The following is a 56524-nucleotide window of genomic DNA, read 5'->3' on the forward strand; positions in this document are numbered from 1 at the left end:
CACCTCAACCGCAAACACCCCCTCCCCCCCCCCCCCCCCCCCCCCCCCCCCTCCCCATCCCCCCCCCCCCCCCCCCTTCCCCCTCCCCCCCTTCCCCCCCCCCCCCCCCTCCCCCAAGGCCGTCAAGGGGGCGTCAGCGCAGCTGATGGCACCTGCGGGCGCGGGAGAGCATCTTTTGCGGCGGCACAGCAGCTGCCGGCAGATCAGGTTTTTGGCGTAAGCATCCGCCGGTACAGGGTTTCCAGGTATTGCGGCGCCGCGTCGAACGGGTCCTCTTCGCCCATCAGCGTGCGCACCTGGGCGTCGAAATCCGCATAATGCTGGGTCAGCGACCAGATCGAGAACAGCAGGTGTTTGGGATGCGCCCGGTTGATCCGGCCCGCGTCCATCCAGCCTTGCAAAAGCTGCGCTTTTTCCTCCACCAGCCCATTCAGGTCGCTGGCGATGACATCATGCAAACGCGGCGCGCCCTGCACGATCTCATTGGCATAAAGCCGGCTTTCGCGGGGAAAATCCCGGCTCATCTGCAGTTTGCGCTGCACATAGGCGAGGATCTCTTCCAGCGGCTCGCCTTCCGGGTCCAGCGCCCGCAGCGGGTCTAGCCAGGTGTCCAGCAGCCCCGCCATCAATTCGTTGAAGATCGCTTCCTTGGAGGGGAAGTAGTAGAGCAGATTCGGTTTCGACAGCCCCGCCGCCTTGGCGATCTGATCCACGGTGGAGCCGCGGAAGCCGTGGCTGGAGAACACGTCCAGCGCGGCCTCCAGAATGGCGGCGCGATTCTTCTTCTGAATGCGGGTGGGCGCGCGGTCTGCGGGCATGTCTGTCCTGTCTGTTTCTGCCGCACCTGCCAGCTGAAGCGCGGAATTTCACCTATTTCCGGCAAAACTGCCGATTTTTTCAAGGCCTGTGCGTCAATTTCTTGACTGAATGTGAACCCGTGATAGCGTGAGTTTGACCAGTTGGTCAAATCAGTGTGCAGCCCCGGCGGGCTCGCCCATTGGCAGACCAGCACTCAAAGCCACCGGAAACGGCGAAAACGCCGGCCGTAACCCGCAAAGACGGGTGAACAGGGAAGGAAGCTGGAGATGACGTCGCTTGGACAGAATCTGAAAATTGATGGTGACAGGCTGTGGGACAGCCTGATGGAGATGGCCAAAATCGGCCCCGGTGTGGCGGGCGGCAACAACCGCCAGACGCTGACGGACGAAGACGGCGAGGGCCGCGCGCTGTTCCAGAAATGGTGCGAGGACGCGGGCTGCACCATGGGGCTCGATCAGATGGGCAATATGTTTGCGATGCGTGCGGGGACCGATCCGGACGCGCTGCCGGTCTATGTTGGTTCTCATCTGGACACCCAGCCCACCGGGGGCAAATACGACGGGGTGCTGGGGGTGCTGGCAGGGCTGGAGCTGATCCGCTCTCTCAACGATATGAACATCAAGACCAAACATCCGATCGTGGCCACCAACTTCACCAATGAGGAAGGCACCCGCTATGCGCCTGCGATGCTGTCCTCGGGGGTGTTTGCCGGCATCCATACCCAGGACTGGGCTTACGCGCGTGAAGACGCCGAAGGCAAGACATTCGGGGATGAGCTGAAACGTATCGGCTGGCGCGGCGAGGAAGAGACCGGCGCCCGCAAGATGCACGCCTTCTTTGAGCTGCACATCGAGCAGGGGCCGATCCTAGAGGCCGAGGGCAAGGACATCGGCGTGGTGACCCACGGCCAGGGCCTCAGCTGGACCCAGGTGACCATCACCGGCAAGGACGCCCATACCGGCTCCACCCCGATGCCGATGCGCCGCAATGCAGGCCTCGCGATGGCGCGTATTTTGGAGACCGTGGACGAGATCGCCTGGAGCCACGCGCCGCACGCGGTGGGTGCGGCAGGGCATATCGACGTCTATCCGAATTCGCGCAATGTGATCCCGGGAAAGGTGGTCTTCACCGTCGACTTCCGCAGTCCCGATCTGGACGTGATCACCGATATGGAAAACCGCCTGCGCGAAAAAGGCACTGAGATTGCCGAGGCGATGGGTGTTGGGATCGAATTCGAGAAGGTGGGCGGATTTGATCCCGTGGCCTTTGACGAAGGATGCGTCAGTGCGGTGCGCAATGCGGCAGAACGGCTGGGCTATTCGCACCTCGATATTATCTCGGGCGCAGGCCATGATGCCTGCTGGATCAACCGGGTGGCGCCCACCGCGATGGTGATGTGCCCCTGCGTCGATGGGCTCAGCCATAATGAGGCTGAGGAGATCAGCAAGGAATGGGCCGAGGCCGGCGCCAACGTTCTGTTCCATGCGGTGGTCGAGACAGCGGAGATTGTTGAGTGAGCGGGCGTCCCGGAAACGCTCCTGCGGAGCGTTTCGCCCGCGAACGGGCGGAGCCCTAGGGGCGCTGCCCCCGCGGCCCCAAAGGGCCGCTCCCCCGGAGTATTTCGGGAAAGTTGAAATGCGCTGCGCCAGACAGCGGAAGAGACAAGCGGAGGCGTGAAAATACGCCCCGATTCAGGGAGTTGTAACCATGAGTAAAGTCATCCGGAACGGCACTGTCGTGACCGCCGATCTGACCTATAAAGCCGATGTGCTGATTGAAAACGGGGTGATCACCCAGATCGGCCCGAACCTGAAAGGGGATGAAGAACTGGACGCCACCGGCTGCTATGTGATGCCGGGCGGGATCGACCCGCATACCCATCTGGAGATGCCCTTCATGGGCACCTACAGCTCGGACGATTTTGAAAGCGGCACCCGCGCCGGACTGGCGGGCGGCACCACCATGGTGGTGGATTTTGCGCTGCCGAACCCGGGCGAAAGCCTGCTGGACGCGCTGAAACGCTGGGACAACAAGTCGACCCGCGCCAACTGCGACTACTCCTTCCACATGGCGGTGACCTGGTGGGGCGAGCAGGTCTTTGACGACATCAAGACCGTGATCCAGGAGCGCGGCATCAACACCTTCAAGCACTTCATGGCCTACAAGGGCGCCTTGATGGTGAACGATGACGAGCTTTATGCCTCCTTCCAGCGGCTGGCGGAGCTGGGCGGTATTGCCATGGTGCATGCCGAAAACGGCGATGTGGTGGCGGAACTTTCCGCCAAGCTTTTGGCAGAAGGCAACACCGGCCCTGAAGCCCACGCCTATTCGCGGCCGCCGCAGGTGGAGGGCGAGGCCACCAACCGCGCCATCATGATCGCGGATATGGCCGGGGTGCCGCTTTACGTGGTGCATACGTCTTGCGAGGACAGCCACGAGGCCATCCGCCGCGCCCGGATGCAGGGCAAGCGGGTCTGGGGCGAGCCGCTGATCCAGCATCTGACCCTGGATGAGAGTGAGTATTTCAACAAGGACTGGGACCACGCCGCACGCCGGGTGATGTCGCCGCCGTTCCGCAACAAGCAGCATCAGGACAGCCTGTGGGCCGGTCTGCAGTCGGGTTCCTTGTCGGTGGTGGCCACCGACCACTGCGCCTTTACTACCGAGCAGAAACGCGCTGGAATTGGTGATTTTACCAAGATTCCGAACGGCACTGGCGGTCTGGAGGACCGGATGCCGATGCTGTGGACCCACGGCGTGGAAACCGGCCGGCTGACGCCGAATGAGTTTGTCGCCGTGACTTCAACCAACATCGCTAAGATCTTGAATTGCTACCCGAAAAAGGGCGCGGTTCTGGTTGGTGCCGATGCTGATCTGGTGGTCTGGGATCCGAAGAAGACCAAGACGATTTCGGCGGGCACCCAGCAGTCTTCGATCGACTACAATGTGTTTGAGGGGCATGAGGTGAAGGGCCTGCCGCGCTTTACTCTGACCCGCGGCCATGTGGCGGTGCATGACGGCGAGATCAAGTGCCAGGAGGGCCACGGCAAGTTCGTCTCGCGGGAGGCCAACACCACGGTGAACAAGGCGCTGTCGACTTGGAAAGAGCTGACGGCGCCGCGCCCGGTGGAACGCACCGGCATCCCGGCAACAGGCGTGTAAATCAGGAGCGGGCTGCCAGCAACGGCGGCCCGTTTTCCTGTGTGTAATCAAGGCGAAGATATGAATATGGAAACGACCACCCAGGCAATCCGTCCCGAGGCCGCCGCTTCCGATCCAGCCCCCGCTCAGACCGTCATCGAGGCGAAGAACCTGGATTTGACTTTTGAGACAAACGACGGCCCGGTGCATGCGCTGAAGGATGTCAGCCTGGAGATCAGCAAAGGGGATTTTGTCTCCTTCATCGGGCCTTCCGGCTGCGGCAAGACCACCTTTCTGCGCTGTATTGCGGCGCTGGAAACACCTACCGGCGGCAGCCTGTCCGTCAACGGCATGACCCCGGACGAGGCACGCCGCAACCGGGCCTATGGCTATGTGTTTCAGGCCGCGGGGCTGTATCCGTGGCGGACCATTGCGGGGAACATCAAACTGCCGCTGGAGATCATGGGATTCTCCAAGGCAGAACAGGAAAAACGTGTTAACCAGGTCCTGGAACTTGTTGAATTGTCAGGCTTTGGCGGCAAGTTTCCCTGGCAGCTGTCGGGCGGGATGCAGCAGCGGGCCAGCATTGCGCGGGCGCTGGCGTTCGACGCTGACATCCTGCTGATGGACGAGCCTTTCGGGGCGCTGGATGAGATCGTGCGCGACCACCTGAACGAGCAGCTGTTGAAGCTCTGGGCGCGGACCAACAAGACTATCGGCTTTGTCACCCACTCGATCCCGGAGGCGGTGTATCTGTCGACCAAGATCGTAGTGATGTCGCCGCGGCCGGGGCGGATCCATGACGTGATCGACAGCACCTTGCCCAAGGAGCGGCCGCTGGATATCCGCGACAGCCCGGAATTCATCGAGATTGCCCACCGGGTGCGCGAGGGGCTGCGGGCGGGGCATGGCGATGACTGATTTTGCCATCCCGTGCTGCCGGAATTGGGGGGTGGCATCCGTGCACCCCCTGTACACCCCCTGTGCACCGGGCGGCAGCCAAATGGGGAGGGCGGGGTCATGAAAAGCCTTGTTGCCGTCCTCACCGTGCTCGCCGCCATCATCGCCCTTTGGTATGCGGCCTGTGTGCCGATGAACATCAAGGGGGTGCTGGACGCGGCTGAGCGGGCAGGGGTGGAAGTCACTCCCGCGACCGCCAAGGAGCGCCGGGACAGGGGCGAGATCGGGCTGGTGGCAAAGAATACCTTTGCCATTGGCGAGACCTGGGTGCAGGAGCGCCCGCGGCTGCCCGCGCCGCATCAGGTGGCGGTGGAGCTGTGGAAGACCACGGTGGAGAAAAAGATCACCTCCAAGCGCAGCCTGATCTATCACGCGCAGGTGACGCTGTCGGCGACGCTGCTGGGGTTTGCCATCGGCACCGGGCTGGGTATCCTGCTGGCGGTGGGGATTGTGCATTCCCGCGTCATGGATATGTCGGTGATGCCCTGGGCGATTGTCAGCCAGACCATTCCGATCATCGCGCTGGCGCCGATGATCATTGTGGTGCTTTATTCCATCGGGGTGCAGGGGATCATTCCCAAGGCGGTGATCTCGGCCTACCTCAGCTTCTTCCCGGTGGTTGTCGGCATGGTGAAGGGCCTTCGCGCGCCGGATGCGATGCAGCTGGACTTGCTGAAGACCTACAATGCCAATACCTCGCAAGGGTTCTGGAAGCTGCGGCTGCCGTCCTCGATGCCGTATCTGTTTGCCTCGCTGAAGATCGGCATTGCGGCGTCCCTGGTGGGGGCCATCGTCGGAGAGCTGCCGACCGGTGCAGTTGCGGGCCTTGGCGCGCGGCTGCTGGCGGGCAGCTATTACGGCCAGACCGTGCAGATATGGTCGGCGCTGTTTGCGGCAGCAATCCTGGCGGCGGCGCTGGTGGCATTGCTGGGACTGATCGAGAAGCTGGTCCTGAACCGGATGGGGGTGCGGGCATGATGGATGTTTGGAAAGAGGGCTCTGCCCTCGCCGCTGCGCGGCTCACCCGGGATATTTTTGGCCAGAAGAACAAGGGGATCCTGTCATGATCATGGTGGTTCTTGCCGTTCTGGTCTGGTGTTTGGGGTGGTGGCTGAACAGCCGGCTGGCGAACAGCCCTGCGGCTGGGACGCGTGCGGTGCAGCTTTTGGTTCCGGCCATCTTTGGCGTCACGGTGCTGGTGGTCTGGGAACTGCTGGTGCGCGGGCTGGAGGTGTCGCTGGTGATCCTGCCTGCGCCTTCGGTGATTGCGGAGCGGTTTATGTCCAGCATTCCCATACTGTGGGAGGATTTTGCCCAGACCATCCTGAAGGGCGCGTTGGGCGGCTATGTGATCGGCTGCGGCGCAGCGTTTCTGACTGCGATCCTGGTCGACCGCAGCGATTTTCTGCGCCGCGGGCTGCTGCCGGTGGGGAACTTTGTCGCGGCGCTGCCGATTGTCGGAACCGCGCCGATCCTGGTGATGTGGTTCGGCTTTGACTGGCATTCCAAGGCCGCGGTGGTCGTGGTCATGGTGTTCTTTCCGATGCTGGTGAACACCGTGGCGGGGCTGCGTGAGACCGACCAGATGCAGCGTGATCTGATGCAGACCTATGCCGCCGGTTACTGGCAAAGCTTTTTCAAGCTGCGGCTGCCGGCGGCGCTGCCGTTTGTGTTCAACGGGCTCAAGATTTCCACCACCCTGGCGCTGATCGGGGCGATTGTGGCGGAGTTCTTTGGTTCGCCCACCGTTGGCATGGGTTTCCGTATTTCCACCAGCGTCGGCCAGCTGGCGCTGGATATGGTCTGGGCGGAAATCGTGGTGGCGGCATTGGCGGGGTCTGCCTTTTACGGGCTGGTGGCGCTGATCGAGAAGAGCTTTACCTTCTGGCACCCGTCGCAGCGGGGCTGAAAGTTGAACCGTCCTGCGGATGCGGGGCGGTTTTTGCGGAAATCTTGCGCGGGGTGCCGGCAAAGGCAGGCCTCATAAAGAAAAAACTTTGAACGAATGGTCAAACCCGGGCAAGCTTCACATCATAATCAATAGGGAGAACGAGACATGAAACATCTGATGACGGCGGCAGCGCTGGCACTGGGCGCCGCGGGGGCGGCGCAGGCGGCGGATGACGTGACGCTGCAGCTGAAATGGGTGACTCAGGCGCAGTTCGCGGGCTATTACGTGGCGCTGGACAAGGGGTTCTACGAGGAAGAGGACCTGAATGTCACCATCCTGCCGGGCGGGCCGGATATTGCGCCGACCCAGGTGATTGCCGGCGGCGGTGCCGATGTGACCGTGGAATGGATGCCCGCGGCGCTGGCCGCGCGGGAGAAGGGCCTGCCGCTGGTCAATATCGCCCAGCCGTTCAAATCCTCCGGCATGATGCTGACCTGCTGGAAAGACACTGGGATTGCCGAACCCGCCGATCTGGCAAACCGCACCCTGGGCGTCTGGTTCTTTGGCAATGAATTCCCCTTTATGAGCTGGATGAGCCAGTTGGGCATCTCCACCGAGGGCAAGGGTGAGAGCGGCGTCGAGGTCTTGAAGCAGGGCTTCAACGTTGACCCGCTGCTGCAGCGCCAGGCGGACTGCATCTCGACCATGACCTATAACGAATACTGGCAGGTGATTGATGCAGGCGTGTCACCGGATGAGCTGATCACCTTTAAATACGAGGACCAGGGCGTCGCGACGCTGGAGGACGGTCTGTATGTGCTGGAAGAGAACCTGAGCGATGCAGCCTTTGCCGGCAAGATGGAGCGCTTTGTGCGCGCCTCGATGAAGGGCTGGAAATACGCCGAGGACAACCCGGATGAGGCGGCGGAGATCGTGCTGGACAATGACGCTTCCGGTGCGCAGACCGAGACCCACCAGAAGCGGATGATGGGCGAGATCGCCAAGCTGACCGCGGGCAGCAATGGCGCGCTGGATCCGGCCGACTATGAGCGGACCGTGTCGACCCTGATGGGCGGCGGCTCCGATCCGGTGATTACCAAGACGCCTGAGGGCGCCTGGACCCATGCCATCACCGATGCAGCGCTGAAATAAACTGCGGCTTCGGCGCAGGTAAGGCTTTGGAAGCCCGGCAGCCCCGCCTGCCGGGCTTCCATCAATTTACGGTCAATTATATTAAAAATGCAAAAAATCATATGTAACGCTGCAATGCAACCTTGAGATGTATGATTTTGTGTTACCATTCCCGTATGGGAGAGATGCGAGCTCATATACCTGATGGGCAGGTGCAGAATGTTTTTCCGTCTCAAAAGCTGTGCCTTTGCCCTCAGACAATCGAAACCGCGTGCCGGTCCAGGTATGCGGCCCGCGGGCGGCCTTCCCTGCGGGATGTGGCAAGCAAAAGCACGGCGCTGCCGCTGATGGATCTTTGCCGCAGGGCTTTTGAACGCAAAATGTCCACGGGCAGGGCGCAGATCCTGCTGCTGTATCAGGTGGAGCCGATCGGGCTGGAGCTGGCCGCCGCGCAAGCAGGCGATGTGGTTCCCGTTTGCGTGTGCCGGCTGGAAAAGATCAGCCACCCTGATTTGCTGCACGCCCTGGCTTGCGGCTTTGATATCATTCACCTGCAATCCGATGGCAGCCCGCTGGGCAAGGCACAGCAGAAGCAGGAAGTGGATCTGGCACAGGCGCTTGGCGGGCTTGGCCGGGTTTTGCTGTTTGACGGGGCCCTTGACCTTTTGCGCCGGCTGAGGGCACCGGTTATTCCCTTTCCAGCAGTCTCTCCGGGGGTGCTGGCGGTCGGCAGCCGCCGCGATACAGCCAGGGCCGGCGCGGCTGCGCTGCTGCCTGCCCGAACAGAACACATCAGCCTGCCGGAACAGGCCCCTTACGGGGCGGTAAGCCTGGATGAAGACCTTTGCAACAGCTGCAGCAGCTGCGTCTGGGTCTGCCCTTCGGACGCGCTTGGCCTGAACGGCAGCGGCGGGGGGCTGAATTTTGTAGAATCCCTCTGCGTGCAATGCGGGCTTTGCGTCTCTGTCTGCCCGCAGCGCGCGCTCAGCATGGAGCCGGGAATGGATCTGTCAGCCGCTGCAGTCCTGCCGCGCCCGCTGGCCGGGCAGGATCCGTGCGCAGACAGCAGGGAAAGGGAGGCGCCTGCAAGCGCCCCGCCTCTGGCGCTGCCCTGACGAAAGCGCGCCGCCTGTCAGCCTTGCTCCAGGAAGCCGCCGTATTGCCCGCGCTTGAAGATCAGGCCTTTGCCCGGGCGGGTGGTGACGCTGGCCACCTGTCCGATGATGATTGTGTGATCGCCTGCCGGATGGGCCGCAAAATGGCGGCAGTCGAACCGGGCTATTACACCGTCAAGCGCCGGCGCGCCATGGGCGTTGGGGGTCCAGCCCGCAGCACTGAAGTCTTCGCCATTGGCGGCAAAATGCTTGGCAAGGCCAAGCTGGTCCTCGGCCATCACATGGATGGCAAAGCTTTCGGCTGTTGCAAAAGCGTCATGGCGCAGGGACGTCTTGGCCGGGCACCACAACAGCAGCGGCGGCTCCAGCGATACCGAGGTGAAGCTGTTGACGGTAATGGCCAGCGGGCCGCGGGCGGTCCGGGTGGTGACAACCGTCACCCCGGTGCCAAAGCAGCCAAGCGCATCACGGTAGGCCCGGGCGGTGTCCGGGCCGGGGATGAAGCTGGTATCGGCCATGTCGCGCGCCTCTTGTTCGTTCCGGGCAGTGACCTGCCACGCATGGCACCGATTGTCTACCTAGTTCATGTCCTCAATGAGGCGCCCGTGTTTGCGGGTTTCTTCCAGCACGGCGCCAAAGGTGGTAAGACCGCGGGCTTCCAGCATTGGCAGCATCTTGCAGAAGACCTCGGCGGTGGCGCGGGCGTCGCCCATGGCGGTGTGGCGCAAGGCAGGCGGGATGGTGACCTCCAGCCGGTCGCAAAGCGCATCCAGCGTATGGTTCTGCGAGGCGCCGAACAGCACCGCGCTCAGCAGCACCGTGTCCAGCACCGGCTGGTCCCAGCTGACACCGGTGCGTTTGGCGTGGCGGTGCAGAAAGGCCATGTCGAAGGGCGCGTTATGGGCCACGATCACCGCGTCCGACGCAAAGCGGTGAAAGTCCCGGGCCGCACTGGCAATATCCGGCTGCCCCTGGACCATCATATCGGTGATGCCATGCACCTTGGCGGAAGCCGCCGGAATGGGGCGGCCAGGATTCACCAGGGTTTCAAAACCCTCGCTTTCGATGATCCGGCCCCGCACCACCCGCAGGGCGCCGATCTGGACGATCTCGTCCTTATGCGGCAGAAGGCCGGTCGTTTCGGTGTCAAACACCACATAGCTGAGAGCGGAGAGCTTGCGGCTGCCCAGCTCTGCGTGGCCGGTTTCCAGCAGCGCAAAATCATAGACCAGGGGGCGCGCATCCTCAGGGGCGAGGCCTGCATGGGCGCCTTCGAACAGGATGATATAGCCCGGTGCGCCGCCCAGGGGTTTCAGGCGCAGATCGTACACTTGGGTTGCGCTGGCGCTTTTCACCTCTGCCTGCACCTCCTTGCCGCTGCGCACCAGCCGGCCATAGGCGGCCTCCAGCCCGGTCAGGTCCAGATAGTCCGACAGCGGCGCATTCAGCCGCGGCGGCGCCTCTTGCGCCAGTACTGCGGCGGCCTGGCCGTCGTAAAGCACGATCTGATGCGCCGGGCTGGCCATCACGGTGGCAATGGGAATATCGGTCAGCAGCGCCGCGAGCCGCGTTTTCTCTGCCTCCAGATGCTCGGTTTCGCGGGCAATGGCCTCTGCCGCGTTGAGCGCCGAGGCGCCCAGCTGCCCGGCCAGCCCCTGCGCCGCAGCGGCGAGGTCGCCCAGATAGCGGGCGCCGTGGGTGTCCAGGTCCTTGCTCACCCCGGCATGGGCCCGGGCGCGCATGCCTGCGGCCAGCCGCTCAATCGGCTTGGCGACGTTTTCGTCAAACAGCAGCCAAACGCCGGCGCAAAGCCCAAGCAGGGCAAAGGTGCTTAGCAAGCCTGAAAAGATAAAGGCATCCAGCAGCTCCGGCTGCCCGGCACGGCTGTAGCCAAGCCACAGCGCGCCGCCGGTCACACCGGTGCCGCCAAGAGCCAGCAGGCAGAAGAACAAAAAGATCCGCAGGCGCAGGGACAGGCGGGACAGCATGGTTATCCTCCGCAGGCTGTGACCAGGATCGGATCGCCGGCGCCGGGTTCAACCCAGTTCAGCCCATCGGGCAGCCCGCCCTCAAAGACCGCTTCGCCGGCTGCCAGCGCCCGCCGCCCGGTGCCGCAGTCCAGCCAGACCGGCAGTTTGCTGACCGGTGCCCAGCGGCCGAAGAAGTACAGCTCTCCCAGGAACACCTGGGGGTGGTCCGCATGGGTTTTCAGGGTGGCGGTGTCCAGCGCTGCAAAGCGGTCAACGTAAGGAACCGCATAGGTCCAGGGGCGGTAGAAGCTCTGGTTTTCGACGGTTTCCGCCACCACCAGCCCCTCGGGCAGGGCCGCCTTGGTGCGCGCGTACCAGCCGTATTCCGAGGTGATGGTGACCCCGATCATCGCCAGCCCCGCCGCCACCGGCGCCATCCAGCGCGGCAGCCGCCCCTTCAGCGTCCGGTTCAGGAGCATCACCACGCCCGCCGCCGCAATGCCCGCAAAAATCACCGCAATCAGTTCCAGAAACATCCTTTGCCCTCTTCAAAATCCGGCCGGCTCTTTCATCTTTCCAAAAATACTCCGGCCGGAGGCATCTGTGCGCTCCGCAAGCGCTGCTGTCAGCTTAACATGCCTTTACCGTGCCCAACCGCCGATTGCATCGTCTTTACAACAACAAAGGCGTCGCGCAGATGACTTCGCTCAAAGTCCGACAGATCCGAAGGCGCCAGGTAATTATCCGGCGCCTGGCCCGCCCGGATCTGTGCCGCCTGGTGCTCCAGCCGGGTTTGGGCAATCAGGTCATAGGCGTCCATGAGGTCGCGCGCGCCGGAGGGGCTGAGCACGCCCGCGGCTTCCGCCGTCTGCAAGCGGGCGCGGGTGTTCACCTCTGCCAGCTGGCCCTGCAGCGCGTAGATGCGGCCCAGGTCCACCACCGGCACCACGCCGTTGTGTTTCATGTCCAGCGTGTTGCGGTGCTCGCCCGAGCGGATGGTGGCCAGCCCGCGCAGCAGGCCCAAGGGCGGTGTGTGTTTCAGCGAATTGGCGGTCATATGGGCGGTGAAGATCGAATTGGCGCTGGCGGCCTTCAGGGTCTGCTGCTGCAGATCGGCAAACAGCGCGGCATCACCGCCAATGGGGCGCAGGTCGAACATCACCGAGGCCAGCATTTGCGCCTCGGGGCTGGGCTTGGCGATCCAGCCGCGGAAATAGTCGCGCCAGACGCGCAGCGGCTGCCGCCAGCGCGGGTTGGAGGCCATCATGTCGCCGGGGCAATAGACATAGCCGCAAGTGTTGAGCCCGTCGCAGACGATCTTTGCCAACTGCTCGAAGTAGGTCTCGGCTCCGGGCGCCAGTTCGTCGGACAGGATCAGGCAGTTGTCCTGATCGGAGACACCGGTCTGCTCGCGCCGGCCCTGCGAGCCGCAAGCCAGCCACAGGTAGGGGACCGGGGCGGGGCCGAGTTTCTCCTCGGCCAGAACCAGCAGGCGGCGGGTGGCGGTGTCGGCGATGTCGGTGATCAGCCGGGTCACCACTTCATGCCGGTTGCCGCCTGCCACCAGCTGCACCAGCAGGCGGGGGATTTCGGCGGTGACCTTTGCCATCTCCTCAGCGGACCCCGCGCGGGCGATGCTGGAGACCATTTCGCCCGAGCTGACCGCCTGAAAGCGGGTGAGGTCGGTCTGGGTGACGATGCCTGCGAGCCTGCCGGCCTCCACCACCGGGATATGGCCGATGCCGTGCTCCATCATCATGTGCAGCACGTCGGAGCCGATAGCGGAGGGCGCCAGGGTCAGCGGGTCCGGGGTCATCACCGTGCTGACCGGGGTGGAGATGGGTTTGCCCGCGGCGAGGATCTTGGCCGTGAGGTCGCGGGTGGTGAGGATGCCTTGCAGCCTGTCCCGGTCGGTCACGCAGACAGAGGAGATGCGGCGGTCGCGCATCAGCTGTGCCGCGCCCTGGCAGGTGAGGCCGCTGGAGCAGGTGACGGGGTTTCGCGCCATGATGGCCTCGACCCTTGTGGTGGCCAGGCTGTTGCCCTCGCGGCTGCCGGGGCGGCGGCGGTCGAAGAATTTCGCGACCTGCGGCTGGCTGCCCATCAGGGTGTGGAAGTCTGCCTTGGGCAGCAGCAGCAAGAGCGTTTCTGCCGTGGCCTTGGCCGAGGTCACCGCCCGGCCGCTGCGGGTCAGGCCGCGCTCGCCAAAGGAGTTGCGTGGGCCGAGGATGGAGACGGGGATGCCGTTTTCGTCGGTCACTTCCACCTCGCCGGTGTGGACCAGGTAGAGGCCCTTCAGATCCTCGTTCAGCGCATAGACGGGATCGCCGGCACTTGCCTCGATCTGGCGGAACTTGGGGGCGAGGTCCTGCAGCAGCGCGGGTTCGAGGCTGTCGTAGGGGTGAACCGAGGACAGGAAGCGGAGCAGGGCAGTTTCGGAAAGGGGCATTTGCTTGTGTCCTTTTGAACTGTCTTTTCCGGGCCGCAGGCCCGGATTGCCCCCGGCCCGCCCCCAGGGCGGGGACAATCCTTAGCGTTTTCTAATGACTGCTGTTTCGGGCGTCTTCGGGAAAAAATGGCCCCGCCAGTGAAACACCGGACGGGACCATGAGGGAAGAGGCGGGCCGCTGGGACGCAGCCCGCCCAGGGGAGGTCAGTGGTCCTGTGCGGCACCTGCGCCGCGCGGGATGCGGACGCTTTCGACCAGCTCTTCGATCTCGGCGGGGATCGCCTCGCTCGATTTCGACACCAGGAAGGCGACCGCGAAGTTCACCATCGCGCCAATCGCACCGAAGGAGGTGGATTTGATGGTGCCCAGCAGCGGGTCCGCATCGGTGAAGGAGTTGGTGCCCGGGATGAACAGCCAGCCCTTGTGCAGGAAGATGTAGACCAGGGTGACGATGAGGCCTGCCAGCATGCCGGCCACGGCGCCCTTGTTGTTCACCTTGGTGAAGATGCCCATCATCAGCGCCGGGAAGATCGAGGCGGCTGCCAGGCCGAAGGCCAGCGCCACGGTCTGGGCGGCAAAGCCCGGCGGGTTCAGACCCAGGTAGGTTGCCACCGCGATGGCCACGGCCATGGCGATACGGGCCGACAGCAGCTCGCCTTTTTCCGAGATATTCGGGTTGATCGAGCCCTTGATCAGGTCGTGGGATACGGCCGACGAAATCGCCAGCAGCAGGCCCGCCGCGGTGGACAGCGCCGCCGCCAGGCCGCCAGCCGCCACCAGACCGATCACCCAGCCCGGCAGGTTGGCAATCTCAGGATTGGCCAGAACCAGGATGTCGCGGTTGAAGTTGGTCAGCTCATTGCCGGCCCAGCCGTTGGCTTCGGCCACGGCCTGCAGATCGGCGTTCTTGTCGTTGTAGTACTGGATCGCACCATCGCCGTTCTTGTCTTCCCAGCCCAGCAGGCCGGTCTGCTGCCAGGTCGCCATCCAGTCGTACTGCGGATCGTTTTCGATCTGCTGCACGGTCACGGCGCCGCCTTCGATACCGCCGTTGGGCCACATCATTTCGGTGATGTTCAGGCGGGCCATGGCGCCAACTGCCGGAGCGGTCAGATAGAGCAGCGCAATGAACACCAGCGCCCAGCCGGCCGACCAGCGGGCATCAGCCACTTTCGGCACGGTGAAGAAGCGCATGATCACGTGGGGCAGGCCCGCGGTGCCGATCATCAGCGAGAGCGTGAACAGAACCATGTTGAAGGTGTCGGAGTGATGCGCTGTGTACTCGTTGAAGCCCAGCTCGGTCACGATGGCGTCCAGCTTGGTCAGCAGCGGCTCACCGGAGGCGGCGTGGTCGCCGAACAGGCCGAGCGCCGGGATCGGGTTGCCGGTCAGCTGCAGCGAGATGAAGATGGCCGGGATGGTGTAGGCCATGATCAGCACGCAGTACTGCGCCACCTGGGTGTAGGTCACGCCCTTCATGCCGCCGAACACGGCGTAGGCGAAGACCACGCAGGCGCCGATCAGCAGGCCTGCGGTGTTGGAAACCTCGAGGAAGCGGCCGAAGGCCACGCCGACACCGGTCATCTGGCCGATCACGTAAGTGGTCGAAGCGACGATCAGGCAGATCACGGCCACCACGCGCGCGGTCGGGGAGTAGAACCGGTCGCCGATGAACTCAGACACGGTGAACTTGCCGAACTTGCGCAGGTAGGGCGCCAGCAGCAGTGCCAGCAGCACATAGCCGCCGGTCCAGCCCATCAGGAAGGTGGAGTTGTCATAACCGGTAAAGGCGATGAGGCCCGCCATCGAGATGAAGGAGGCCGCCGACATCCAGTCGGCCGCGGTTGCCATGCCGTTGGTGACAGGGTGAACACCCCGGCCCGCGGCATAGAATTCAGATGTGGAGCCCGCACGGGCCCAGATCGCGATGCCGATGTAAAGCGCGAAAGACGCGCCCACAAACAGCAGGTTGATGGTAAACTGGTCCATCTTATTCTTCCTCCACGCCGTATTCGCGGTCCAGCTTGTTCATCCGGAACGCGTAGAAAAAGATCAGCCCCAGGAACACCAGGATCGAGCCTTGCTGGGCGAACCAGAAGCCCAGATCGCTGCCGCCGACCTGAATGCCCGCAAGCATCGGGCGCAGCAGGATGCCGAAGCCGAATGAAACAACAGCCCAGATCACCAGGCTGACGAGAATGATGCGCACATTGGCCGCCCAATAGCCCTTGTCGGCTTCGGCGGCCTTTGCGGCGTTTGTGGTTTGGTCCGCCATAGCGGCTCCTCCTTCTTCCTCCTGAACCTGCCTGCGAGTGTCATCAGGCAAGCTCTCTCCATGTGCCTGCTGCCGGGTTCACGGGCGTGCAGGCATGACTCCTCCGGTCCGCCAAGGCGGTGCCGATGGGTATTCCAATGTCCGGGGACGGGGTCCTGCGGGTCAGGCAGGCCCCGTTTCTTAGTTGTTAGCTGGTGGCCTCGGTCACGATGGCCGCCATGTCCTGGGCGATGTCGGTGATTTCGCCCATGGCATTAGTGGTCTTCAGCACGTCCTTGCCGCCGTAGTAGGCGATCAGCGGCGCGGTCTGCGCGTGATAGGCCTCCAGCCGGCTGGCAACGGTTTCGGCGTTGTCGTCAGCACGGCGCTTCATTTCGGTGCTGCCGCATTTGTCGCATTTGCCGGCCACTGCGGGCTGCTTGAAACTGTCGTGGTAGCCCTCGCCGCAGCCTGCGCAGGTGTAGCGGCCGGAGATGCGTTCGACCATCGCGGCGTCGTCCACCTCCAGGCTGATGGCGGCGTTGATCTTCTGCTGGGTTTCCGCCAGCAGATCGCCCAGCGCCTCTGCCTGCACGGTGGTGCGGGGGAAGCCGTCGAGGATCACGCCCTTGGTGCAATCGGGCTCTGCCAGACGGTCGCGCAGGATGTTGATCACGATCTCGTCGCTGACCAGCTGGCCAGCCTCCATCACCGCCTTGGCGGCGAGGCCTGCGGGGGTGCCCGCAGCTACCGCCTCGCGCAGCAGGTCGCCGGTGCTCAGCTGCACATAGCCGAATTTCTCTTCCAGCATCCGCGCCTGGGTGCCCTTGCCGGCGCCCGGAGGCCCCAGCAGGATCAGCACGGCGGGACGGGTGAGGACTGCCATATTCATGTCTGCTTACCCCTTGTTCGCGCGGTTTTCGATCAGGTCCTCGACCACCGACGGATCGGCGAGGGTCGAGGTGTCGCCCAGCGAGCCGAAGTCGTTCTCGGCGATCTTGCGCAGGATGCGGCGCATGATCTTGCCGGAACGGGTTTTCGGCAGGCCCGGTGCCCATTGGATCACGTCCGGGCTAGCAATCGGGCCGATCTCGGTGCGGACCCAGGTGCGCAGCTCCTTCAGCAGCTCGTCCGAGGGTTCGCGGTCGTTCATCAGGGTCACGTAGCAGTAGATGCCCTGGCCCTTGATCTCATGCGGGTAGCCGACCACGGCGGCCTCGGCCACGGCGGCATGCGCCACCAGTGCGCTTTCGACCTCAGCGGTGCCCATGCGGTGGCCGGAGACGTTGATCACGTCGTCGACGCGGCCGGTGATCCAGTAGTCGCCATCCTCGTCGCGGCGGCAGCCGTCGCCGGTGAAGTAATAGCCCTTGTAGTCGGAGAAATAGGTTTTCTCGAAGCGCTCATGGTCGCCCCAGACGGTGCGCATCTGGCCCGGCCAGCTGTCCTTGATGCACAGGACACCCTCGACGCCGTTGCCCTCGATCTCAACACCCGACTGGGGGTCCAGAACCACCGGCTGGATGCCGAAGAAGGGTTTCATCGCCGCGCCCGGCTTCATCGCGTGGGCGCCCGGCAGCGGCGTCATTAGGTGGCCGCCGGTCTCGGTCTGCCACCAGGTGTCGACGATCGGGCATTTGCCCTTGCCGACAACCTCGTTGTACCAGTTCCAGGCCTCGGGGTTGATCGGTTCACCTACGGTGCCCAGTACCTTGAGATCGCTCAGATCGCACTTTTCTACCCATTCATTGCCCTGGCCCATCAGCGCCCGCAGGGCTGTGGGAGCGGTGTAGAACTGGTTCACCTTGTGCTTTTCACAGACCTGCCAGAAGCGGCTGGCGTCGGGGTAGGTCGGCACGCCTTCGAACATCAGGGTGGTGGCGCCATTGGCCAGCGGGCCATAGACGATGTAGCTGTGGCCGGTGACCCAGCCCACGTCCGCGGTGCACCAGTAGACGTCGCCATCGTGGTAGTCGAATGTCACCTCATGGGTCATTGCGGCATAGGTGAGATAACCGCCGGAGGTATGCACCACGCCCTTAGGCTGGCCGGTGGAGCCGGAGGTGTAGAGGATGAACAGCGGGTCCTCGGCGTTCATCTCTGCCGGAGCGCAGTAATCTTCCGCTTCCAGCGCCATCTCGTTGTAGTCGTAGTCGCGCCCGTCCACCCAGGTGGTCTGGCCGCCGGTGCGCTTGACCACCAGGCATTTCACGCTGTCCTTGGTGTGCAGCAGGGCGGCGTCGGCGTTCGATTTCAGCGGGGTCTTGCGGCCGCCGCGCGGCGCCTCGTCGGCGGTGATGATCACCTTGGCGTCGCAGCCGTTGATGCGGGCCGCCAGCGCGTCGGGGGAGAAACCGGCAAACACGATGGAATGAATGGCGCCGATGCGGGCGCAGGCCAGCATGGCATAGGCCGCCTCGGGGATCATCGGCAGGTAGATCACCACCCGGTCGCCCTTGCGCACGCCCATGCTCTCCAGGATGTTGGCCATCCGGCAGGTGCGGCGGTGCAGTTCGCTGTAGGTGATGTGCTGGGCGGCTTCCTCTGGATCATCCGGCTCCCAGATGATCGCGGTCTGGTCGCCGCGGGTTTCCAGATGGCGGTCGATGCAGTTGGCGGAGACGTTCAGGGTGCCGTCGGCGTACCAGTTGATCGAGACATTGCCGAAGTTGTAGTTCACATCCTTCACCTGGGTGAAGGGCTTGATCCAGTCGATGCGCTTGCCTTGTTCACCCCAGAACCCCTCAGGGTCGGACAGCGAGGCCTGATACATCTCCTGGTATTTCGCGGCATTGACATGCGCGCGGGCAACGGTTTCGTCGGATGGCGGATAGACAGCGTCTGCGTGCAGCGCGTTCATGCGGTTTCCTCCCAGAAATTTTATTGGCAAGACAAACGACAACGCTGTGCCGCGGCTGTCAAACCGTTTCCTCCTGCGAACCGATAATAGAGCAGGCTGAAAATTTGTGAATAACTGACGGGTTTTTAAGCATTTGCTTGTGAACGAATTTCCCTGAGTGCGGCAATTCTGTAAAAATGTTGACTGGTTTTGTTTTTGGGGTGCGCAAAATCAATGGCTTGTCTGTAAATGCGTTTGCGGCTGGTTTACGGGGGCAGTTGCAGCCGGACCGGGCAGGGCGCGCGCCGTTGGCGGAAACATGCTGCTGCCGCGCTGCGGCATATTGTGCCACCTGCCGCTTTAACAGGAGCATCAGCCCCAGCCTTGCGCGCCTTGCGCGAGTCGCTGCGTAACCTTTCCGCCCTGGGGGTTGGCAGCGCGCGGGCAAGCCGTTAGCCTGACGCCCAAGCGCCCGCCCTTGGCCCCTGCCGAGGCGGAAAAGGGCGCAATTCGGGAGAGTTACATCATGAATAAATTTCTGACTGCCGCCGTTGCGGCAACTGCTGGCGTTGCATTGGCGGGCGAGGCTGCCGCGACGGAATGGAACGTGTCCCTGTGGGGCAAGCGCCGCGCCTTTACCGAGCATGTGGAGAAACTGGCCGAGCTGGTCAGTGAAAAGACCGGTGGCGAGTTTACCCTGAACATCAGCTATGGCGGCCTGTCGAAGAACAAGGAAAACCTCGACGGGATTTCCATCGGCGCCTTTGAGATGGCGCAGTTCTGCGCTGGCTACCACCGCGACAAGAACCCCTCGATCACCGTGCTGGAGCTGCCGTTCCTGGGCGTGAACACGCTGGAGGAAGAGGTGGCCGTGGCCAATGCGGTTTATGCGCATCCGGCGGTGCAGGCGGATCTGGCGCGCTGGAACGCCAAGCTGCTGATGACCTCGCCGATGCCGCAGTACAATATCGTCGGCACCGGCGAGCCGCGGGACGAACTGGCTGAGTTCAAGGACATGCGCGTGCGCGCCACCGGCGGCATCGGCAAGGCGTTCTCGGCCGTTGGCGCAGTGCCGACCTCGGTAACTGCAACCGAGGCCTATAACGCGATGGAATCCGGCGTTGTCGACACCGTCGCCTTTGCCCAGCACGCGCATCTGGCGTTCGGCACCATCAACCGCGCCGACTGGTGGACCGCTAACCTCAACCCCGGCACCGTGAACTGCCCGGTGGTGGTGAACACCGATGCCTATGATGCCCTGAGCGATGCGGAGCGCGAAGCATTGGACAGCTCAATTGCTGAGGCGATTGATCACTATCTGGCCAACTATGGCGAGCTGCTGGCGAAATGGGACAGCGTTCTGGCCGAGAAGGGCGTGGAGAAGGTCACCATCTCCGATGCCGAACTGGCCGAGTTCCGCAAAGTCGCCGCCGACCCGATCCGCGCCCAGTGGATTGAGGATATGACAGCCCAGGGCCTGCCGGCGCAGGAGCTGTATGATCTTGTGCAAAAGACGCTGAGCGACGTGCGCTCGGGCAGTTAACCGCATAAGGGCGGCGCCCGACCCTGGGTGGGTGCGAAAGCGCCCTCCCGTGGGGAGGGTCGGGCGCTGCCCGGCCTTCAGCCGGGCGATAGATTTCTATCTAGCGCTTTGGGGAAATACATAATGGCGGCAGGAGCAGCAGTCCTGGAGGACGGCAGTCTGATCAGCAGGCTGGACCGGAGACTACTGAAAGCAGAACGTTTGCTGGCTCTGCTCAGCGGCATTGCGGTGTTCTCGCTGATGATCCTGGCGGTGGTCTCGGTCGGCGGGCGCAACGCGGCCAATGCCCCCTTGCCCGGCTATGTCGACTGGATTGAGCAGATCATGCCGCTGATCGCCTTCATGGGGATCGCTTTTGTGCAGCGCGACGGCGCCCATATCCGCATGGACATTTTCATCGGCGCGCTGCGGGGCCGTGCCCTGTGGCTGTTCGAGCTGGTCTCGGTGCTGCTGATCTTCCTGCTGATCGCCGCCCTGGTCTGGGGCAGCTGGTCGCACTTCCTGCGCTCCTTTGACTTTGCTGCCCCCTGGTGGAGCCGCGACAGCTCCATCGACATCGGCCTGCCGATCTGGCCGGCCAAGCTGCTGGCGCCGGTGGCCTTTGCGGTGCTGGGCTTGCGGCTCATGCTGCAGATCTGGGGCTATGGCCGCGCCTTGGTGCTGGGGCTGGAGGCGCCGGTGGCGGTGCCGCTGATCCAAAGCGCAGCAGAACAGGCCGCGGCAGAGGCCGAGCAGCTGGCAGGCCATGACAGCAGGGGAAACAAGACTGACGGGCAGGGGTAAGGCGCATGGAACCCATTGAAATCGGCCTGTGGGTCACCGGCGGCTTGCTGTTGATGGTGGTGCTGGGGATGCGGGTGGCCTTTGCGGCCGGCCTGGCGGGCCTCATCGGCCTGGTGTGGATCTTCTGGGCCAAGTTCGGCTATGATCCGGCGCGGTTTGGCAAGGCGCTGACCGTCTCGGTCAAGATCGCGGGCCAGGTGCCGCATTCAAAGGTCTCCAGCCAGGCGCTCAGCCTCATTCCGACCTTCATCCTGATCGGATACCTGGCCTATTACGCGGGCCTGACGCGGGCGCTGTTCGAGGCTGCCAAGCGCTGGATCGCCTGGCTGCCCGGCGGGCTTGCGGTCTCTACCGTTTTTGCCACCGCGGGTTTTGCGGCTGTGTCGGGTGCGTCGGTTGCCACCTCCGCCGTCTTTGCCCGCATCGCCATCCCGGAGATGCTGCAGGTCGGCTATAACAAGCAATTCGCGGCAGGCGTCGTGGCGGCAGGCGGCACGCTGGCGTCCTTGATCCCGCCCTCGGCCATTCTGGTGATCTATGCCATCATCGTGGAGCAGGACGTGGGCAAGCTGCTGCTGGCGGGCTTTATCCCCGGCGCGTTTTCGGCGGTGATTTACGGGCTGCTGATTGTCGGCATCGCGGTGGTCTTCAAATCCGTCGGCCCGCCTGTGAAAGGCTTCACCTGGGGTCAGCGGTTTGCGTCGCTGCCGGGGGCGCTGCCGATCATCTTTGTCGTCGTGATCATCATCTGTTTTGTCTACAACCCCTTTGGCGGTGATGCCTGGGGCACCCCCACCGAAGGCGGCGCATTGGGCGCCTTTGTGGTCTTCTGCATGGCCGTTTTCAAAGGCATGAAATGGACTGAGCTGAAATCGGCGCTCTTGGAAACCGCCAAGCTCACCGTAATGATCTTCACCATCATCTGGGGCGTGCTGATCTATGTGCGGTTCCTTGGGTTTGCGGACCTGCCGGGGGCATTCTCGGACTGGATCACCTCGCTGGAGATGAGCCCGATGCTGATCCTGATCTGCATCTTGCTGGCCTATGCGGTGCTGGGGATGTTCATGGATGCGATCGGGATGCTGCTCTTGACGCTGCCGGTGGTCTACCCGGCGGTGATGGCGCTGAATGGCGGCGAGAGCGTGGCCGCGGCAGACAGCGCCTTTGGCATGAGCGGCACCATGTGCGCGATCTGGTTCGGCATCCTGGTGGTGAAAATGGCCGAGTTCTGCCTGATCACCCCGCCCATCGGCCTCAACTGCTTTGTGGTTGCCGGGGTGCGCGATGATCTGAGCGTGCAGGACGTGTTCCGCGGCGTGACGCCGTTCTTCATTGCGGACGGGGTAACCATTGCGCTGCTGGTCGCCTTCCCGGGGATCGTCCTCTACCTGCCGTCCTTGGCGGGCTAGGGGAAGAAAAGGGCGCTCAGGGCTCTCCAAAGCAGATACAGGCTTCAAACCCGCCTTCACATGATCCCTGCCTGCCAGCGCCAGCTGCCGGCCTCAAGCAAAACAGCCGTATCCCCGCCTTGGGGCGGGGGCCCGCGGCGGTTTTCCTTGATCCCGCCCCCTGTCCCCGGCTGCCCGTGCTCACGCGAAGGCGGCTCCGAAGCAGATCAGCTTGGCAGGCGGGCGCGCAGGGCCTATATGGCGCGGCATGAGAGATTTTGCCCCCTTGCACCAGGCCGCGCGCCTTTCCGTGGCCCCGATGATGGACTGGACCGACCGGCACTGCCGTTATCTGCACCGGCTTTTGAGCCGGGAGGCGCTGCTGTACACCGAAATGGTGACCGCGCCGGCGCTGGTGCGGGGCGGGGCGTTGCATTTGCTGGACTTCAATCCGCAAGAGCATCCGGTGGCGTTGCAGCTGGGCGGCTCAGATCCGCAGGAGCTGGCCGAGGCGGCGCGGCTGGGGGCTGAAGCGGGTTATGACGAGATCAACCTCAACAGCGGCTGCCCCAGCGACCGGGTGCAGTCCGGCGCCTTTGGTGCGGTGCTGATGCAGACACCGGAGCTGGTGGCCGATTGCGTTGCTGCCATGCACGAGGCGGTGGCGGTGGAAGTCACCGTCAAATGCCGCATCGGCGTTGATGAACAGGAGCCGGAGGAGGTGCTGCCGGACTTCCTGGAGAAGATCCGCGCGGCGGGCTGCAAACGTGTGACCATCCACGCGCGCAAGGCCTGGCTGCAGGGGCTTTCGCCGAAGGAGAACCGGGACATCCCGCCTTTGGACTATGATCTGGTGCACCGGATGAAGGCGGCGTTTGCGGATCTGCATATCTCCATCAACGGCGGCATTGCCACGCTGGACGAGGCCAGGGCGCATCTGGAGCGCGGGCTGGACGGGGTGATGGTGGGGCGTGCGGCCTATCACCAGCCTGCCGATGTGCTCTGTGCGGCGGATGCTGAGATTTATGGCGCTGGCGCGGTCAGCGAGCCGGGCGCGGCGGTGCGGCAGATGCTGCCCTATATCGAGGCGCGTCTCGGCGAAGGCGCCAAGCTCAACCAGATCACCCGGCACATGCTGGGGCTGTTTGCGGGCAAGCCGGGCGCGCGGCAGTGGCGGCGGATGCTGTCCGAAGGAGCCTGCCGGGCGGGTGCCGGGCCGGAGCTGGTGCTGGAGGCGCTGGCGCAGGTGGAGAGCCGCGCCGCAGCGTGACGGAACGCCTCACACGCTAGTGGCTTGTGCATCCTTTGGGCGGCAGCTAACCCTTTGCCGGTGACGCAAAAGCCTGAGGTGCCCCGCATGACTGATCCCGCCGTGACAGCCGCCCTGTGGCCGGAGCCTGCGCTGCTGATGCAGATGGGCGGGCTGCTGGTTGTGATCGGGGCCTTTGCCGGCGTCTTGGCAGGGCTTCTGGGTGTTGGCGGCGGGATCGTTCTGGTGCCTGCGTTTTTCTATGCCTTCCAGACCCTTGGCTATGGCGGCGATCAGCTGATGCAGATCTGCCTGGCGACATCTCTGACGACGATCATCGTGACCTCGGTGCGCTCGGTGATGAGCCACAACAAGAAGGGCGCGGTGGATTGGGAGATCCTGCGCAGCTGGGGGATTGGCATTGCTGCCGGCGCCATCGTGGGCGTGCTGGCGGCGTCTGCCTTGCGCTCTGGCGTGTTGCAAGGCGTGTTCGGCGGGCTGGCGCTGGTGATCGGCTGTTACCTGGGGCTGGGCCGCTCTGAGTGGCGGCTGGCGGAGGCGATGCCCAAGGGCGGCAAGCGCGCGGCGCTGTCGCCTGCGGTCGGCTTCCTGTCCGTGCTGATGGGGATTGGCGGCGGCAGCTTCGGTGTGCCGCTGATGACCCTGCACGGGGTGGCGGTGCACCGGGCGGTTGCGACCGCTGCCGGATTTGGCGTGATCATTGCGGTGCCCTCAGTTGCGGGGTTCCTGCTGCTGGAGGTGGACCCGGCCGCGCGGCCGCCTTTCACCATCGGCGCGGTCAATCTGGTGGCGTTTTTCATCGTGATTGCGATGACACTGATTACTGCGCCCTGGGGCGTCAAGCTGGCCCATGCGATGGACCCGAAGCCGTTGAAACGGGTGTTCGGGGCGTTTCTGGTTCTTGTGGCGCTCAACATGCTGCGTAAAGCGCTGGGATATTGATGGATATGACCAAGCAATTCGAACAGTTCGAGCAGTTTCAGGACAAGGGCTGGGTGCGCTTTGCCCAGGACCCGCAGATCGCCGCCTGGGCGGCGGATGCGCTGCAGCATGGGATCCGGTCGCTGGATGATCCGGCCTGTGCCGAGTGGTTCCAGTGCGAGCGCACCTGGTTCATCGGTGTGGATGCCTTGCCGAATGATACCGCAGGGCGCCTGCCGGTCGGACCGCCTTTGGCAGGCGCGCCGGTGGAGTTCATCACGCAGAACCTCGGGCCCATTCCGGACCTGCACCGGGCGCAGGTGTCCTCGGTCTTTCCCGGCTATCCGCGGCCGCGCCCGGGCGAGGGCGAGGCGGCCTTCCGCTACCGCGTCAAACGCGATGCGGCGCATGTGGACGGGGTGAAAATGTACGGCGAGCACCGCCGCCGCAAGGTGGAGGAGCCGCATGCCTGGGTGCTGGGCATTCCGCTGAATGAAAGCAGCCCCGATGCCTCGCCGCTGGTGATATGGGAGGGCAGCCACAGGATCATGCGCCGTGCCTTTGCCGCCGCGTTTGAGGGCGTGCCGCAGGCCGAGTGGGCGGATGTGGATGTGACCGATGCCTACACGGCGGCCCGCGCCGAGGTGTTCGAGACCTGCCCGCGGATCACGGTGCCTGCGAAACCGGGCGAGTCCTATCTGATGCACCGGCTGTGCCTGCACGGGGTTGCGCCCTGGGGTGACGGGGCAAGCGCGCCTGAGGAGGGTCGCATGATCGCCTATTTCCGGCCTGAGCTGGCGGGTTGGACCACGGGGTGGCTGGCGGAAGAATTGGTAAGTAATATGATTGACTGAAGGTATCTGAGTTCTCTTAGATACAATAAGACCTAAAATCAGGTCGAAATTTTGAGAAGTCACAGCTGAAAATGGCGAGTCTTGAAGACGAAGGGAAAAGGGTTGTTGTGGAGCACGCACGCGAGCTCGACCGGTTGGACAAGATTACAAAAGCAGGTCAAGCGGTGTCGGAGCTTCGCTACATTCTGAAGCGTCTGAAAACCTTCGAACCAATTGTGGTTTCGAAACTTACGGCTGAAATGGTTTTTGAAATAAATGCATTGCACACTGCTTTTGCAGTTTCTTATGGGAGATTGTTTGCAACGGGAAGTTCTGTGCGATTGGATGGAAAACGCGTTCCTGGCGAACTAAAGGATGCTCATAATGAGCTGATGGGGCTAAGGAACAAGAGATTTGCACATAACGATAACCATCACTCAACGACTACTGACATGGATTTCGAGTTTGATGGTCAAGCATTCAAAGTCCTTCCATTTGTGAATTTAAAGATCCCCGTAGACTTGGCTCAGAAGTCAGAGTGTTTAGTTAGTTGGGTTTCTGATGAGTTGCGTTCTAAGACTGAAAATTTAACCGACCGCCTTCAAAAGTCGACTGGATATAAGTGGAAAGTTATGCTCCCGAGCGAAAATTCGACGAGGGATCTCTGAGCGGTTAGGCTAGGCGTGTTCCTGGCAGGCAGGCGCTTACCCTCTGCAAATTAGGTCAGCAATTCTACCCCAATGTTTCGCGCGCGAAACATTGGGTCAGCACTTATTCCGCATGATTGACAGAGCCTTACCTCACCGCGCGCCGCGTTAGCCGCGTTTTAATCTTGCGCCACGGCCGCCGCGGCGCTTGACCAGTTTGCTGGCGCGGGCAGGGAGGTCGTTCATGATGCCGGCGCGCTCTTCGTTGGTCATCTTGGACCAGTCGCGGATCTCGTCGATGGAGCGGTAGCAGCCGGTGCAGATGCGGGCCTCGGGGTGGACGACGCAGATCTTGATGCAGGGGCTTTGGATCTCGTCCCGTTTCCAAACGTCGTCAGTCATCTGTTCACCCGTTCTTCAAGTGCCGCATCCGGTCCAATGCACCCTGGAGAATATAGGAGGCCGCGACGTGGTCGATAACCTCTGCGCGGCGTTTGCGTGTCGTATCTGCTTCAAGAAGCGCTTTTTCTGCGGCCACGGTGCTGAGGCGCTCGTCCCAGAAGCTGATCGGCAGATCGGTGAGCTGGGTGAGGTTGCGGGCAAAGGCGCGGGTGGACTGGCAGCGGGGGCCTTCGGTTCCGTCCATGTTGCGGGGCAGGCCCAGGAGGATGCCGCTGATGTCGCGTTGCTGGATGATTTCCAGCAGGCGCGCCGCATCGAGCGAGAATTTCTTGCGCTTGACGGTTTCCAGGGGCGTCGCCACCGCGCCGATGCGGTCAGAGACGGCGACGCCGATGGTCTTGGTGCCAAGGTCCAGTCCCATCAGCGCGTTCATCGGAGGCAGGGCGGCGGCGAAGTCTTCGAAGGCGTCGTGGATCATTCTGTCAGTCCTGCCTGGGCGGCGATGGTTTCCAAGAGTGCCAGCGCCTCTGCGTCGGCCTGGAATGCACCGCGGGCCTCGTCATAGACGGTGCGGGCGCGCTCAGTCTCGCCCAGCACCGACAGGGCGCCGATCAGGCGGGCCCATTCCTCGGCGCTGCCACCCTCGGTTGCCAGACGGTCGGACAGGCGGGTGACCATGCCGCGGATCATTTCCTGCTGTTCTTCAGGAGAGAGTTCCGCCGCACCTTCCATCTGTTCGGTGCTGGGGCCGGGCAGGGCGGCCGGGCCGGTGCCGCCGCTGGGGGTGATCGGGCGGTATTCGACACCGGCGCGGAAGGCCATTTCCTCGATCTGGCCCTGAATGCCCTTGATCCACAGGGCATCCGCCGGTCCGTCCCGCAGGGTTGCGGCCCATTCCTTATAAGCGAGGTCCGGGCGGCCGATCTGGCCCAGCATCAGGCCCCAGTAATAGCGGGCCGGGCCGTGGGAGGGGTCAATGGCGCGGGCTTTTTGCAGGTCGGTCTGCGCCTCGGGCGAGACATAACCGCCGGCGGCCATGATCTTGAGCTCGGCCAGCTCGGTGAAGTCGCGGGCGTTCACTTTGCCTTCGGCCAGACGGATGTAGTTGGTCTTGGCTTCATAGGCGGCCTTGAAATTGCCGAGGTTGGCCTCGTGCTGGGCCAGCAGGGCCTGACCCTGGAGGTCGTTCTCACGCTCGCCTGCGGTCTTGCGCAGCTGTTCGACCAGCTGGATGTAGCCTTCTTCGACCTCGGGGCGCTGAATTTCCGGAACATCGGCCTCGGCCTCAGCCTGAGAGGGGCGGTTTTCGGCGCGCTCGCCTGCCAGGCGGATACGGTCCTGCAGGCCCAGATCGCCGTAGCCGGGGGCGCCCAGCTGCCAGTACAGGCCCAGGGTGCCGCCGGTGATCAGCAGAGCCGTTGCAATTGCAAAGCCCAGCGATGGAAGGCGGGGCTGGGCGGGGCCGGACTTGCGCTTTTGCAGCTGCGCGTCGGCGGCCAGGATGCGGCGCGAGATTTCGGTTCGGATACGCTCTGCGTCGGCTTGATTGATCACGCCGCGGGCCAGATCCTTGTCGACTTCGCGCAACTGCTGGCGGTAGACGCGCAGATCATAGGCCGCGGCAGGTTCGCCGTGCTCACGGGCGCGAATGATGATCATTGCCAGCAGCAGCGCTGCCGCAAAGGCGATAAGGGCGGTGACTGTCCAGAAAACCATGCCGTCTCCGTAGTTTGGTTTTCATCTATATGCGGGGGCAGCCGAACAAAAGGGCCAAACTGCCGCGCCGGGCCGCGGGATGCCGCAATGCGTCATTAAGATATGTCGCAATAACGCAGAAAGGGGACGATAAACGGCACGGGTGGCCCATGCGTTTAGTGCATACCCGCTAGCAGACACGAACCATCGGATTCGCTCATGAAACGCTATTCAGTCTTTGCTGTTGCGCGGGAAGCCCTGCGCTATCACACCGGATGGGAGCGCGCCTGGCGCTCGCCGGAACCCAAACGCCACTACGATGTCGTCATCGTGGGTGCGGGCGGGCATGGCCTTGCCACTGCCTACTACCTGGGTAAGAACTTCGGCATTACCAATGTTGCAATTATCGAGAAAGGCTGGCTCGGCGGCGGCAACACCGGCCGTAACACCACCATCATCCGCTCGAACTACCTGCAGGATCCTTCGGCTGCGATCTATGAAAAGGCGCGCAGCCTGTATGAGACCATGTCGCAGGACCTGAACTACAACGTGATGTTCAGCCCGCGCGGCGTGATCATGCTGGCGCAGACCGAGCATGAGATCCGCGGCTACAAGCGCACCGCCCATGCCAACCAGCAGCAGGGTGTGCAGACCGAGTGGATCACCCCGGAGCGGGTCAAGGAACTGGTGCCGATCATCAACCTGCATGGCCCCCGTTACCCTGTTCTGGGCGGCCTGTGGCAGGAACGCGGCGGCACTGCCCGTCACGATGCTGTGGCCTGGGGCTATGCGCGTGCGTGCTCCGACATGGGAATGGACATCATCCAGAAGTGCGAAGTCACCGGTGTGCGCACCGAGAACGGCCGCACCGTGGGTGTCGACACCACCAAAGGCCCGATTGATTGCGACAAGATCGGCATGATCGTGGCCGGTAACGCCTCCGTTCTGTCGGAAATGGCGGGCTTCCGTCTGCCGATGGAATCGGTTGCGCTGCAGGCGATGGTGTCCGAGCCGATCAAACCTTGCATGGATGTGGTTGTGATGGCCAACACCGTGCATGGCTACATGTCCCAGTCGGACAAGGGCGAGATGGTGATCGGCGGCGGCACCGACGGGTTCAACAACTACACCCAGCGCGGCAGCTTCCACCATATCGAGGAAACCGTGCGCGCCCTGGTCGAAACCTTCCCGATGGTCAGCCGTCTGAAGATGCTGCGCCAGTGGGGCGGTATCGTGGATGTGACCGGCGACCGCTCGCCGATCATCTCCAAGACCCCAGTTCAGAACTGCTTCATCAACTGCGGCTGGGGCACCGGCGGCTTTAAGTCGATCCCGGGTTCGGGCTGGGCGATGGCAGAGCTGATGGCCACCGGCCACTCGCCGCTGACCGAGGAGTTCTCGATCAACCGCTTCAAAGAAGGCAAGTTCATCGACGAGAGCGTCGCCGCCGGTGTGGCGCACTAACGCTGCAAAATTCAATACGACGGAGCAAGCACCATGCTGATCCTTGAATGCCCCTATTGCGGCGTCAAAGCCGAAGAAACCGAACTGGCCGCGGGCGGCGAAGCGCATCTGAAGCGTTTCGGCCCCGGCTCCTCGGATGATGAGTTCCATGACTACCTGTTCATGCGCGAAAACCCCAAAGGCGTTCATTTCGAACGCTGGCGCCATGCCAACGGCTGCGGCAAGTGGTTCCACGCGGCGCGCTGCACCACCACGCTAGAGGTTTTTGGCACCTACACCGCCCAGACCAGCGTGCCGACGCAGGAGATCATCGACAAGATCGCTGCCAAGCGCCCGGGCTGGACCTGGCGTGAATTTGCGGACGGACAGAAATGATCCTCCGCCTGACTGAAACATCCGCTTTTCTTTTGAAAGGTCTGAGCACATGAGCACGCGTCTCGCCAATCAGGGCCGGCTGATCGACCGCTCCAAACAGATCGACTTCACCTTCAACGGCAAGACCATGAAGGGCTATGCCGGCGATACGCTCGCATCCGCACTGCTGGCCAACGGCCAGGTGATGATGGGCCGTTCGTTCAAATACCACCGTCCGCGCGGCGTTGTCGCGTCGGGGTCGGAAGAGCCCAATGCGCTGATGCAGCTGGGCGTGGGCGACCGTTACGAGCCGAACCAGCGCGCCACCACCACCGAGCTGTTCTCGGGGCTGACCGCACAGTCGCAGAACCACTGGCCGAGCCTGGAGTTCGACGTTCTGGCGGTGAACAACAAGCTGTCGCGTTTCCTGACCGCCGGCTTCTACTACAAGATGTTCATCCACCCGCGTCCGCTGTGGAAGCATGTCTATGAGCCGATCATCCGGAAGTCCGCAGGTCTGGGCGCTGCCCCCGACAAGGAGCTGAAGGACGCCGACACCTACGAGCACTTCTACTTCTTTGCAGATGTGCTGGTCATCGGCGGCGGTGTTGCCGGTCTGCAGGCGGCCAAGGCGGCTGCGGTCTCCGGCGCCAAGGTTCTGGTGCTGGAGCAGAACAGCCACTGGGGCGGCCGTGCGCCGGTCGACGGCGGCACCATCGACGGTGAAGCGCCGGATGCCTGGATCGAAAAGACCCTGGCCGAGCTGCGCGGCATGGACAATGTCACCCTGCGTGACCGCTGCATGGGCTCGGGCGTCTATGACCACGGCTATGCCCTGGGCTATGAGCGCCTGACCGACCATGTGCCGGGCCAGGGCGGCCCGCGCCACCGTCTGTGGCGGATCCGTGCAACCCGCATCGTTACTGCAACCGGTGCCATCGAGCGTCCGCTGTCCTTTGCCGGCAACGACGTGCCCGGCGTGATGCTGGCTGGTTCGATGCGCGACTATGTGGTGAACTGGGGTATCAACCCGGGCCAGAAGGTTGTGGTTGCCACCAACAACGACGACGCCTACCGCACCGCGCTGGTGCTGCATGACGCAGGCGTCGAAGTGGTGCGCGTGGTCGACACCCGCGAAACCGGCGGCGGCGCGCTGATGGAAGCGGTCCGCGAGAAGGGTATCCGGGTCGAGCTGGGCCGCGCCATCGCCAAGGTGAAGGACGGCAAATGCGTGACCGAGGTCGCCATCTGCGCCCAGAACGGCGAAGGCGGCGCGCGGGAGACTGTGCAGGCTGACGCAGTTGCCATGTCCGGCGGCTGGTCGCCGGTGGTGCACCTGTGGTCCCACTGCGGCGGTAAGCTGATCTGGGACGAGAAAAACGCCAACTTCCGCCCCGATGCCTCGCGTCCGCCGCTGGGCCATGACGGAACCGGCTTTGTGGTTCCGGCGGGTAGCGCCAACGGCGAATTCGGCCTGGGCGCGCTGCTGGAAGACGCGGCAGCTGCTGGTGCCAAGGCGGCCGAAGAAGCTGGCTTCCCGGCGAAAACCGTGGCTGCTGCCAAGGGTGTCTCCGAAGAGGAAGCGCAGATGGAAGCGGTCTGGCTGATGCCGGCCAAGGCTGACATCAAACTGCGCATGAAGTCCTGGCTGGACTATCAGAACGACGTGAAAGTGTCGGATGTGCAGCTGGCGGCCCGCGAAGGCTATGAAAGCGTCGAGCACACCAAGCGCTACACCACGCTGGGCATGGCCACCGACCAGGGCAAACTGTCCAACATCAACGGCCTGGCCATTCTGGCCGACAGCCTGAACTCGGAAATCCCGCAGGTGGGTACCACCACCTTCCGTCCGCCTTACCACCCGATCTCGCTGGGCGCGATCGCCGGTGAGGCACGGGCCGAGATCTTCCAGCCGGTGCGCAAGACACCGATCGCAGACTGGATGGATCAGAACGGCGCGGATTGGGAACCGGTTGGCCAGTGGCGCCGTCCGTTCGCCATTACCCGCCCGGGCGAGGACCGTCATGCCGCGGTGAACCGCGAGGTGAAGAACACCCGCGAGAACCTGGGCCTGCTGGACGCCTCGACCCTCGGCAAGCTGGTGGTCAAAGGCCCCGACGCAGGCAAATTCCTGGACATGATGTACACCAACATGATGTCCACGCTGAAAATCGGTAAATGCCGCTATGGCCTGATGTGCACCGAGAACGGCTTCTTGATGGACGACGGTGTGGTTGCCCGCATCGACGAGGACACCTGGCTGTGCCACACCACCACCGGCGGCGCCGAGCGCATCCACGGTTGGATGGAAGAATGGCTGCAGACCGAATGGTGGGACTGGAAAGTCTATGTTGCCAACGTGACCGAGCAGTATGCGCAAGTGGCTGTGGTCGGCCCCAACGCCCGCAAGGTGCTGGAAAAGCTGAACGCGGCAGCCGGCGGCGGCATGGATGTCTCGAAAGAGGCGCTGCCCTTTATGGAATGGCGTGACGGCAAGATCGGCGAGTTTGACGCGCGTGCTTACCGGATCTCCTTCTCGGGCGAACTGTCCTATGAGATCGCGGTTGCGGCCTCTGAGGGCCAGGCGTTCTGGGATGCGCTGATGGAAGCGGGCAAGGAATTCGGCGTCATGCCCTATGGCACCGAGACCCTGCACATCCTGCGGGCCGAGAAGGGCTTTATCATGATCGGCGATGAGACCGATGGCACTGTGATCCCGCAGGATCTGGGGCTGAACTGGGCGCTGTCGAAAAAGAAGGAAGACTATCTGGGCAAACGCGCGCAGGCGCGCTCGCACATGGTTGATCCGGAGCGCTGGCAGCTGGTTGGCCTGGAAACCGTCGACGGTTCCGTGCTGCCCGACGGCGCCTATGCGGTGGGTGAAGGCGTCAACGCCAACGGCCAGCGCAACATGATCGGGCGCGTGACCTCGACCTACTTCTCCGCCACCCTGAACAAGGGCATCGCCATGGGCCTGGTCAAGCACGGTCCCAAGCGCATGGGCGAAGTGATCGAGTTCCCGGGCACTGACGGCAAGACTTACAAAGCCAAGATCGTTGACCCGGTCTTCTACGACAAGGATGGAGAGAAGCAGAATGTCTAAGGCTGTTTCCGTACTGAACGGCGCCCAGTATACCGGGCTGGCCAAGGTCGAAGATGCCGGCCTGCAGGGGATGATCACCCTGCGCGGCGATCTGGGGTCCAAAGCGCTGAAGTCGGCTGTCAAAGCCGCCACCGGCGCTGAGGTTCCGGCTCAGGGCTCTGTCAATGTTGCCGAAAACGGCGCCGTTGCCTGGATGTCCACCGACGAGCTGCTGCTGCTGGTGCCTTATGAGGACGCGGTTGCCAAAACCGCCGAGGTGTCCGAGGCACTGAAAGGCGAGCACGCGCTGGCGGTGAACGTATCCGACGCCCGTGCTTTCTTCCGCCTGTCGGGCGAGGGCGCGCGCGAGGTGCTGGGCAAGGTGAGCCCGGTGGACTTTGACGGCGCGGCGTTCAAGCCCGGCCAGTTCCGCCGCTCGCGCCTGGCGCAGGTGGCCGGCGCCTTCTGGTTGAACGACGATGGCAGCTTTTACATCGTCTGTTTCCGCTCTGTCGGCGAATATGTGTTCAAACTGCTGAGCACAGCGGCGCATCCGCAGTCCAAAGTGGGTGTTTACTAAAATTTTCACTCGCTTTTTGCTTGTGGTGCGATTGCGCGTCAATTACGGTGCCCTGGAGACTTTCCAGGGCACCTTTTTTTGCCGGATGCCCTGGACGAGTACCTTTGCAGAATTTTTGCAACTGGTTGATTTTGCGGCTGTTCCTAATCCGATTGAGCAGCTGCTTGAAGATTTTCAGGGAGCGGCTGATGGGTCTGCCGAAATGCGGATTTCTCGCATTGGTTTTTACGCTTTCCGCTGCGGTTGCCGTAGCGGAAACCAGCTTCCGGTGCAGCTTGGCGCCGATCGCTGGAGAAGCCTGGATCCCAGGGAAGATCACTGTGCGTTTTTCCGATGATTTCAGCTCGGCAAAAGTGACTGATGCCGCCTTTGGCGTATCGGTCGCCGCCAAGGTGACTAGACGCAGCGAAACGACATACGCGCTCAGCTGGTCGCTGCCAGGACTGGCCGTACTGACGGAATCGGGTCAAGCAGAGCCGCGGTTCAGGGCGGTTTTGAACACAGCCAATCTGAAGATGAGCATTCAAGGGCTCCGGTCCGGCGCCTCTGTCCAGCCGCCGCGCGGTTCGGGCCGCTGCACGCTGGAGCATACGGTATCGCATCTGGCCCAAAATGAGAGCGAATGGGAATTCCGCCAGCCCTGAGGGGCGCAATGACGGTGGCAGCTCTCAATCCGGGGGCTGTTCCCGGAATTCGGCAACGAGCCGCGGGGGCGCGGGAAGTGCAAGGTAAAGAAACGCTGAAGCCCCGGCACGCAAACGCACATAAACCCTGCGCTGATTTGCTGTCTTGGCCCTTGACCTGATAGCGCGCAAACAGCATGTATCTGCGCAGGAACGCAAACTTATTTCACAGGGGGCCCAAATGGCTTTTGAACTTCCCGATCTTCCTTATGCTCATGACGCTCTGGCTGCCAAAGGCATGTCGGCGGAAACCCTGGAATACCACCACGACCTGCACCACAAGGCCTATGTCGACAATGGCAACAAGCTGATTGCCGGAACCGAGTGGGAAGGCAAGTCGCTGGAAGAAATCATCACCGGCACCTATGACGCCGGTGCAGTTGCCCAGAACGGCATCTTCAACAACATCTCGCAGCTGTGGAACCACAACCAGTTCTGGGAGATGATGGGCCCGGGCGAGAGCAAGATGCCGGGTGAGCTGGAGAAGGCTCTGGTTGAGTCCTTCGGTTCGGTAGACGAGTTCAAATCGCAGTTCTCCGCCGCAGGCGCAGGCCAGTTCGGCTCTGGCTGGGCGTGGCTGGTCAAGAACGCAGACGGCTCGCTGGCGGTGACCAAGACCGAGAACGGCGTGAACCCGCTGTGCTTCAACCAGACTGCACTGCTGGGCTGCGATGTTTGGGAGCACTCCTACTATATCGACTTCCGCAACAAGCGTCCGGCGTATCTGACCAACTTCCTGGACAACCTGGTGAACTGGGAAAACGTCGCTTCGCGGATGTAATCTGCGTACAGATGATTGCCTGGAGCGCCCGGTCCTGCGACCGGGCGTTTCTTGTTTTAAAGAACCGCTGGCGCGTATAGCGCACAGGTGCGGGCGTCCGGAGGCAGAGATGACAGAAGCAGCCAAAGGCATCCTGGCAATGATAGCGGCCTGCGTCGTCTGGGGGCTGTCGGGGATCTATTACAAGGCACTGTCACATGTGCCGCCGGAGCAGGTGCTGTCGCACCGGGTGCTGTGGTCGTTTCTGTTCTTTGCAGGGGTTCTGCTGGCACAGGGCCGTATCGGTGCCCTGGGGGCTGCGCTGCAAAGCGGCCGTAATGCGTTGTTCCTGGTCTTTGCTACCGCGATGATTTCGCTCAATTGGTTTGTCTTCATTTCATCGGTGCAGACCGGCCACGCAACAGAGGCGAGCCTGGGGTATTACATCTTTCCGCTGCTGAGCGTTCTTTTGGGGCGCATTGTTTTTGGTGAACGGCTGACAGGGGCTCAGCTTCTGGCGGTGGGGTTAGCGGCAGTTGCGGTTGCAGTGCTGTCGTTCGGGCTGGGGGCCGCACCGCTCATTCCGCTGGTTCTGGGGGTGAGCTTTGCTTTGTATGGTGTTGCAAAGAAACAGCTTCCGCTGGGGCCGGTAGTGTCGGTAACGGCGGAGGTCCTGCTGATACTGCCGGTGGCGCTGGCGGTGATCTGGCTGACCGGCGGTGCGGGTTTTTTGAACGGCGCGGCGGATGCGGCGATGCTGGCGTTTTCCGGCATTCTGACCGGGCTGCCGCTGATCCTGTTCAGCTATGCGGCCAAGCGGGTGCGTCTGGGTACTGTGGGCGTGCTGCAGTATCTGAACCCGACCCTGCAGTTTCTGGTGGCCGTGATGGTCTTTGCCGAACCCTTCACCCCGTGGCACGGGGCAGCCTTTGCGCTGATCTGGAGCGCAGTGGCGGTGTTTTCGGTCTCGGCCCTGCGTCAGGAGCGGGCGTCGCGCAGGGCGGCGATGGCGGCAACCGGCGTGTCGGCCCAGATCAGGTAATCCGCCGTGTCCTGACCGGCAAACCCTTCGGCAACCAGATGGGACAGGAGGCCGCGCAGTTTGTCCCAGTAGCCCTCGGTGTTGAGGATCACGATCGGTTTCGCGTGCAGGCCAAGCTGGCGCCAGGTGAGGGCCTCGAACAGTTCATCCAGCGATCCGGCGCCGCCGGGCAGCACCACGACGGCATCGGCATTCCACAGCATGACTTTTTTGCGTTCATGCATGGTTTCGGTGACGATATAGGTCGTCAGGTCCGATTTGCCGACCTCGCGCCGTTCCAGGTGGCCGGGGATCACGCCAAAGGTTTCGGCTCCTGCGGCCTGGGCCGCGCGGGCAACTTCGCCCATCAGCCCGACATCACCTGCGCCATAGACCAGCCGCATACCGTTTTCAGCCAGTGCGCGGCCAAGCTCCTGCGCGGCCTGGGCATAGGCGGGACGCGCACCTGCGCGTGAGCCGCAGTAGACACAGACGGATTTGATGCTCATCGGCCAGCCTTTCCGTGGAATTTCAAGGTGAAACGCAATTGGTGTTTTGACCCGTGATAGCGGGATTGGTAGGTTTGCTCAACTAAGCGGAAGGCAACATTCCGCAAATGCCGAAGGGATCGAAATGGCGGAAACATCTGGAAGCGGGGGTCTGGGGGCCCTCACACTTGGCGGTATTGCCGGCGTTGCGGTAGTGCTGGGCGGCGTTGTGCTGTTCCAGCTGGGCGTGCTGGGCACCAGCCAGCCGGAGGGCGAGGCGGCCAATGGGCAGGCGGGCAGCCAAGCCGCGAATGACAGCGGCACCTTCACTGGAGACGGAGACGAGTCCGGTCAGCCGCTGCAGAACCGGGCCGTCCAGGACGCCGCAGAGGCGGCCCGGGAAACCGCAGAGGCGCCCCAGGAAGCCGCGGGAACAGAACAAGGCACCGGAGGTCCTGAGGCCAGCGAAGCCGAGGGAACTGCAGTGGCGGAAGCTTCGGAAACGCTTGAGCCGGCAGACGGCACTGTGGCGGGCAGCAGCACGCCAGAGCCGGAGGCCGCCAGCGCAGGCAGCGCGGCCAGTGGCGAAGAGGACAGCACGGCTGCGGCCGATGCGGAACAGCCGGCAGCAGCCGCAGCAGAACCGGCCCCGCAAGATGACGCGGCGGCCGCCGGGACCGGAGCTGCAGAGGAGCTTGCTCTGGCGGCGCCAGAAGAGGGCGCAGCAGCGGAAGCACCGGAACCGCCCGCCGCTGCCGAACCCAAAGAGGAGATCTTTGTCCTGGAGGCGCCGGAGCTTGATCTGGTGCGGGTTGACAATGAAGGTGCCGCAGTGATTGCCGGGCGCGCGCAGCAAGGGGTGCAGGTTTCTGTGCTGCTGGACGGCGAAGTGCTGGATCAGCTGGAGGTGCCTGCAGGCGGTGAATTTGTTTCGCTGACGACAATCGCCCCAAGCGCAGAGGCCCGGGTGGTTTCGCTGCTGGCTGAACATGGCGGGCAGCAAAGCGTTTCCGGTGCCTCCTTCATTCTGGCGCCCGTGACGCCGGTGGCCGCGGCGCCTGGCGGGGAAGGCGGCGGGGAACAGCGCACCGCAGATGCCGGGGCACAGGCCCCCGCACCGGAAGAAACGGTGCCTTCGGATGAGCAGGCAGCCGGGCTGGAAACGGCAGGCACTGAGAGTGCAGGGCAAGAGGTGGCAGCGGCAGGAGGCCAGCCGGACACCGCGCAAGACGGGGGCGCCGATGCAGCCGCAACCGCTGCTTCGGAACTTGGTGCGGGCGAAGACACTGCGGCGCTGACGCTTGCGACAGAGCCTCCGGCCCCGCAGCCGCAGGGCCAGGCCGTGGCCGTGCTGCGTGCGGACGAGGACGGTGTCGAAGTGGTGCAGCTTGCTGTTCCCGCGGATCCGGAACTGAGCGACGAAATCGCGCTGGATGCCATCAGCTACAACGGCACAGGCGGGGTTGAGCTGGCGGGGCGTGCCCGTCCGCAGTCGCGGGTGCGGGTCTATGTCGACAATCAGCCGGTTGCGGAACTTGATGCCGCAGACGACGGCCGCTGGAACGGGCGGCTGGAAGATGTGGCACCGGGTATTTACACCCTGCGCCTGGACGAGATCGAACCGGCCACTGGCGATGTCGTCAGCCGTCTGGAAACCCCGTTCAAACGCGAGGCACCAGAAGCGCTGCCGCAACCCGCAGGCGACCCTGTGCCGGATCAGCCTGCGCCGCTGGTGCGTGCGGTGACGGTGCAGAAGGGCGATACGCTCTGGGCCATATCGCAGCAGAAATACGGCAGCGGCTTTCTGTATGTGCGGGTGTTTGAGGCCAACCGCGGCGCAATCCGCGACCCGGATCTGATCTACCCGGGACAGGTCTTCACAATTCCGGAGTAATGCGGGCCGCCGCAAGAAAACGCGCCCTTGCGGCGCGTTTTTTACGCCTGACCCTCGCAATTTCGTGATCGGGTGCGTATTTCAATTGGTCTAGCCAGGACCAGCCATGACACAGACAGATCAGGCCGCAGCGCCGACCGAGCCATCCATTGCCGAAGATGAACGCCGCTCCGGCCTGCGCACGCTGCGCAAGGTGGGGCCGTATTTGTGGCCCCAGGGCAACCGCGCGGTGAAGATCCGCGTGGTGCTGGCGCTGGCGGTTCTTGTTCTGGCCAAGCTGATCGCGGTCTATACGCCGATGCTGTACAAGGGTGCGGTGGACAGCCTGGCGGGCGAAGGCGTGCCGCCGCTGGCGCTGGGGGCAGTCGGCCTCACCGTGGCGTACGGCGTGTCGCGGATCCTGACCACTGGATTTCAGCAGCTGCGCGATGCGGTCTTTGCCCCTGTCGGCCAGCGGGCCCTGCGCCGCCTGGCGCTGGAGACCTTTACCCATATTCACCGCCTGTCGATGCGCTATCACATCACCCGCAAGACCGGCGGCCTCAGCCGCATCATTGAGCGCGGGGTGAAGGGCGTCGAATTCCTGCTGAGGTTCATGCTGTTTTCCATCGGGCCGCTGATCCTGGAGCTGACGCTGGTTGCGGTGATCCTGACGGTCCTGTTCGACGCCTGGTATCTGCTGGTGGTGGCTGCCACCATCGGGCTCTATGTCTGGTTCACATTCGCCGTGACCGAATGGCGGGTGAAGCTGCGGCGGGAAATGAACCAGCAGGATACCGATGCCAATCAGAAAGCCATCGACAGCCTGCTGAATTATGAGACAGTGAAGTATTTTGTGGCCGAGGACCGCGAGGCCGCACGCTATGACGGCGCGATGCGGGGCTATGCGCAGGCGGCCTTGAAAACTGCCTATTCGCTGGCGGCGCTGAATTTCGGGCAAAGCGTGATCATCACTGCCGGTCTGATCGGGGTCATGGTTATGGCGGCGGTCGGGGTGGAGCAGGGCCATCTGACCGTCGGCGACTTTGTCATGGTCAACGCCTATATGATCCAGATCACCGTGCCATTGAACTTCCTCGGCACCGTCTACCGCGAAATCCGCCAGAGCCTGGTGGACATGGGCGAGATGTTCGACCTGCTGGAACAGCCCGCGGATGTAAGCGACCGGCCAGGCACCGGTCAGTTGCAGGTGAACGGCGGGCGGATCACGCTGGAGGATGTGCGGTTCTCCTATGATGCAGGCCGTGAGATCCTGAAAGGTGTCTCGCTGGAGGCGGAGCCGGGCCAGACCGTGGCGATTGTCGGCTCCACCGGGTCGGGAAAATCGACAATCGGGCGGCTGCTGTTCCGGTTCTATGATGTCACCGGGGGCGCGCTGAAGATTGACGGGCAGGATGTGCGTGAGGTGACGCAGCAAAGCCTGCATCAGGCCATTGGCGTGGTGCCGCAGGATACCGTTCTGTTCAACGACACCATCCGCTATAACATCGCCTATGGCCGCGACGGGGCCACCCAGGATGAGGTGGAGCAGGCCGCGCGCGACGCGCAGATCCACGATTTCATCATGGCGCTGCCCGAAGGCTATGACACCCAGGTAGGGGAGCGGGGGCTGAAGCTGTCCGGCGGTGAAAAGCAGCGGGTCGGGATTGCCCGGACGCTGCTCAAGAACCCGCCGGTGCTGCTGCTGGACGAGGCAACTTCGGCGCTTGATACTGACACCGAGCAGGAGATCAAGGAAGCGCTGGCCCGGGCCGGGCAGGGGCGTACGGTGATCACGATCGCGCACCGGCTGTCGACCATTGCCGAAGCAGACCGGATCGTTGTGCTGGAGAAAGGCGAAATCGCCGAAACCGGCACCCATGAGGATCTGCTGGCGAAGGACGGCCGCTATGCCCGGCTGTGGCAGCGCCAGCAAGCGGATCAGGACGCTGCCTGAGGCTGCAAGGACCAGACCCGGTCGAACTGAAAAGAAAAGGCCGGTTCTTTGAACCGGCCTTTGCCCTTGTTTCTGTGCTGGGAGATTAGAAGTCCTCCCATCCTCCGTTTGCCGCCTTGGCAGGCATTGGCACCGCAGTGCCAAAGTCCATTTCTTCACCGTGCGCGCTGGGCGTTTTCGGCGCCGGGGCCGCAGCGGGCCTTTTGGCGGCCGCTGCCACAGTACCGGAGATTTTGAACTGTCCGATCAGCTCCGCCAGCTTGCTGGCGTCGGTGTGCAGCATGTGGCCGGCAGTGGTGGCCTCTTCGACCATCGCGGCGTTTTGCTGGGTGACCTGGTCCAGCTGGCCGACGCCAGTGTTGATCTCGCTCAGGCCGGTTGACTGTTCCGCAGCGCCTTCAGCGATGTTGGAGACAAGTTCCGAGATCGTGTTGACACGGCTGACAATACTGGTCAGCGCATCACCGGTTTCTCCAACAAGATCAACGCCCTGTTTCACATGTTTGGAGCTGTCCCCGATCAGCGACTTGATCTCGGTGGCGGCATCCGCGGAACGCTGCGCAAGGGCGCGCACTTCGGAGGCAACCACTGCAAAGCCTTTGCCTGCCTCGCCGGCCCGGGCCGCTTCGACACCTGCGTTGAGGGCCAGCAGGTTGGTTTGAAAGGCGATGTCGTCAATGACTGAGATGATCTGGGAGATCTTGGTCGAGGATTGCTCGATCTCGGTCATCGCAGCAACGGCGCTTTTGACCACTTCGCCGCTGGCCTCTGCCTCCTGGCGGGCTTCCTTCATCGTCTGCTCAACTCCGCGTGCGCCGTCTGCCGAGGATTTGACCGATGCAGTCAGCTCTTCCAGGGCTGCGGCGGTTTCCTCCAGAGTGGCGGCCTGGCTTTCCGTGCGGTTGGACAGGTCGTCGGAGGCGGTGCTGATCTCAGTTGCACCGCTGTGAATGCTGCTGGTGGCCGCGATCACCTGTTCAATGGTGTCGCGCAAAGTTTCGACAGTGCCGTTGAAGCTTTGGCGCAGCTGTTCATATTCCTCCGGGAAAGCCTCGTTGATGGCGCAATCGAGATCGCGGCTGGAGAGGCGGGCCAGATGGTCGTCAAGCTTGCCGACGACAGCGCCGCGGTCGGCGATGCGGCTGGCTTCGATATTGGCAAGCTTTTCATCCGCTTCCGCCAGCGCGGCCCGGGTTTTTTCCATTGCCCGGCTAAGTTTGCCGACTTCGGTTTTTGACTCAAGAAAGGCTGGCTGGAAATCGAATTCCTTGCGGGCGAGACGGTCCAGGTCTGCCTGCAGGGCGCCGAATTGTTTCGTAAAGGCGGTGATCAGGCGCAGCCCGATGGTGCCGCTGATGATCAGCGACAGCGCAACCGCCGCCATGGTTACGATGAGCGCCTGGCGTGCGCTACTGGCTTCCTCGGTGGTGAAAGCCATCATTGCGCCTGTCACGGTGTTCTCGACGCCCCGCAAAGAGCTTACCCAGCTGGTGGCGCGGTTGAACCAGTCGCGGGAACTGTAATCCGGAGCCGTGGCACCCGGGCCTGCCTCCAGGACCTGGGTGCGGATACCTGGCAGGCCGGCGGGTTCAAGGCCTGCGCGGATGTCCAGCGCGGGCAGTATCTGGCCAAAGGCCAATCCTGCGATGTCCAGCAGCTTGGTTTCAACAGCACCTGTGCTGGTGAACCAGCGGTAGAGGTCCAAGTTGAAGCTTCCCAGGCCAAAACCCCCGGCCCCTGCAGCCCGTTGCTGCCCCGCGGCCTCCTTGGCATAGGCAAGGTTGACAAGACCGGTGCTGAGCTGGGCCAGTTCGGCGTTCTTCTGATGCAGAAGCTGCACGCTGGTGCTGTCAAGGATATCGGCGATCATGCCCGAATAGCGTGATCCCATTTGCGCCGGGCTAAGCCCTTGGGCGCTGACCGTTTCACGCAGGGCGGACAGCTGATCCAGGTTTGTCAGAGCCTGTGCCGCCGTGTGCGGGACGTCCTGAATGGCTTGGTCAACTTGACTGCGCGTCGCGCTCAGATCAGCAGTGCCGGACTCCCCTTTGGATGACAGAAACACGGCGGACAATCCGCGTTCTACCTGCAGGTAGTGGACCACATTCATAAGAGCCACTGACTCGCGGGTCTGGATTTGCGACTGTTTTGCATTTTGGTAGTTCTCAAAATCCACCGAGGCCTTGAAACCGCCTATGGCGGCCAGTGCGATGAAGGGAACTGCGATCAGCGCCAGGATCTGCGAACGTAAAGACATCTATCTTTCCCTAACCAAAGAAACACGATTTGCGGGAATTACCCATTCTCGGTGGTTCAATGCCATGGAGGAGATAACATATAGTGAACTTCGAAAGTGTCTTAGAGTTGTGTTTTAAATAGATGTTTTATTCTTGGCTGTCCAAATGCGGCAATTCCGGGCTGGAATTGACGCAAATGGCAGTGTTTCAAATTCATGCAATTAGGAGAACTGTATTGCGGCCCTTTCGGCTGATCAAGAATTGCACACTTAAATCAACAAGTTAGCGCGTTGCTGTGCGAGGTTCCGTTGCTGGGCGAACGCAAATAATAAAAAATCTATGGTATTGCACACTCGTCGAACAAACCCGCAAAAAATCCCTTTGGGAAAGCTCCGCAAAACTGTGAACTGCCGGGCCGCGCGCTCCCTGGCCCGGCCGGGCTGCGGCAGGCTGCCCCTGGGAGGGAGCGGGCTTAACCGCTGCTGCCAGCCAGGGCTGTCAGCGCCCTTACAATGCGGTCATAATCATTTCCCAGATGGTGGCCGCCGTCGAAGGCCATCTTTTGCGGTGCCGGAAGCCGGGAGACAGGGCAGGCGCTGACCGTCTCCTTGCGGCCGTACAGGCACAGAACCCGGCTTGGTGGCAGGCTTGCAGAAAGGGTGTTAATGGCCGGTGCGACCTCTGCCGATCCGGTGGGCCTGCCCAGCCAGCCGCCGGCAACGATTTCAAAACCGGTGAGGGTTTCCGGTGCAATCAGCCCCACAGCTGCAAGGCGCGAGCGCAACCCGGGCGGCAGTTCTGGGACGGCAAAGGGCAGCGTGTTGGCCCCAAGTGAAAATCCCAGCAGCAGGACACGGCTGGCGCCGAATTTCTGGCGGAAATGCATGTCGATGCGGGTCAGGTCGGCGGCGATCTGCCGGGGACGTTTTTCGCGCCACATGTAGCGCAGACTGGAAATTCCCACGACAGGGATGCCGCGGGCTGCCAGCCTGTCCGCGATCTGTTCATCGAAATTCGCCCAGCCGCCGTCGCCAGACAGAAAAATCGCATAGGTGCCGCCCGCCGTCACTGCATCGCCGTGGTGGATGGTGAGCGGCAGATCTGCCAGGCTGCTGTCCTTGGCGGCAGTTTCAACATCAAAGGCGTGATCGGTGCCCGCCAGACGCAGATAGCTTTGGTAAAAAGCGCGGCGCGGGCTGGTGTCGGGACCCGGCGCCACCACCGCGGCACCCGTGGCAAAGGATGTGCGGCCCGGGGAGGCGAGGTCCAGCCAGCGCAGCGGGGCCTTGCCTTTCCGGGCTGTTGCCAGTGCCGCGCCGCCGCAGGGGGAGGTATCGGTGAAACCGGATGTGACCAGTCCCTTGAACCGGTCCGGAGCTGCATCTGCTGCTGCCAGGGCAATGTCCGCGCCAGTGCCGAAACCCGTCAGAACTGGCGTGCGGGCCAGTGCCCCCTGCTGATCCTGAATACGGCGCGCAAGCCTGGCCAGCAGGGCGGAAGTTGCGGAGCAATCGCCGCCGGTCCGGGCCAGCAGCGCGGGATCGTCAACGCCAATGACCAAAGTGTGCATCTCGGATAGCCGCTGCGCACGCGCCGCCAGGTCGCTGCCCCAGCCCTCAGCGCCGGTAAGAACCAGTGCCGTGGACCGCGCTTCCTTGCCTTGCGGAAGACTATTGCGAGGGGATCGGCCCTGGTGCCCGGATCTGGCGGGTGAAGGGCGAAATAGGCGACCGCAGCGAGCAGCACCAGCCCCGCGGTTCCGGCAAGCGTCTTTGCTGGGGAGCTGGGTCGCGGCATGTGCTGTTTTCCTTCCCGGCAGTAAGATCGACGATCACCGGGTATCAGAACTTCCCTGCCGAAGCGTGAAGGGTGCCTGCAGGGCGCAGCACCTTGCCAGCCTTGGTTGGGAAACCATTGCACGCTTTCCCCGTTGACCAGCTCCCGGTGCGCAATAAAGTACGCCTGATCCGGGACCTGCGGCATGGCGCCGCGCGGCCTGGCCAAAAGGACAAACTGATGAAGAAACTTCTGCCCGCTCTTTCCGCTGCCGCTTTGCTGGCCTTCCAGGCGCCCGCTTTTGCCGAGGACCTGGAGTTCCTGCTTTTCAATGACAGCAGCGCCGAACTGGTTGAATTTAATGTATCGCCCGCGTCTTCGGACGATTGGGAGGAAAACCTGCTGGACGGAGGTTATCTGGCACCCGGCTATGAGATCGGTGTGCTGATCGCCGATGGGTCAACCACCTGCGTCTATGACATCCGTGGCGGTTTTGCCGACGGGTCCGAGGCTGAGGACTATGGCCTCGATCTGTGTGAGCTGGGTGAATACACTTTTACCGATTGATCCCAGCCAGTGGGCGGCCGGGCCTGCCCCTGAAAGTAAAAAGCCCCGCGGCAGCGGGGCTTTTTCTTTGTCCGGTTACTCTGCTGCGCGCAGGCGGCCGCGCGGGGCCGGGGGCTGCGGTTCGTCCTCTTCACATTCACTTGTCTCCGGGGCTGGCTCTTCAACCCACTGGATTTCGGTGGTGGGAAGCTGGCGGGCCTTCTTGAACAGCTTTGAGTCCTGCGCGATGCGGCTGGAGCGGCCGCGGGTGATCCGCGACAGCGCCCGCCCCAGGGCCCGCATGTAGGTGGAGAACCAGACCCGGATTGCCAGCAGCGACGGTGTCAGCACCAGCGTCAGAATGGTGGCGATGCCCAGGCCGAAGACCACGGCGGTGGCCAGCTGTTTCCACCACAGCGCAGTGGGGCTGTCGATAGAATAGCCGCCGTTGATGAAGTCCAGGCTGACGCCGAACATCATCGGGGTGAGACCCGCCATCGTGGTGATGGTGGTCAAGAGCACTGGACGGATGCGGGCCTCTGCGGTGCGGATGATCGCCTCGATCCGGGGCATCTTCTGGCTGAATTCCTGATAGGTGTCGATCAGCACGATGTTGTTGTTCACCACGATCCCCGCCAGCGCCACGATGCCGGTGCCGGTCATGATGATCGAAAACGGCTGGTTCATGACCAGCATGCCGATCAGCACACCGGTGGTGGAGAGCACCACCGCCAAGAGCACCAGCACTGAGTTGTAGAAGCTGTTGAACTGGGCCAGCAGGATCACGAACATCAGCGCCAGCGCGCCGGCAAAGGCCTTGGACAGGAAGGCGCCGGATTCCGCCTGCTCCTCCTGGTCGCCGGTCCATTCCCAGCTGATGCTGCGCGGCAGCGGGTTGGTGTCCAGCCATTCGGTGATCAACATGATCCGTTCGTTCGGGTTCACCGGAACAATTTTGGCGCCCTCGCTGATCGCCGCCTGCACGGCTTCAAAGCTTTCGGCGCCGGTCAGCTGCACCAGCTCCAGCGTGCTGCCGTTGGGGGCGGTAAGGGTGTCACCCGATGCGGCAGTGCCCTCTGGCAGTTCCTTGAGCAGGGCCAGCCGGGTCATTTCGCCGGTGTCCGGATCTTCTGCCTCGACCTTGCTGAGGCCGGCTGTCACATCCGCCTTGACGTCATAATACCGCTCCTGGCCGATGCGGTTGATCTGGGCCAGTTTCGGAACCGGCTGGCGGGTGATGAAGTTTGACAGCGGCACCAGCCCGTCGGCGGTGCGGACCTTGAGGCTGTCGAGTGTCGACAGCACCCGGTCCTGTTCCGGCAGCCGGACGCGGATGTCGATTTCCTCGTCGGAGCTGTCGACTCGCATGGTGTCCAGCAGGATACCGCGCGTGACAAGCTGCACCATGGCGCCCACGGTGGCCACATCGGCGCCGTAGCGGCCGGCCTTCTCGACATCCACGTCGATCTGCCAGTCGATGCCGGGCAGGGGCAGGCTGTCCTCGATCAGGATCAGGCCGGGGGTGGATTCGAAATGCGCCCGTGCGGCCAGGGTGGCGGCGGTCAGATCCTCCCAGCCGTCGCCGCGCAGACGCAGGTGCACCGGTTTGCCGGTGGCAGGGCCTTGCGCCAGGGCGCGGACTTCGACCTCGAAGCCGGGCAGCTTGGCCAGTTCGGCGTTGAGCTCGTCCAGTACGGTGTTGCCGCCGTATTCCTCGGCGATGATTTCCTTTTCAACACCCAGGTATTCGGTCAGCAGCCCGCCGAACCAGCCATCCAGCGGCTCGCTTTGGGTCGGGCGGTCTTCCCAGGGGATGATCTCGAACTGGACCTGGCCGATGGTGTCCGGCGGCAGCTGCGCGCCGGAGCTGTCGGTGTTGAGGCCGCCGTCGCCGGCAAAGGAGAACACGTTGATCACCGCGTGGTGCTGCATGATAATGTTTTCGGCGGCGCGGACCATCCCGTCCTTTTCATGCAGCGAGATGTTGCCGCGGGCGCGGACATAGGCCGAGGCCTGCTCCGGTTCCGAATCCACGAAGAATTCAACGCCGCGGTTGTTCTCGCCATAAGCGGTAAACACGGAAGAGATTGCAAACACGACGGCGACGATGGTGACCACCGGCATGATCGGGTTGCCGGCAATGAACTTGATCACATGGCCAAACGGCGTGTGGCGGTAACCGGGCGCGGCCTCTGTCTGCTCGCGCTCGATCTTCACCGCGCTGAGGGTGATGGAGGCGGCAAAGGCCGACAGGGTAAAGACCAGCCCGCCGAACAGCACGCCGCCCAGGCCCGCGCCTGCGCCCAGCAGATAGGCCGGGTTCAGCATCTGCATGGCGCCTGCGAACATGCCCCACATCGGCAGCGGCACCAAAGCCGCGCGCAGCCACCAGGGCGCGATCATGCGCAGGGCGCGGGAAGCGCCCTCAAACGTACGGCTGATGCGGCCGGTGACGCCGCCCATGACCGGCAGGTAGATCAATGCCACCACCAGCGATGCGGACAGCACGAAGATCATGGTGACCGGCAGCATGCCCATGAACTCACCCGGGACACCGGGCCAGAACAGCAGCGGCAGGAAGGCGCAGAGCGTGGTGGCGGTGGAGGAGACCACCGGCCAGAACATCCGCTGGGCCGCCTCGACATAGGCGTGCATCGGGCCTGAGCCTTCCTTGATGCGCTTGTCGGCGTATTCCACGATCACGATGGCGCCGTCGACCAGCATGCCGACGGCGAGGATCAGGCCGAACATTACCATGTTGGAAATGGTGACACCCATCAGCGCGAGGAAGGCAAAGCACAAGAGGAAAGAGGTGGGGATCGCAAAGCCCACCAGCAGGGCAGCACGGCTGCCAAGCGCGGAGAGCACGACGATCATCACCAGTGCCACTGCGGTCAGAACCGAGCCCTCAAGCTGGCTCACCATCGAGCCGACAACGCGGCTTTGGTCGTTGGAGGTGCCAACCTCGACCGCCGCCTGCAATTCCGGCGGCCATTTGGCCTTGGAGGCCTGGATGGTCTCCTTCACCAGGTTGACGGTGTCGATCAGGTTGTAGCCCTTGCGCTTCACCACCTGCAGCGCCACCGTGTCCTCGCCGTTGAAGCGGGCGGTGCCTTCGCGGTCTTCAAAGGTGAAGTTGATCTGCGCAAGCTCGCCCAGAGTGACCACGCGGTCGCCATTGGTTTTGACCGGCAGCCGGTAGATGTCCTGCACATCGTCAAAGGAGGAGGGGATCTTGACCGAGAAGGCGCCCTGGCTGCTTTCCACTTCGCCCGCGGCAATCAGCTGGTTGTTGTTCTGCACAACATTGATCAGCTCAAGGGCGGTGACGTTATAGGCTTCCAGCCGCAGCGGGTCGATCAGCACCTCGACCATCTCGTCGCGGTTGCCTGCAATGCCTGCCTCCAGCACCGCATCCAGCGCTTCAAGGTCGTCCTGCAAGTCCTTGGCAATACGCGCCATCGTACGTTCCGGTACCGCACCGGTCAGGTTGACGATGACGATCGGGAATTCGGAGAAGTTGATTTCGGTGATCGAGTATTTTTCAGCGCCGTCGGGGAATTCCGCCTCGGCTTTGTCCATCGCGTCGCGCACGTCGGCCATGATCGCGGTCTTGTTCCAGCCGAACTCAAACTCCAGCGCCACCCCGGCATAGCCTTCGGCGGCGGTGGAGGTCATCTTGTCGAGCCCGTCGAGGTCGGCAAGCTCGGTCTCCATCACCTTGACCATCAGGGATTCGGCATCCTCGGCAGAGATGCCGGGGAAGGGGACCGAGATGAACAGGGCTGGGATTTCGATGTCCGGCTCGCCCTCTTTGGGCAGCATGGAATAAGCAAACCCGCCGACCAGAAGCGAGATTGCGATGAAGGCGAGGACCATCCGGGCGCGGCCGGCGGCCCAATCGACGATGCCAATCACTGTTCATTCTCCCGGTAGGTGGCCGCCACGGCGACGCCTTCGGTGACAAAATCCTGGCCCACCACGATCACATCCGCGGTTTCGGGCAGGCCGCCCAGCCAGACGCCGTCGGCCTCATCCCTGAGCAGCTGCACGGGGTAGAATACCACGGTGCTGTCCGATCCGACAACGCGCACGCCCAGCTGGCCCTCGTTGTTCAGGGTCAGCGCCGACTGCGGCACCTTATGGGCCAGCCGCCCGGCAGAGGAGATCGCGATGTCGGCGGTCTGGCCGTCGCGGATGCTGAGGTCCGGGTTGGGCACGGTGATCTCGACCTCGAACGTGCGGGTGTTGGGATCCGCGGAGCGGCTGAGGAAGGTGACCTTGCCCTGCACCCGCTGGCCGGTGGCCAGTTCGGCGCCTGCATCGGCGCCCAGTTCCACTTTGTTCACTTCCGCCTCGGGCACAAAGCCGACGAGCTTGATGGTATCTAGCTGAATCACGGTGCCGCAGAGGCTGCCGGGCTGCAGCAGGCTGCCCAGTTCTGCGGTATCGCTTTCCAGCAGCCCGTCGAACGGCGCGGTGATCCGCAAATGGGCAATCTCGCGTTCTGCCGATGCAACAGATGCCAAGGCAGAGCGTTCTGCGGCCTCGGCGGCGGCCAGCCGGGTTTCGGATGCATATCCGCCCTCGGACAGTTTCGATGCGGCGGTGAGGTTGATCTTGGCCTCTTTCAGCTGGGCTTGCGCCTGCAGCAGCATGGCGGGACGGGTGCCCGGGTCCAGCTCGCACAGCAGGTCGCCCTTCTTGACGTGGGCGCCCTTGCGCAGCGGTTCCGAGGTCACGGTGGAGGTCGTTTCGGCCCGCACCTCAACCTGGCGGATCGCCTGGGTCTGGCCGCGCAGGATCACCGCGCTGCCGATGGTGCGCGCCTTGCTGTGCAGCGCCACCACGCCAACACGGGTGTCCTCGGCTTGGGCGAGTTCCTGGGATACGGCAGGTTCCGCGCCGGTCTCAGCCGCCGCGGCAGCATCCTCTCCCCGGGCAAAGGCCATCAGATCGTCGCGCTCAATCACCACCAGATAGAGGGCGGTCATCACCGCTGCGGCGGTCAGTACCGGTACGATACGCATGGTTGGGCCTTTCCTGTTTCCTGTCTGTCCCCTTGGGGTGAAGCCCGGGCGCTGGCCTGGCGCTGTCACGGAGGGACTCGCGCGTATGTGATAGGCCTGATATAGGAGATGTCCATTCTAAACTAAGTGGTTTAGTTCACATTTCTTGCTTTTCTTGCAGGAATGCAGAAGTTTCTGGTGCAAACGGGCCACTTGGCTTGGCCTTTGAGGCGGGGTAAGAGGGGCGCAACGCATTCAATACCGGTGCGGGCAGCAGCCCGGGCCGCGCATCGCAGGGGCTTTTCATGAGCGATACCGACAGTTTCATCGACGAAGTGACCGAAGAGGTCCGCCGTGACCGGCTTTTCCTGATGCTGAAGCGCTATGGCTGGATTGGCGGTGCAGCGGTCGCGCTGATTGTCGGCGGCGCGGCGTTCCGGGAATACTCCAAAGCGCAGGACCAAGCCGCGGCTGAGGCGCTGGGGGACGGTATCACCGCTGCATTGGAGATCGAAGGCAGCGCGGCGCAGGCGGAAGCGCTGGCGGCAGTTTCTGCGGACAGCGCTGGCGGCGCTGCCATTCTCGGGATGCTGGAAGCAGGCGCGCTGGCCGATGCCGGCAAGCAGGCTGAAGCCGTCGCGCAGCTGGAGGCCGTCGCCGTGGATGGCAGCCTGCCGCTGATCTACCGGCATATTGCCAGTTTCAAGGCGCTGGCGCTCCAGGCCGGCAGCCTGAGCGTTGCAGAACGCCGCCTGCAATATGAAGCGCTGGCGCAGCCGGGAGCACCGCTGGCGCTGCTGGCCTCGGAACAGCTGGCGCTGCTGGAGATCGAAGAGGGCAACAGCGAGGCGGCAATTGCCCGTCTTCAGAGCATTGCGGCGGATGCAGCGGCGAGTGGAGACTTGAAAGACCGCGCAACTCAGGTGATTGTGGCGCTTGGCGGCTCGATTGAGGATACCGCCGCGCCTGAGGGGTAAGGCGCTCCGCAGATGGGAACTTGCGGAAAAAAGAACGGCACACAGGGCAGGGCAATGACAAAAATCAGCACTTTCACCCGGGCACGGGCGCTTCTTTGCACAACCGCGGCTGCAGCCGTTTTGGCGGCCTGTGCAGAAGAAGAGATCATCTTGCGCGGAGAGCGCGAAGATATCCGGCCGGAGACAGCCGTGGAGGTGGTGAACCAGTCCCGCGCAATTTCGCTGCCGAAACAGGCTGCCAATCCCGAATGGGCCCAGGGGCACGGCGCCGAGGCCGGGCGCACGGCGCATCCCGCGCTGTCAGCTGCGCCGCAGCTTGCCTGGTCCACCGCCATCGGCGAAGGCGACGGGCGCCGCAAGCGCATTACCGCCACGCCGGTAGTCGGCGCCGGGCGCGTCTACACGCTGGACAGTGATGCCAAGGTGTCGGCGGTGTCGCCGCAGGGGCAACTGCTGTGGCAGAGCGAGCTGATCCCCGCAGAGGATGAGGAAGGCCAGGCGACCGGCGGCGGCTTGGCTTATGACGACGGTATTCTTTATGTCTCATCCGGTTTTGGCGTTCTGACTGCCTTGAATGCGGCAGACGGCAGCCTGGTCTGGCGCCAGGAACTTGATGCCACCGGCTCCGGCCAGCCGCGGGTCAGCGGCGGGCTGGTCTATCTGGTGGCCGGTGACGATACCGGCTGGGCGGTGAATGCAAAGGACGGGCGGATTGCCTGGCAGATCGAGGCTTCGCCCTCTGCTTCCAATATCCTGGGCGCACCTGCGCCGGTGGTGACCAATGACCTTGCGATCTTTGCCTTCGGATCCGGCGACCTGATCGCCACCTTCCGCCGCGGCGGCCTGCGCCGCTGGAGTGCGTCAGTCTCAGGCCAGCGCACCGGACAGACCCTGTCACGGATCAGCGATGTTACCGGTGCGCCGGTGGTTTCAGGCAAGCGGATCTATGCGGGCAACAATTCCGGCCGCACAGTGGCTTTTGATCTGGACACGGGCGAACGTCTTTGGACAGCGCGCGAAGGGGCCTCCGGCACAGCCTGGCCCGCTGGCGGCAGCCTGTTTCAGGTGAGCGATCTGAACCAGCTTCTGCGCCTGGACGCAGACAATGGCGAGGTCATCTGGGCGGTGGACCTGCCGGGCTACTTGAAGGACAAGCCGGGCAAGCGCGGCCAGATCCACGTGCATTACGGCCCGGTTCTGGCAGGCGGCCAGATCCTGCTGGCCTCCAATGACGGGGTGCTGCGGTTCTTTAATCCACAGGATGGCAGCCTGTCCCGCAGCATTGAGGTGCCCGGCGGTGCCACGACGGCACCGGTTGTTGCAGGGCGCACGCTCTACGTGGTTTCCTCCAAAGGCGACTTGCTGGCATACCGCTGAGCACTGGCGGTTGCCGTACAGATACGCTATGTGCCGCACCTTGAGTCGCAGAAAGTTGGTCTGATGTCCTTTACCCTCGCCATCGTGGGCCGTCCCAATGTGGGCAAGTCCACCCTGTTCAACCGCCTTGTGGGCAAGAAGCTGGCCCTGGTCGACGACCAGCCGGGCGTCACGCGCGACCTGCGCGAGGGCGCGGCGCGGCTCGGCGATCTGCGGTTCACGGTGATTGACACCGCGGGCCTGGAGGACGCCACCGACAACTCGCTTGAGGGCCGCATGCGCCGCCTGACAGAGCGGGCGGTGGATGTGGCTGATATCTGCCTGTTCATGATCGACGCCCGCACCGGCGTCACCCCGACCGACGAGATCTTCGCCGATATCCTGCGCCGCAAGTCCGCGCATGTGATCCTGGCCGCCAACAAGGCCGAGGGCAACGCCGCCGAGGCCGGCGTTCTGGAAGCCTACGGCCTGGGCCTGGGCGAGCCGCTGCGTCTGTCCGGCGAACACGGCGAGGGGATGCCGGACCTTTACGGCATCCTGCAGCCGCTGGCGGAAAAATTCGAAGCCGCGGCCGAAGAGCATGCGCCTGCCACGGACGTTGAGGTCTATGAAGAGATCGGTGAGGACGAGGAAGAGATCATTCCGGTCCCGACCGACGCAAAACCCTTGCAGGTTGCTGTTGTCGGCCGCCCGAATGCGGGCAAGTCGACGCTGATCAACAAGATCCTGGGTGAGGACCGGCTGCTGACCGGGCCCGAGGCCGGGATCACCCGCGATGCGATCTCCTTGAAGATCAACTGGAAAGACACGCCGATGCGGGTGTTCGACACCGCCGGCATGCGCAAGAAGGCAAAGGTGCAGGAGAAGCTGGAAAAGCTTTCTGTCTCCGATGGCCTGCGTGCGGTGAAATTTGCCGAGGTCGTGGTAGTGCTGCTGGACGCCAGCATCCCGTTCGAACAGCAGGACCTGCGGATTGCCGACCTGGCCGAGCGCGAGGGGCGCGCGGTTGTGGTGGCGGTCAACAAATGGGACGCCGAAGAGCACAAGCAGGAAAAACTGCGCGACCTCAAGGAGGCCTTTGGACGCCTGCTTCCGCAGCTGCGCGGCGCGCCTCTGGTCACGGTTTCGGCCAAGACCGGCAAGGGGCTGGACCGGCTGCACGAGGCGATCATGCGTGCCTATGGAACCTGGAACCGGCGCGTCCCCACCGCGGCGCTGAACCGCTGGCTTGTTGGCATGCTGGAGCAGCACCCGCCGCCGGCCCCCCAGGGCAAGCGGATCAAGCTTCGCTACATGACTCAGGCTAAAAGCCGCCCGCCGGGATTTGTGGTGATGTGCTCGCACCCCGACAAACTGCCGGAAAGCTATACCCGCTATCTGGTCAATGGCCTGCGCGAGGATTTCGACATGCCCGGTACCCCGATCCGCCTTTACATGCGCGGGCAGGGCGACAAGAACCCGTACAAGGGCAAACGGCCCAAGAACGCAGGCGCGCTGGAAAAGCACCTGAAGAAGCGCGGCAGCTGACGCAGCGGCGGGATCTCCCGCCCGGCCGCGCGGCATTCAAAGAATACCTTGGCCCGTTGGGCCCCGCGCCGCCCCGAAGGGCGGCGTTTTGCGTTGCGCGGTGTTTCGCCGTTATCCGCCTTTGCAGCATGGTTGTATTTCCTTCCAGCGGCCGGGATATTATCGTTAGGGTTGAAGCGTTTGTTGCACGGTAGCCTTGTCTTTGCGCGGGGCGGGATTATCTGGATTTTTACCTTGGATGGGCTGGGCATTTTGCACAGCTGTCACGCAAAGATTTTATGGATGGTTTCATGGATCTGAGGGCACATACGCGTAAGTACACAGTAAAGGACAACCGGCTGGCATCGCTCAGCTATTTTGGAACATTTGCGGTTTACTTTTTGTCTCTGTGGCTCGCCATCACCTATGCGGACCGCTGGTATGTGATGCTGCCCGCGGGCATTGTGTTCGCCTTTGCTGCGGTGCGCCTTTACGTGCTGCAGCATGACACAGGCCATCACTCGCTGTTCGAAACCCGTCTGCAGAACGAGATCGCCGGCCATGTGCTGTCGCCCTTCACCTTTGCACCGTTTGAGGTGATGAAGCAGAACCACAACCTGCATCATTCCAACATTGGCAACCTGGAGCACCGCGAGACCGGCGAGATCCACACCATGACGCTGCGGGAATGGAAGGCGGCCGGTTTCTGGGAGCGGCTGGGCTACCGGTTATACCGCAACCCGTTTGTGCTGGTGCCGCTGGGCTCCGCCTTTACCTATTTCATCCGCTACCGCTGGCCCAAGAACACCACTCGGTTCGGCGCCGCGGGCGTGATCCTGCACAATGTGGTGATCGTGGCGATGCTGGGGCTGCTCTATTGGGCGGCGGGATTGACAGGCATCTGGGTCTGGCTGGCGTTTTCCTTCCTCGGCGGAATGATCGGCGTGTTTCTGGTCTATTTGCAGCATAATTTCGAGGATACCTACTGGGACCGCCGCCCGGATCTGAATCCGCAAGTGGCGGCGTTGCAAGGATCCTCCTGCCTGGACTTTGGCTGGTTCTTCGACATGGCAGTGGCCAATATCACCCTGCATGACATCCATCATTATAATGCGCGGATCCCGTCCTACCGGCTGCGCCAGTGCCATTACAGCCTGCCGCCGGAACTGGGGCTGAGACGGATCAAGTTCCCCGAAGCCGTGCGGGCGCTGACGCTTAAGCTTTGGGATGAAGAGAAAAAATGCCTGGTGCCCTTTCCCGCCTAGTAATTGGCTGACATGATCCTGCAACGCGCGGCAAGGACAAGAACACTGAAGGGGAGAAAGACGGCATGGCAACCATTCTTAAATTGAAGGGTGTCGGTCCGGCGCTGGCCAAGCTGCTGAAAGCGCACGGAATTCAAACCGTGGCGGAATTGGCTGCAAAGGATGAGCAGCAGCTGCGCAATATTCCGGGCGTTGGGGAAAGCCGAGCAGCCAGGCTTCTGGGCGCAGCAAGGGAAGCCGTGCCTGCCGAAACCAGCGGCAAATCCGCTGCAGCTGCCCTCAACGGGCTGATAGCGCCGGAACAGGCTGCAAGCCAGGCGGCAGAAGCGGAAGAAGACAGCCCCGGCAGCCAGTGGAGCGCCAAGCTGGAGGCCGCGGAAGCCGCCCGCCAGGCCGCGGAGGACAAGGCGGCCAAGGCCCAGGCCAAGGCGCGCAAGGCCAAACGCAAGGCAGCCCAGCTGGCGGAAGAATTCGCAGAGGCCAAAATCAAAGCCAAGCAGAAGGCCAAGAAGGTCAAAGCCAAGGCCAGAAAGGCCATCGAAAGGGAAAAAGCCAAGGCGCAGGCCATTTTGGATGGACAGGTTCCGGGAAAGAAAAAGAAAAAGTCGAAGAAATAGCTTCAACCTTTTGCTTCAAAAAGAAAACCGGCGCCAATGGCGCCGGTCTTTGTTTCCCTGGTGCAGTTCAGATCAGACCAGCTGACCCTCGGCAGTCAGGGTTAGCTTGCCGCCCAGGTAAGGCGCCAGGGCTTCGGGCAGCTGGACCGAACCATCCGCCTGCTGGCCGTTCTCCAGCACCGCGATCAGGCAGCGGCCCACCGCCAGGCCGGAGCCGTTCAGCGTATGCACGAACTGCGGCTTGCCGCCATCGGCCGGCTTGAAACGCGCGTTCATCCGGCGGGCCTGGAAGTCGCCGCAGACCGAAACCGAGGAGATCTCGCGGTAGGTCTTCTGGCCGGGGACCCAAACCTCGATGTCGTGGGTCTTGCGGGCGCCAAAGCCCATGTCGCCGGTGCACAGAACAATGGTGCGGTAGGGCAGACCCAGGCGCTCCAGAATGTCCTCCGCGCAGCGGGTCATCCGCTCATGCTCTTCGATGCTTTTGTCCGGATGGGTGACCGAGACCATCTCGACCTTCTCGAACTGATGCTGGCGCAGCATGCCGGCGGTGTCCTTGCCCGCGCTGCCGGCCTCAGACCGGAAGCACTGGGTGTGCGCCACATAACGGCGCGGCAGGTAGCCTTCCTCAACGGTCATGCCATTGACGATATTGGTCAGCGTGACCTCAGCCGTCGGTACCAGCCACCAGCCATTGGTGGTTTTATAGCTGTCTTCGCCGAACTTAGGCAACTGGCCGGTGCCGTACATCATTTCTTCGCGCACCAGCACCGGGGTCCAGGTTTCGGTCAGGCCGTTTTCGTCCACGTGGGTGTTGATCATGAACTGCGCCAGGGCGCGGTGGATGCGGGCGACGGCACCGGACAGCACCACAAAGCGGCTGCCCGAGAGCTTGGCCGCG

48 protein-coding genes (1 of these 48 cut by a window edge) are annotated in these 56524 nt (G+C 63.1%); 29 read left to right on the top strand and 19 right to left on the bottom strand.

All coding sequences use genetic code 11. The features are described from left to right. Nucleotides 1-203: 203 nt before the first annotated feature. On the bottom strand, nt 204-818 hold the full coding sequence (locus tag ACXAHG_RS14075; protein WP_475058257.1) for a TetR family transcriptional regulator C-terminal domain-containing protein: 615 nt from the start codon (nt 816-818) through the stop codon (nt 204-206). Nucleotides 819-1085: 267 nt separating this feature from the next. On the opposite strand from ACXAHG_RS14075, the gene ACXAHG_RS14080 reads away from it, so the two are divergent. The 7 genes from ACXAHG_RS14080 (at nt 1086) to ACXAHG_RS14110 (ending at nt 9057) form a co-directional block, all read left to right on the top strand. Continuing rightward, nucleotides 1086-2336 (top strand): Zn-dependent hydrolase, encoded by a 1251-nt coding sequence (locus ACXAHG_RS14080; RefSeq protein WP_475042767.1) that lies wholly within the window; start codon nt 1086-1088, stop codon nt 2334-2336. A gap of 190 nt (nt 2337-2526) precedes the next feature. Then, nucleotides 2527-3981: a dihydropyrimidinase gene (gene hydA, locus ACXAHG_RS14085; protein WP_475058260.1), complete on the top strand. Its 1455-nt coding sequence runs from the start codon at nt 2527-2529 to the stop codon at nt 3979-3981. A gap of 60 nt (nt 3982-4041) precedes the next feature. Continuing rightward, entirely contained in the window at nt 4042-4881 is an 840-nt protein-coding gene (locus ACXAHG_RS14090) for an ABC transporter ATP-binding protein (RefSeq protein WP_475058263.1), read from the top strand. Nucleotides 4882-4980: 99 nt separating this feature from the next. Further along, on the top strand, nt 4981-5898 hold the full coding sequence (locus ACXAHG_RS14095) for an ABC transporter permease (protein WP_475058266.1): 918 nt from the start codon (nt 4981-4983) through the stop codon (nt 5896-5898). Between the two features lie 85 nt (nt 5899-5983). Then, the gene (locus ACXAHG_RS14100; RefSeq protein ID WP_475058268.1) at nt 5984-6829 is read left to right on the top strand and encodes an ABC transporter permease; all 846 of its coding nucleotides are present in this window, start codon (nt 5984-5986) and stop codon (nt 6827-6829) included. A gap of 147 nt (nt 6830-6976) precedes the next feature. Next, nucleotides 6977-7963 carry an ABC transporter substrate-binding protein gene (locus tag ACXAHG_RS14105; RefSeq protein ID WP_475042774.1) on the top strand — a complete coding sequence of 329 codons (987 nt, stop codon included), beginning with the start codon at nt 6977-6979 and terminating at the stop codon, nt 7961-7963. Nucleotides 7964-8322: 359 nt separating this feature from the next. Further along, entirely contained in the window at nt 8323-9057 is a 735-nt protein-coding gene (locus ACXAHG_RS14110; protein WP_475058270.1) for an ATP-binding protein, read from the top strand. A gap of 17 nt (nt 9058-9074) precedes the next feature. On the opposite strand, the gene ACXAHG_RS14115 is transcribed toward ACXAHG_RS14110, so the two are convergent. The 9 genes from ACXAHG_RS14115 to ACXAHG_RS14155 all read right to left on the bottom strand — a co-directional run bounded on the left by ACXAHG_RS14115 (nt 9075) and on the right by ACXAHG_RS14155 (nt 18942). Beyond that, a complete protein-coding gene (locus ACXAHG_RS14115; RefSeq protein WP_475042776.1) occupies nt 9075-9575 on the bottom strand; it encodes a flavin reductase family protein in 501 nt (166 codons plus the stop codon). A gap of 60 nt (nt 9576-9635) precedes the next feature. Continuing rightward, entirely contained in the window at nt 9636-11045 is a 1410-nt protein-coding gene (locus ACXAHG_RS14120; protein ID WP_475058273.1) for a 3'-5' exonuclease, read from the bottom strand. Between the two features lie 2 nt (nt 11046-11047). After that, entirely contained in the window at nt 11048-11563 is a 516-nt protein-coding gene (locus tag ACXAHG_RS14125) for a hypothetical protein (protein ID WP_475058276.1), read from the bottom strand. An 89-nt stretch (nt 11564-11652) separates the two neighbouring features. Further along, on the bottom strand, nt 11653-13476 hold the full coding sequence (locus ACXAHG_RS14130) for a DUF294 nucleotidyltransferase-like domain-containing protein (protein WP_475058279.1): 1824 nt from the start codon (nt 13474-13476) through the stop codon (nt 11653-11655). 204 nt (nt 13477-13680) lie between these two features. Continuing rightward, complete coding sequence (locus ACXAHG_RS14135) at nt 13681-15465, bottom strand: sodium:solute symporter family protein (protein ID WP_475042781.1); 1785 nt, start codon at nt 15463-15465, stop codon at nt 13681-13683. 1 nt (nt 15466) lies between these two features. After that, nucleotides 15467-15751, bottom strand: a complete 285-nt coding sequence (locus tag ACXAHG_RS14140; protein ID WP_475042783.1) for a DUF4212 domain-containing protein — start codon at nt 15749-15751, stop codon at nt 15467-15469. 187 nt (nt 15752-15938) lie between these two features. Beyond that, nucleotides 15939-16622 (bottom strand): adenylate kinase, encoded by a 684-nt coding sequence (locus ACXAHG_RS14145; protein ID WP_475058282.1) that lies wholly within the window; start codon nt 16620-16622, stop codon nt 15939-15941. A gap of 6 nt (nt 16623-16628) precedes the next feature. Then, nucleotides 16629-18590 carry an acetate--CoA ligase gene (gene acs / locus ACXAHG_RS14150; protein ID WP_475058284.1) on the bottom strand — a complete coding sequence of 654 codons (1962 nt, stop codon included), beginning with the start codon at nt 18588-18590 and terminating at the stop codon, nt 16629-16631. Nucleotides 18591-18648: 58 nt separating this feature from the next. Then, nucleotides 18649-18942, bottom strand: coding sequence for a hypothetical protein (locus tag ACXAHG_RS14155; RefSeq protein WP_475042787.1), 294 nt, complete (start codon nt 18940-18942; stop codon nt 18649-18651). Nucleotides 18943-19095: 153 nt separating this feature from the next. Between ACXAHG_RS14155 and ACXAHG_RS14160 the strand changes: the two genes are divergently transcribed. The 7 genes from ACXAHG_RS14160 (at nt 19096) to ACXAHG_RS14190 (ending at nt 25975) form a co-directional block, all read left to right on the top strand. Beyond that, a complete protein-coding gene (locus ACXAHG_RS14160) occupies nt 19096-20112 on the top strand; it encodes a C4-dicarboxylate TRAP transporter substrate-binding protein (RefSeq protein ID WP_475058286.1) in 1017 nt (338 codons plus the stop codon). Nucleotides 20113-20235: 123 nt separating this feature from the next. Beyond that, complete coding sequence (locus ACXAHG_RS14165; protein WP_475058289.1) at nt 20236-20895, top strand: TRAP transporter small permease subunit; 660 nt, start codon at nt 20236-20238, stop codon at nt 20893-20895. Between the two features lie 5 nt (nt 20896-20900). Continuing rightward, a complete protein-coding gene (locus ACXAHG_RS14170) occupies nt 20901-22304 on the top strand; it encodes a TRAP transporter large permease (RefSeq protein ID WP_475058291.1) in 1404 nt (467 codons plus the stop codon). A 247-nt stretch (nt 22305-22551) separates the two neighbouring features. Continuing rightward, nucleotides 22552-23553, top strand: a complete 1002-nt coding sequence (gene dusA, locus ACXAHG_RS14175; RefSeq protein ID WP_475042795.1) for a tRNA dihydrouridine(20/20a) synthase DusA — start codon at nt 22552-22554, stop codon at nt 23551-23553. Between the two features lie 87 nt (nt 23554-23640). Then, the gene (locus ACXAHG_RS14180; RefSeq protein ID WP_475058293.1) at nt 23641-24495 is read left to right on the top strand and encodes a sulfite exporter TauE/SafE family protein; all 855 of its coding nucleotides are present in this window, start codon (nt 23641-23643) and stop codon (nt 24493-24495) included. Beyond that, nucleotides 24495-25328, top strand: coding sequence for a hypothetical protein (locus tag ACXAHG_RS14185; protein ID WP_475058296.1), 834 nt, complete (start codon nt 24495-24497; stop codon nt 25326-25328). The genes ACXAHG_RS14180 and ACXAHG_RS14185 overlap by 1 nt, the downstream gene beginning before the upstream one ends. Before the next feature lie 71 nt (nt 25329-25399). After that, a complete protein-coding gene (locus ACXAHG_RS14190) occupies nt 25400-25975 on the top strand; it encodes a hypothetical protein (protein ID WP_475042801.1) in 576 nt (191 codons plus the stop codon). A gap of 147 nt (nt 25976-26122) precedes the next feature. Here ACXAHG_RS14190 and ACXAHG_RS14195 read toward each other — a convergent pair whose 3' ends face one another. Genes ACXAHG_RS14195 through ccmI form a run of 3 tightly spaced genes read right to left on the bottom strand, consistent with a single transcriptional unit; the run spans nt 26123 to nt 28072 of the window. Further along, on the bottom strand, nt 26123-26356 hold the full coding sequence (locus ACXAHG_RS14195) for a DUF1289 domain-containing protein (protein ID WP_222503026.1): 234 nt from the start codon (nt 26354-26356) through the stop codon (nt 26123-26125). A 4-nt stretch (nt 26357-26360) separates the two neighbouring features. Next, nucleotides 26361-26834 carry a Holliday junction resolvase RuvX gene (gene ruvX / locus ACXAHG_RS14200; RefSeq protein WP_475042802.1) on the bottom strand — a complete coding sequence of 158 codons (474 nt, stop codon included), beginning with the start codon at nt 26832-26834 and terminating at the stop codon, nt 26361-26363. Continuing rightward, nucleotides 26831-28072, bottom strand: a complete 1242-nt coding sequence (ccmI, locus tag ACXAHG_RS14205) for a c-type cytochrome biogenesis protein CcmI (RefSeq protein WP_475058298.1) — start codon at nt 28070-28072, stop codon at nt 26831-26833. Before ccmI ends, ruvX begins: the two co-directional genes overlap by 4 nt. Before the next feature lie 198 nt (nt 28073-28270). Between ccmI and ACXAHG_RS14210 the strand changes: the two genes are divergently transcribed. The 7 genes from ACXAHG_RS14210 (at nt 28271) to rarD (ending at nt 36016) form a co-directional block, all read left to right on the top strand. Next, nucleotides 28271-29515: a sarcosine oxidase subunit beta family protein gene (locus ACXAHG_RS14210; RefSeq protein ID WP_039130171.1), complete on the top strand. Its 1245-nt coding sequence runs from the start codon at nt 28271-28273 to the stop codon at nt 29513-29515. 33 nt (nt 29516-29548) lie between these two features. Further along, nucleotides 29549-29890 carry a sarcosine oxidase subunit delta gene (locus tag ACXAHG_RS14215; protein ID WP_475058300.1) on the top strand — a complete coding sequence of 114 codons (342 nt, stop codon included), beginning with the start codon at nt 29549-29551 and terminating at the stop codon, nt 29888-29890. A 49-nt stretch (nt 29891-29939) separates the two neighbouring features. Continuing rightward, nucleotides 29940-32972: a sarcosine oxidase subunit alpha family protein gene (locus tag ACXAHG_RS14220; protein ID WP_475058303.1), complete on the top strand. Its 3033-nt coding sequence runs from the start codon at nt 29940-29942 to the stop codon at nt 32970-32972. Then, nucleotides 32965-33531 carry a sarcosine oxidase subunit gamma gene (locus ACXAHG_RS14225; RefSeq protein WP_475058305.1) on the top strand — a complete coding sequence of 189 codons (567 nt, stop codon included), beginning with the start codon at nt 32965-32967 and terminating at the stop codon, nt 33529-33531. The genes ACXAHG_RS14220 and ACXAHG_RS14225 overlap by 8 nt, the downstream gene beginning before the upstream one ends. A gap of 164 nt (nt 33532-33695) precedes the next feature. Then, nucleotides 33696-34175 (top strand): hypothetical protein, encoded by a 480-nt coding sequence (locus tag ACXAHG_RS14230; RefSeq protein ID WP_475058308.1) that lies wholly within the window; start codon nt 33696-33698, stop codon nt 34173-34175. A 220-nt stretch (nt 34176-34395) separates the two neighbouring features. Further along, nucleotides 34396-34995, top strand: coding sequence for a superoxide dismutase (locus ACXAHG_RS14235; protein ID WP_475058310.1), 600 nt, complete (start codon nt 34396-34398; stop codon nt 34993-34995). 109 nt (nt 34996-35104) lie between these two features. Next, nucleotides 35105-36016 carry an EamA family transporter RarD gene (gene rarD / locus ACXAHG_RS14240; protein ID WP_475058312.1) on the top strand — a complete coding sequence of 304 codons (912 nt, stop codon included), beginning with the start codon at nt 35105-35107 and terminating at the stop codon, nt 36014-36016. Here rarD and ACXAHG_RS14245 read toward each other — a convergent pair. After that, nucleotides 35953-36504 carry an LOG family protein gene (locus ACXAHG_RS14245; protein WP_475058314.1) on the bottom strand — a complete coding sequence of 184 codons (552 nt, stop codon included), beginning with the start codon at nt 36502-36504 and terminating at the stop codon, nt 35953-35955. The two genes, rarD and ACXAHG_RS14245, sit on opposite strands and share 64 nt — an antisense overlap. A 124-nt stretch (nt 36505-36628) precedes the next feature. On the opposite strand from ACXAHG_RS14245, the gene ACXAHG_RS14250 reads away from it, so the two are divergent. After that, nucleotides 36629-38377, top strand: a complete 1749-nt coding sequence (locus ACXAHG_RS14250) for a LysM peptidoglycan-binding domain-containing protein (RefSeq protein ID WP_475058316.1) — start codon at nt 36629-36631, stop codon at nt 38375-38377. A gap of 106 nt (nt 38378-38483) precedes the next feature. Next, nucleotides 38484-40313, top strand: coding sequence for an ABCB family ABC transporter ATP-binding protein/permease (locus ACXAHG_RS14255; RefSeq protein WP_475058318.1), 1830 nt, complete (start codon nt 38484-38486; stop codon nt 40311-40313). Between the two features lie 85 nt (nt 40314-40398). On the opposite strand, the gene ACXAHG_RS14260 is transcribed toward ACXAHG_RS14255, so the two are convergent. Next, on the bottom strand, nt 40399-42570 hold the full coding sequence (locus ACXAHG_RS14260) for a methyl-accepting chemotaxis protein (RefSeq protein ID WP_475058320.1): 2172 nt from the start codon (nt 42568-42570) through the stop codon (nt 40399-40401). A gap of 452 nt (nt 42571-43022) precedes the next feature. Next, on the bottom strand, nt 43023-44120 hold the full coding sequence (locus ACXAHG_RS14265) for an AcvB/VirJ family lysyl-phosphatidylglycerol hydrolase (protein WP_475058323.1): 1098 nt from the start codon (nt 44118-44120) through the stop codon (nt 43023-43025). Between the two features lie 446 nt (nt 44121-44566). On the opposite strand from ACXAHG_RS14265, the gene ACXAHG_RS14270 reads away from it, so the two are divergent. Continuing rightward, the gene (locus ACXAHG_RS14270) at nt 44567-44893 is read left to right on the top strand and encodes a hypothetical protein (RefSeq protein WP_475058325.1); all 327 of its coding nucleotides are present in this window, start codon (nt 44567-44569) and stop codon (nt 44891-44893) included. Nucleotides 44894-44968: 75 nt separating this feature from the next. Here ACXAHG_RS14270 and ACXAHG_RS14275 read toward each other — a convergent pair whose 3' ends face one another. Both ACXAHG_RS14275 and ACXAHG_RS14280 read right to left on the bottom strand, forming a co-directional pair. Beyond that, the gene (locus ACXAHG_RS14275) at nt 44969-48790 is read right to left on the bottom strand and encodes an efflux RND transporter permease subunit (protein WP_475058327.1); all 3822 of its coding nucleotides are present in this window, start codon (nt 48788-48790) and stop codon (nt 44969-44971) included. Continuing rightward, nucleotides 48787-49902 (bottom strand): efflux RND transporter periplasmic adaptor subunit, encoded by a 1116-nt coding sequence (locus ACXAHG_RS14280; RefSeq protein WP_475058330.1) that lies wholly within the window; start codon nt 49900-49902, stop codon nt 48787-48789. The genes ACXAHG_RS14275 and ACXAHG_RS14280 overlap by 4 nt, the downstream gene beginning before the upstream one ends. A gap of 284 nt (nt 49903-50186) precedes the next feature. Here ACXAHG_RS14280 and ACXAHG_RS14285 point away from each other — a divergent pair, with 284 nt between their 5' ends. From ACXAHG_RS14285 to ACXAHG_RS14305, 5 genes are all read left to right on the top strand, one after another. Then, entirely contained in the window at nt 50187-50858 is a 672-nt protein-coding gene (locus ACXAHG_RS14285; RefSeq protein ID WP_475042828.1) for a hypothetical protein, read from the top strand. Between the two features lie 54 nt (nt 50859-50912). Continuing rightward, entirely contained in the window at nt 50913-52235 is a 1323-nt protein-coding gene (locus ACXAHG_RS14290) for a PQQ-like beta-propeller repeat protein (RefSeq protein ID WP_475058332.1), read from the top strand. A 63-nt stretch (nt 52236-52298) separates the two neighbouring features. Next, nucleotides 52299-53762 (top strand): ribosome biogenesis GTPase Der, encoded by a 1464-nt coding sequence (der, locus tag ACXAHG_RS14295; protein WP_475058335.1) that lies wholly within the window; start codon nt 52299-52301, stop codon nt 53760-53762. Between the two features lie 290 nt (nt 53763-54052). Beyond that, nucleotides 54053-55006, top strand: a complete 954-nt coding sequence (locus tag ACXAHG_RS14300; RefSeq protein ID WP_475058366.1) for a fatty acid desaturase — start codon at nt 54053-54055, stop codon at nt 55004-55006. Nucleotides 55007-55071: 65 nt separating this feature from the next. Next, nucleotides 55072-55623: a helix-hairpin-helix domain-containing protein gene (locus tag ACXAHG_RS14305; protein WP_475058337.1), complete on the top strand. Its 552-nt coding sequence runs from the start codon at nt 55072-55074 to the stop codon at nt 55621-55623. 72 nt (nt 55624-55695) lie between these two features. Here ACXAHG_RS14305 and serS read toward each other — a convergent pair whose 3' ends face one another. Continuing rightward, nucleotides 55696-56524: the 3' portion of a serine--tRNA ligase gene (gene serS, locus ACXAHG_RS14310; protein ID WP_475042835.1), read on the bottom strand. It continues 464 nt past the right edge of the window; the window shows 829 of its 1293 coding nt (coding positions 465-1293); its start codon lies beyond the right edge, outside the window; its stop codon occupies nt 55696-55698.

The organism is Leisingera sp. ABD4_442, assembly GCF_056160905.1.

What these genes read in the sequence shown, in the direction of transcription:
- der (WP_475058335.1), top strand. Translation starts at nt 52,299, where the DNA reads ATGTCCTTTACCCTCGCCATCGTGGGCCGTCCCAATGTGGGCAAGTCC.
- ACXAHG_RS14145 (WP_475058282.1), bottom strand. Translation starts at nt 16,622, where the DNA reads ATGAATATGGCAGTCCTCACCCGTCCCGCCGTGCTGATCCTGCTGGGG.
- ACXAHG_RS14105 (WP_475042774.1), top strand. Translation starts at nt 6,977, where the DNA reads ATGAAACATCTGATGACGGCGGCAGCGCTGGCACTGGGCGCCGCGGGG.
- ACXAHG_RS14280 (WP_475058330.1), bottom strand. Translation starts at nt 49,902, where the DNA reads ATGCGTATCGTACCGGTACTGACCGCCGCAGCGGTGATGACCGCCCTC.
- ACXAHG_RS14110 (WP_475058270.1), top strand. Translation starts at nt 8,323, where the DNA reads ATGTCCACGGGCAGGGCGCAGATCCTGCTGCTGTATCAGGTGGAGCCG.
- ACXAHG_RS14215 (WP_475058300.1), top strand. Translation starts at nt 29,549, where the DNA reads ATGCTGATCCTTGAATGCCCCTATTGCGGCGTCAAAGCCGAAGAAACC.
- ACXAHG_RS14180 (WP_475058293.1), top strand. Translation starts at nt 23,641, where the DNA reads ATGACTGATCCCGCCGTGACAGCCGCCCTGTGGCCGGAGCCTGCGCTG.
- ccmI (WP_475058298.1), bottom strand. Translation starts at nt 28,072, where the DNA reads ATGGTTTTCTGGACAGTCACCGCCCTTATCGCCTTTGCGGCAGCGCTG.
- ACXAHG_RS14290 (WP_475058332.1), top strand. Translation starts at nt 50,913, where the DNA reads ATGACAAAAATCAGCACTTTCACCCGGGCACGGGCGCTTCTTTGCACA.
- ACXAHG_RS14285 (WP_475042828.1), top strand. Translation starts at nt 50,187, where the DNA reads ATGAGCGATACCGACAGTTTCATCGACGAAGTGACCGAAGAGGTCCGC.
- ACXAHG_RS14080 (WP_475042767.1), top strand. Translation starts at nt 1,086, where the DNA reads ATGACGTCGCTTGGACAGAATCTGAAAATTGATGGTGACAGGCTGTGG.
- ACXAHG_RS14170 (WP_475058291.1), top strand. Translation starts at nt 20,901, where the DNA reads ATGGAACCCATTGAAATCGGCCTGTGGGTCACCGGCGGCTTGCTGTTG.
- ACXAHG_RS14260 (WP_475058320.1), bottom strand. Translation starts at nt 42,570, where the DNA reads ATGTCTTTACGTTCGCAGATCCTGGCGCTGATCGCAGTTCCCTTCATC.
- ACXAHG_RS14160 (WP_475058286.1), top strand. Translation starts at nt 19,096, where the DNA reads ATGAATAAATTTCTGACTGCCGCCGTTGCGGCAACTGCTGGCGTTGCA.
- ACXAHG_RS14225 (WP_475058305.1), top strand. Translation starts at nt 32,965, where the DNA reads ATGTCTAAGGCTGTTTCCGTACTGAACGGCGCCCAGTATACCGGGCTG.
- ACXAHG_RS14130 (WP_475058279.1), bottom strand. Translation starts at nt 13,476, where the DNA reads ATGCCCCTTTCCGAAACTGCCCTGCTCCGCTTCCTGTCCTCGGTTCAC.
- dusA (WP_475042795.1), top strand. Translation starts at nt 22,552, where the DNA reads ATGAGAGATTTTGCCCCCTTGCACCAGGCCGCGCGCCTTTCCGTGGCC.
- acs (WP_475058284.1), bottom strand. Translation starts at nt 18,590, where the DNA reads ATGAACGCGCTGCACGCAGACGCTGTCTATCCGCCATCCGACGAAACC.
- ACXAHG_RS14120 (WP_475058273.1), bottom strand. Translation starts at nt 11,045, where the DNA reads ATGCTGTCCCGCCTGTCCCTGCGCCTGCGGATCTTTTTGTTCTTCTGC.
- ACXAHG_RS14135 (WP_475042781.1), bottom strand. Translation starts at nt 15,465, where the DNA reads ATGGACCAGTTTACCATCAACCTGCTGTTTGTGGGCGCGTCTTTCGCG.
- ACXAHG_RS14100 (WP_475058268.1), top strand. Translation starts at nt 5,984, where the DNA reads ATGATCATGGTGGTTCTTGCCGTTCTGGTCTGGTGTTTGGGGTGGTGG.
- ACXAHG_RS14270 (WP_475058325.1), top strand. Translation starts at nt 44,567, where the DNA reads ATGAAGAAACTTCTGCCCGCTCTTTCCGCTGCCGCTTTGCTGGCCTTC.
- ACXAHG_RS14210 (WP_039130171.1), top strand. Translation starts at nt 28,271, where the DNA reads ATGAAACGCTATTCAGTCTTTGCTGTTGCGCGGGAAGCCCTGCGCTAT.
- ACXAHG_RS14165 (WP_475058289.1), top strand. Translation starts at nt 20,236, where the DNA reads ATGGCGGCAGGAGCAGCAGTCCTGGAGGACGGCAGTCTGATCAGCAGG.
- ACXAHG_RS14125 (WP_475058276.1), bottom strand. Translation starts at nt 11,563, where the DNA reads ATGTTTCTGGAACTGATTGCGGTGATTTTTGCGGGCATTGCGGCGGCG.
- ACXAHG_RS14265 (WP_475058323.1), bottom strand. Translation starts at nt 44,120, where the DNA reads ATGCACACTTTGGTCATTGGCGTTGACGATCCCGCGCTGCTGGCCCGG.
- ACXAHG_RS14305 (WP_475058337.1), top strand. Translation starts at nt 55,072, where the DNA reads ATGGCAACCATTCTTAAATTGAAGGGTGTCGGTCCGGCGCTGGCCAAG.
- ACXAHG_RS14095 (WP_475058266.1), top strand. Translation starts at nt 4,981, where the DNA reads ATGAAAAGCCTTGTTGCCGTCCTCACCGTGCTCGCCGCCATCATCGCC.
- ACXAHG_RS14245 (WP_475058314.1), bottom strand. Translation starts at nt 36,504, where the DNA reads ATGAGCATCAAATCCGTCTGTGTCTACTGCGGCTCACGCGCAGGTGCG.
- ACXAHG_RS14075 (WP_475058257.1), bottom strand. Translation starts at nt 818, where the DNA reads ATGCCCGCAGACCGCGCGCCCACCCGCATTCAGAAGAAGAATCGCGCC.
- ACXAHG_RS14155 (WP_475042787.1), bottom strand. Translation starts at nt 18,942, where the DNA reads ATGCTCCTGTTAAAGCGGCAGGTGGCACAATATGCCGCAGCGCGGCAG.
- ACXAHG_RS14185 (WP_475058296.1), top strand. Translation starts at nt 24,495, where the DNA reads ATGGATATGACCAAGCAATTCGAACAGTTCGAGCAGTTTCAGGACAAG.
- ACXAHG_RS14250 (WP_475058316.1), top strand. Translation starts at nt 36,629, where the DNA reads ATGGCGGAAACATCTGGAAGCGGGGGTCTGGGGGCCCTCACACTTGGC.
- ACXAHG_RS14255 (WP_475058318.1), top strand. Translation starts at nt 38,484, where the DNA reads ATGACACAGACAGATCAGGCCGCAGCGCCGACCGAGCCATCCATTGCC.
- rarD (WP_475058312.1), top strand. Translation starts at nt 35,105, where the DNA reads ATGACAGAAGCAGCCAAAGGCATCCTGGCAATGATAGCGGCCTGCGTC.
- ACXAHG_RS14195 (WP_222503026.1), bottom strand. Translation starts at nt 26,356, where the DNA reads ATGACTGACGACGTTTGGAAACGGGACGAGATCCAAAGCCCCTGCATC.
- ACXAHG_RS14300 (WP_475058366.1), top strand. Translation starts at nt 54,053, where the DNA reads ATGGATCTGAGGGCACATACGCGTAAGTACACAGTAAAGGACAACCGG.
- ruvX (WP_475042802.1), bottom strand. Translation starts at nt 26,834, where the DNA reads ATGATCCACGACGCCTTCGAAGACTTCGCCGCCGCCCTGCCTCCGATG.
- ACXAHG_RS14115 (WP_475042776.1), bottom strand. Translation starts at nt 9,575, where the DNA reads ATGGCCGATACCAGCTTCATCCCCGGCCCGGACACCGCCCGGGCCTAC.
- ACXAHG_RS14220 (WP_475058303.1), top strand. Translation starts at nt 29,940, where the DNA reads ATGAGCACGCGTCTCGCCAATCAGGGCCGGCTGATCGACCGCTCCAAA.
- ACXAHG_RS14140 (WP_475042783.1), bottom strand. Translation starts at nt 15,751, where the DNA reads ATGGCGGACCAAACCACAAACGCCGCAAAGGCCGCCGAAGCCGACAAG.
- ACXAHG_RS14190 (WP_475042801.1), top strand. Translation starts at nt 25,400, where the DNA reads ATGGCGAGTCTTGAAGACGAAGGGAAAAGGGTTGTTGTGGAGCACGCA.
- ACXAHG_RS14235 (WP_475058310.1), top strand. Translation starts at nt 34,396, where the DNA reads ATGGCTTTTGAACTTCCCGATCTTCCTTATGCTCATGACGCTCTGGCT.
- ACXAHG_RS14090 (WP_475058263.1), top strand. Translation starts at nt 4,042, where the DNA reads ATGAATATGGAAACGACCACCCAGGCAATCCGTCCCGAGGCCGCCGCT.
- hydA (WP_475058260.1), top strand. Translation starts at nt 2,527, where the DNA reads ATGAGTAAAGTCATCCGGAACGGCACTGTCGTGACCGCCGATCTGACC.